The organism is Kitasatospora sp. NPDC058444, from assembly GCF_042721415.1.
Taxonomy (GTDB): domain Bacteria; phylum Actinomycetota; class Actinomycetes; order Streptomycetales; family Streptomycetaceae; genus Kitasatospora.
Genome location: NZ_JBHXLL010000001.1, coordinates 351,737 through 393,465, shown reverse-complemented (window position 1 = coordinate 393,465; position 41,729 = coordinate 351,737). Strand labels below are relative to the sequence as shown.

Genomic DNA, 41,729 nt, shown 5'->3' with positions numbered 1-41,729 from the left:
CAACACTATCCGTGCGGGGGCCTGCTTCTTTTTTTTATACCCCCCCGGCCCGGGCCCGCACCCCCCGCGGGGGGGGCCAGTCCACCCCCCCCCCGCCCCGGCTTCGGACGTTTCGTGTGCCTCGGCTCCGTACGCTCGGCTCCGCAGGTATCGGCTCCGGCAGGTGTCGGCTTCGGTGGGTTCCGGCTCCGTACGTGTCGGGCCGTGGACCTCGGCCGAGCGGCTCAGAAGCCGCCGGTCTGCTCGTCCCGGCGGCGCTGCCAGCGCTGCTCGACGCGGTCCATCATCCCGGCCTTGCGGCGCGGGGCGGCGGCCGGGCGGGCCCCGGCGCCCTGGCCCGCGGGCCCGCGGCGCCAGCCCGTCACGGCGAACACCGCACACCCGAGCATCACCAGGAAGCCCACGACGCTGACCCAGATCTGGTCCGGCACGACCATGCCGCCCATCAGCAGGCCGATGCCCACCACGAAGCCGGCGACGGCCAGGTAGACCCGCCGACGGGTGTAGGTGCGCAGACCGGTTCCCTCAAGCGCAGACGCGAATTTGGGATCTTCGGCATACAGCGCTCGCTCCATCTGGTCGAGCAGTCGCTGCTCGTGCTCCGAGAGCGGCACGGAGTCCTCCTACTCGTCGGTCGCGGGTGCGACCGGTCCGCCCACCCCGGTCGGGGAGGCAAGTCCAATCAGCCTTGGGGCACACGGTCGGACGCCCGTGCGGGGGACCCGGCCCGTGTCGTCCATATGCCCCACGCGTCCGGCTGTCATGCTTTCCGGCTTTACCCAGATCATACGGTCCGTGGCCCCGTTACGGAGTGGTCTGCGCCGCGTGGGACGGGCCACTTCGAGCGGGGACGGCCGCATCCGTGTCAACGCGCCACACCCCGGACAAGTGCCCGATCGGATGGAATCGTCCCGGACCTGGGCAGGTTTGCCGCCGGGCGGCGCGGAGCGGCCCCGGACCGGCCGGTTCACGCAGGGGCCACGGGCGGGGAACCGGGGGGCCTCCGGGGCGCGAACCACCGCCGTACGGCGTGCGAAGAAACCGTGCGGCGGTGGCGGGGTTCGTGAAGGGGCGCGGGCGCCGGGAGGGGCGCGCGCGCCGTACGGGGCGGCGCGCGCCGGACGGGGTGCCTCAGACCAGGGTGGCCAGCAGGTGCAGCTGGGTCGCCACGGCGTGGAAGGCGGGCTGCTCGGCGGCGGCCTCCTCCAGCTTCAGCAGCGCCTCCACGGCGCCCGGCTCGGCGTCCACCAGCACGCCGGGGACGAGGTCGGCGAAGACCCGGACGCCGTGCACCGACTCCACCCGCAGGCCCGCGGCCTCGGCCAGCCGGCCCAGTTCCTCGCCGGTGAAGCGGCGGGGCATCGGGTCCTGCGTGCCCCAGCGGCCGTCGGTGGCGGAGAGCGCGGTGCGGGCCTCGTTGAAGTGGCCGGCCAGCGCGCGGGCCAGAACGGCGCCGTTGCGGTTGGCCGCCAGCAGGCTGACCAGGCCGCCCTTGCGCAGGGTGCCGGCCAGGCTGCCGAGCGCCTCGGCCGGGTCGTCCACGACCTCCAGCACGCCGTGGCAGAGCACCGCGTCCACGCTGCCGGGGGCGACCACCTCGGGCAGGGTCTGGGTGTCGCCCTGGACGGCCCGCACCAGGTCCGTCACACCGGCCTCGGCGGCCCGGCGCTCCAGCGCGAACAGGGCGTCCGGGCTCGGGTCGACCACGGTGACGCGGTGGCCGAGCTTGGCGACCGGCACGGCGAAGTTCCCGGTGCCGCCGCCGGTGTCGACCACGTCGAGCACCGGCTGGTCCAGCTCGGCCGCCCGCTTCTCCAGGGCTGCCTGGACCACCTCCCACACCACGGCGGTACGCAGGGCACTGCGGGGACGCGTCGGGTACAAGGTGGGACTCCTTGGCACGTGCAGTTCGATCAGGATGCCTCCACCTTAGAGCCTGTCCCCCGGACACCCGGCACGCCCGGCGGCTCGTCGTCGTCCAGCGGCAGCCGGGGCGGGGGCGGTGCGGCGTGCAGGCCGAGCAGCCGCTCGACCAGGCGCAGGAAGAGGGCGGAGTTGCGGATCAGGTCGTCGGCGTCGCGCGCCGAGGCGGCGCCCCTGATCCCGGCCTCGGCAGCGGCCCGGCGGCGGGCGCCGGCTCCGTAGTAGCCGGCCCATTCGGCGAGCTCCGGGGCCACCTCGGGCAGCACCTCCCAGGCGCTGCGGATGGCCTTGCGGCGGCGCGGGCTCTTCTCCGGGCGGCCGCGCACCGCCAGGAGGGCCGCCACCGTGCGCAGCGCGGCCAGGTGGGCGGTGGCGTAGCGCTCCAGCGGGTCCTCCAGGGCGCGGGCCCGGACGAGGGTGCGGTGGGCGTCGGCGAGCAGGTCGAGGGCGGCCGGCGGCGCGGCGCTCCGGCGCGGCACGGGGTGGACGTCGGCTCCGGCGGGGCGTCCGGCGGACGGACCCGGGAGGTGCGGCAGGGCGGCGGAGTGGAGGCGGGCGGTGACGGGCTCAGGACGACTGATGGTCATGGTCTCCCCCGTTCCGAGGCAGCGCGCGGACCGGCTGGTCCGTGCCCTTCCATCGTGAACGGCGCCACTGACAATCCGGCCCGGTCGGCCGCCCCCGCGGCCGGAAAGGGGCCCGGAAATGGCGTAGCGGCGGCGGGCGCGGTCCTCCCCCGGTTCCGCGCCGCCGCCGTGCCGTCGCCGCGCCGGTCCACCCCTTGGCCGGCGGCCGCGAACTCCTCGTGGCCGGTCTCCCCCCGGCCCGCTCCGCCGCCCCGTGTCGGCGGTGCGGGGACCACGACCAGCCCCGTGGCGGTCCGTCCGCCGCCTCCCCCGGCCTCCGCGGCCGGGAGACGGACGGATCCGCCGCCCGGGCGGGCCGGGCGCCCGACGCGCCGCCCTCCCGGGTGCCACCACTCTTCCGTCCGCGCAGGTCGTGGGCCATCCGCTGAGGTACTCAACCGCGGATCTGAGTATCCGTACTCAGTCCGTCCCGGCCGCCGCCCGCCGGAACCGGGAGCCGTGTCCACGGCGTCCCGGCTGCCGGGTTGCCGGTACGGTACGGCGGGCCGGGCGGAACCGGCCCGCCGGAGGAGGAGAGGGCCCGATGACGAGGAGGGGGACGCGATGACGGTCCTGCCGCTGATCTTCACCAGCGGGCTGGCCAGCGGCATCAACGCCTACGCGGTGGTGCTGCTGCTCGGGCTGCTGGGCAGGTTCGCCGGCGCGGACTCGGTGCCGCAGGCGCTGGAGCGCACGGACGTGCTGGTCGTGGCCGGCGTGCTGTTCGCGCTGGAGGCGGTGGCCGACAAGATCCCGTACGTGGACAGCGTCTGGGACGCGGTGCACACGGTGATCCGGCCGATCGCCGGCGCCACCGTCGGCGTGCTGATCGCGAGCAACGACCCCGGCTCGCTCGGCGAGGTGGCGGCCGGCGCGATGGGCGGCACCTCGGCGCTGGTCAGCCATCTGGTGAAGTCCTCGCTGCGGATGGCCGTCAACACCTCCCCCGAGCCCTTCAGCAACCTCGTGGTCAGCATGGCCGAGGACCTCTCGGTGGCCGGCCTGGTCACGCTGGCGATCTTCCACCCCTGGCTGGCCGCCTCGGTCGCCGCCGCGGTCCTGCTCGCCGGCCTGCTGCTGGTCCGGCTGGTGATCAACAAGATCCGCGCCTTCCGGGCCCGGCGCCGCGACCGCAGGGCCGCCCGGGCGGCGGCCGGGAGCGCGTGAGCCTGGTCTTAGGATCGGGGCCATGGCAAAGATCGTCGTCATCGGCGCAGGAATGAGCGGGCTCGCGGCGGCCTCCCGGCTGGCGACCCTCGGCCACCGGGTGACGGTCTGCGAGGCGAGCGGCACGTACGGGGGCATGGTCGGGCGGTACGAGCGCGACGGCTTCGCCTTCGACACCGGGCCCGGTCTGCTCTCCCTCCCGGCCGTCTACCGCGACCTCGCGCTGAAGACCGGCAAGGAGCCGCTGGAGCAGCTGGTCGAGCTGGCCCCGGTCGACCCGGAGAGCCGGCACCTGTTCCCCGACGGCACCGCCGTCACCCTGCCCAACGCCTCCCGCGGCGGCGTCAGCCAGGCCCTGGACGCCGCCTTCGGCGCCGGCTCCGGCGCCCGCTGGAGCGAGGTGATGAACCACGGCCGGACGGTCTGGGAGGCCACCCGCCGCCCGCTGCTGGAGGAGCCGCTGCCGGCCGAGCCGGAGTTCCTCGGCACCGACCCGTACCCCGTTCCGCCGCGCACCGGCCTGGCCCGGCTGGGCCGCCCGCGCCCGTGGACCCTCGACATGGTGGCGCGGCGGCAGCTCGGCGGCCACCCGGGCCTGACCGCGCTGCTGGGCGAGCCCGCGCTGCGGTACGGCCTCCTGCCCGGGCAGGCCCCGGCCGGGGCCGCCGTGCTGCCGTACATGGAGCAGTCCTTCGGCGTCTGGTACGTCCGGGGCGGCCTGCGCGCGCTCGCGGACGCCGTGTACCGGCGCTGCGAGCTGCGCAAGGTCGAGTTCCGGTTCGACACCCCGGTCACCCGGGTGGTCGTGGAGAACGGCCGGGCGGCCGGGGTCGAGACGGCGGACGGCCGGATCGACGCGGACCTGGTGATCTCCGCGATGGACACCCGCGCGCTGTTCCACCACGGCATCGCCGAGTGGCCGGGGGTGCCGGCCGAGGACTGGGAGCCGTACGAGGTGCCCGGCCGGTTCAGCGTGCTGCTCGCCCTGCGCGGGCCGCGGCCCGAGGGCACCGTGCACCGGACGGTGGTCCACGCGGCCGACCCGGCCGCTGAGGAGAACGCCCTCACCCTCTCCGAACCGCCCTGCGAGCGCCCCACCGTGCAGGTGCACCGCCCGGACGACCCGGCGCTGCGGCCCGACGACGCCCACGAGAGCGTGGTGCTGACCGCGACCGTCCCGGCCCAGGAGGAGGACGTCGACTGGACCGCCCCCGGGTTCGCCGACCGCTACGCCGACCGGCTGCTCGCCCACGTCGACGCGGCCGGCCTGGGCCTGCGCGAGCGGGTGCTGTGGCGGGTCGTGCGCACCCCGGAGGACACCCGCAGGGAGACCGGCGCGCTGTTCGGCTCGGTCGCCCGCCCGGTGCTCGCCGGTTCGTACCCGGGACTGAACGCCGCCAACGAGTCGCCCGTCCCCGGCCTCTACCTGATCGGCGGCAACGCCCACCCCGGCGGCGGCCTCGCCCGCGTCGGCATGTCGGCCTGCGTCACCGCCGGGCTGATCGGCCCGGCGTAGCCGTCGGTCCCGGCCGGGTCAGCCCTGGTGCCAGGTGTTCTGCTGCTGGTAGCCGTACTGGTCGTACACCGGCTGCTGGGGGATGCCCTGGACCTGCTGGTCGGGCTGGGGCTGCCACTCCTGCTGGGGCTGGGCGTGCTGCTCCCAGGCCTGCTGGTGCTGCGGCTGTTCGTGCTGCGGCTGCTGGTAGCCCGCGTACGGGTCGTGCTGCTGGCCCTGCTGCTGGTAGGCGCCGTACGGGTCCTGCTGCTGGGGGTAGCCGCCGTAGGACTGCTGGTCGTAGGCGAAGGCGGGCTGCTGCTGGGTCTGCCACTGCTGCTGGTCGTAGCCAGCCTGGTAGGCGGCCGCGTACGGGTCCTGGGGCTGCTGCTGGACCTGCGGCTGCTGCTGCTCGTAGTACCCGGGGGCGTAGACGCCGTCCTGGGCGAGCTCCTGCATCTCGAAGGCGGCGGTCTGCTCGACCTCCGGCACCTCGTCGGGCAGCGGCGAGGTGGGCAGCGGCGGGACGGCCGGGGCGGGGGCCGGGGCCTCCTCGACGGCGCTGACCTCACCGACCCGCTTCCTGGCGGCGACGGCCGCCACCGCGGCGGCGCCGCCGGTCAGGGCGCCCAGCAGCGGCACCTTGGCGAGCGGGCCGGGCAGGCTGCCGTCGGCCTTCCGCAGGGACCAGCCGGCCTGGTAGCCGCGCTTGACCGACAGGGTGACGAAGGTCTGGCCGACCGCGAACAGCGCGGCGCCGGCCCCGATCACCACGACCGAGCCGAGGCTCATCCCGGCGGCCACGCCCAGGAAGCCGGCCAGGGCCAGGACCCGCCAGTGCAGTGGTGCCCGGTTCTGCAGCAGCACCTCGGCGACCAGCCAGAGCGCCACCACCGCCAACGCGGCGTACAGCAGCAGGTATCCGATGCCCATCCGCCCGCTACCTCCAGTCGCGTGCCCGCGCGGGTGCGCCGCGCGTGTGCGGCGACTGTACCGGTTCAACGGCCGGGGTACCGCATCGCGTTCCCGCCGCCCGGCACAGCGAGCCGCACACGACCGAGCCCGCCACCGTCGTGCGGTGACGGGCTCGTGAACACCCGGCGTCGGAGCTGCGCGGGCGCGGGCCCGGCGGGCCCGTCAGCGCCGGTGCAGTCCCAGGTTCTGGTAGATCTCCAGCGTCGCCGTCGAGTGGTTCAGCGTGATGAAGTGCAGACCGGGCGCGCCCTCGGCGAGGAGGCGCTCGGCCATCGCGGTGGCGTGCTCCATGCCGACGGCCCGCAGCGCCGCCGGGTCGTCGATGGCCGCGCGCAGGCGGGCCTCCAGCTCGGCGGGGAAGGCCGAGCCGCTGAGCTGGGGGAAGCGCTCCAGCTGCTTGGCGTTGGTGACCGGCATGATCTCCGGGATGATCGGCGTCTCGCAGCCGGCGGCCGTCACCCGGTCGCGCAGCCGCAGGTAGTCGTCCACCTCGAAGAACATCTGGGTGATCGCGTAGTCGGCCCCGGAGCGGATCTTCGCCACGAAGTGCCGGATGTCCTCGTCCCAGTCGGTCGAGCGCGGGTGCATGTTCGGCGAGGCCGCGACGCCGACGCAGAAGTCGCCGATGCCCTTGATCAGCTCCACCAGCTCGTACGCGTAGGTGACGCCCTCGGGGTGCTTGACCCACTCACCCATCGGGTCGCCGGGCGGGTCCCCCCGGACGGCGAGGACGTTGCGCACGCCCTGGTCGGCGTACTGGCCGATGATGTTGCGCAGTTCCGCGATCGAGTGGTCCACCGCGGTGAGGTGGGCGACCGGGGTCAGGGTGGTCTCGGTGGCGATCCGGCCGACCATGTTGACGGTCCGCTCGCGCGAGGAGCCGCCGGCGCCGTACGTCATGCAGACGAAGTTGGGGTCCAGCGGTTCGAGCCGGCGGATGGCGTCCCAGAGCCTCTGCTCGCCGACCTCGGTGCGCGGGGGCATGAATTCGAAGGAGAAGGAGCGCTTGCCGGCCGCCAGGAGTTCGCGCACCGTCAGTGCGCGATCCGTTCTCGTGGAAGCGATTCCGAGTGCCATGATGGAAGGCTATCGGGCGTTCGAAGGGGCCGGACAACCGGATTCCATCTATTGAGACAAGAGATGGAAGACGTTCCGCTTCACCCCGGGACCGGCTCCGCGGCGGCTCCACCGCAGCTCCGCGGCCGTTCCCCCGGGCCTCCCCGCAGGGTCGCTCGCACACCCGTTCCCGGCCGCACCGCTACGCTTGCTGCACCCCAGAGAACCAGCGGAGCCCCATCGTGACCTCGTCCAGCACCCGGCCGGCCAACCCCAGTGCGGCCAACCCCATTGACGTGGAGGACGTCCGCACCCGCGTCAACGCGGCGCTCGCCGCGTTCATGGACGGCCAGTCCGTGCTGCTCGACAAGATCTCGCCCCGGCTGGCCCCCGCCGCCGACGCGCTGCGCGACTTCCTGCTGGACGGCGGCAAGCGGCTGCGCCCGGCCTTCTGCTACTGGGGCTGGCGCGGCGCCGGCGGCCCGGCCGGGGGCGCCGGCGGCGACGCGATCGCCAACGCGGCCGCCGCCCTGGAGCTGCTCCAGGCGAGCGCCCTGGTGCACGACGACCTGATGGACCGCAGCGACACCCGCCGCGGCCTGCCCTCGATCCACCGCCGCTTCGAGGCGCTGCACCGGGACAGCGGCTGGCGCGGCGACCGCGAGCAGTACGGCGCCTCGGCCGCGGTGCTGCTCGGCGACCTGCTGCTGATCTGGTGCGACGAGCTCTTCCTGCGCTCCGGCCTGGAGCCGGCCGCCGTCCTGGCCGCCAAGCCGGTGTTCGACCTGATGCGCACCGAGGTCATGCTCGGCCAGTACCTGGACGTGCTGGAGCCGGTGGCCGGCGACTCGACGGACGAGGGCGCGCTGGACCGCGCGCAGACCGTGCTGCACTACAAGTCCGCGAAGTACACCATCGAGCGGCCGCTCCAGGTCGGTGCGCTGCTGGCCGGCGCCGGGCCGGAGCTGGTCGAGGCATACGGGGCGTTCGGACTGCCGCTGGGCGAGGCCTTCCAGCTGCGCGACGACCTGCTCGGCGTCTTCGGGGACCCGGCCGTCACCGGCAAGCCGGCCGGGGACGACCTGCGCGAGGGCAAGCGCACCCTGCTGGTCGCGCACGCGATGCGGGGCCTGCCGGCCGCCGACGCCCGGCACCTGGACGAGCGGCTCGGCGCGCCGGACCTGGCGGCCCCGGAGGTCGCCGAGCTGCGCGCGCTGGTCGCCCGCAGCGGCGCGCCCGAGCTGGTGGAGCGCCGGATCGAGGAGCTGATGCGGCAGTCGCTGGCCGCGCTGGAGGCGGCGCCGCTCGCCGACGAGCGGGCCCGCACGGTGCTGCTGGCCCTGGCCGAGGCCGCCACCGTCCGCAAGTACTGACGGACGGCGACGGCCTCGCGGGTCCCGCGGTCCCGGGTCCCGCGGTCCCGGATCCCGCTGGCGGGGGCCGGTCAGAGCGCGGCGCGCACCCGGCGGGACAGCTCGGCGGCGGCCGCCCGCGGATCCGCCGCGGCGGTGACGGCCCGCACCACGACGATCCGCCGGGCACCGGCGGCCAGCACCTCGTCCAGGTTGCCGAGGTCGATCCCGCCGATCGCGAACCACGGCCGGTCGGTGTCCTGCTTCGCCGCGTACGAGACCAGGCCGAGGCCCGGCGCCGGGCGGCCCGGCTTGGTCGGGGTCGGCCAGACCGGTCCGGTGCAGAAGTAGTCCACACCGGGCTCGGCGATCGCCGCGTCCACCTCGGACTCGGCGTGGCAGGACCGGCCGATCAGCACGGACTCGCCGAGGATCGCCCGGGCGGCCGGCACCGGCAGGTCGTCCTGGCCGAGGTGCAGCACGTCCGGCCGGGCCGCGTGGGCGACGTCGGCGCGGTCGTTGACGGCCAGCAGCTTGCCGTGCCGGCGGCAGGCGTCGGCGAAGACCTCCAGGGCCTCCAGCTCCTGCCTGGCCTCCAGGCCCTTGTCCCGCAGCTGGACGACGTCCACCCCGCCCGCCAGCGCCTCGTCCAGGAACTCGGCGAGGTCGCCCTGCTCCCGGCGGGCGTCGGTGCACAGGTAGAGGCGCGCGTCCGCCAGACGGGCGCGCAGCGTGTCCGCCGCCATCAGATCAGCATCGCCTGGGCACGGCGCTTGACCTCGGTGCCGCGGTTCTCCCGCAATGCCTGGATCGGGCTGCCGGGCAGCGACGGGTCCTCGGTGAAGAGCCACTCCAGGATCTCCACGTCGTTGTACCCGCAGTCGCGCAGCACGGTCAGGGTGCCGGACAGGTGCTTGACCAGCCCGGGTCCGTCGATGAACGCCGCAGGGACCTGCAGCGACTTGTTCGGGCCGCGGCGGACGGCGATCAGGCCGCCGTTCTTGACCAGGTCACGTACCTCGGTGACCCGGACCCCCCACTGCTCCGAGATGTCGGGGAGGTACATCCAGTCGGTGACCAGGGCTTCAATCTTGCTTTCGATCTCGCTCACGCCACCAGACTGCCACCTCCGCGGCCCGTCGCGCACCAGCCGCTACCTCGCGACCGCCGACTTCAGCGGCACCGCCGGGTCCGCGGCGAGGACCGGATCCAGCGCCGTACCGCGCTCGATCAGCTTCCGCCCCTGGGTGAGGTCGCGCGGCCGGTCCACGGCCAGCAGCGCGCTCGGCACGCCGTCGCGCAGCCAGAGCACCGACCAGTCGGCGTCCCCGGGGGCGCCGCGCCACAGCACCTCGTCGCCCTCGGCGTGCCGGCCGGCGTACTGGACCATCCGGCCGAACTGCTCGGACCAGAAGTACGGCACCGGGTCGTAGTCCGGCGCGTCCGCGCCCAGGACGGCGGCGGCCACCGCCGCGCCGGACTGCAGGGCGTGGTCCCAGTGCTGGACGGCCAGCCGGGCACCGGCCCGGGCCGAGGGGTAGCTGACGCAGTCGCCGGCCGCGAACACGCCGGGCACCGAGGTGCGCAGCCGCCCGTCCACCACGACGGCACCGGCCGCGTCCAGCTCGACCCCGGAGCCGGCCAGCCAGCCGGTCGCGGGGCGGGCCCCGATGCCGACCACCACCTCGTCGGCGGGCAGGTGCGAGCCGTCCGCCAGCAGCACCGCGCCCGGCTCGACGGCGGCCACCCCGACCCCGCAGCGCAGGTCGACCCCGGCCTCGGCGTACCAGGCGGCCATCGCCGAACCGATCTCCGTCGGCAGCGCGCCGGGCAGCGGCGCCGGGCCGGCCTCCACCACGGTCACCTCGCAGCCCGCCGCCCGGGCCGCGGTGGACACCTCGGCGCCGATCCAGCCGGCGCCGACCAGCACCAGCCGCAGCCCGGGGCGCAGCAGCGCGCGCAGGGCCAGGGCGTCGTCCAGGGTGTGCAGCAGGTGCGCGCGCTCGGCGCCGGGCAGGGCCCGCGGGACGGCGCCGGTGGCGATCACCAGCGAGCCGTACGGGAGGTCACCGCCGTCGGTGCGCAGCACGCCGGGGGTGAGGCCGGTGGCGCGGCGGCCGGTGAGCAGTTCGATGCCGAGCCGGTCGTAGTCGATGTCCAGGGCGGTGGAGTCGGCCTTGCCGAGCAGCACGTCCTTGGAGAGCGGTGGCCGGTCGTACGGTGCGTGCGGCTCCTCGCCGACCAGCACGATCCGCCCCTGCCGGCCGCCCTCCCGCAGCTTGAGGGCGCACTGCGCCCCGGCCAGCCCGGCTCCGACGACGACCACCTGATCCGTTCCGCTCAGCTCTGCCACGCCCGTCACTGTACCCAGGGCCCGGCCGGCGGCCGTGGGCTCTCCCCCGGCTTCCGCCGCCCCGCCGTCCGCCCGCCGTCCGCCGTCCGCCCCGCTCTCCGCCCTGCGTACGGGCCTTCGGCCGGGCCGACCCCCGGCGTTATGGTGGTGGCACCACACGGGAGCCCGGCGTACCGGGCTGAGAGGCGGGCTGGCACGGCCCGCGACCGTCCGAACCTGATCCGGGTCATACCGGCGAAGGGAGCAGAGCAGCCTTGTCACGCTTGCCATCAGACGGCCGCGCCGACGTGCTGGTGATCGGCGGGGGCATCGTCGGCCTCGCCGTCGCCTGGCAGGCCGCGCGGCGCGGCCTGCGGAACGTGGTCGTGGTCGACCCCACCCCCGGCGGCGGCGCGGGCCGGGTCGCGGCCGGCATGCTCGCCCCGGTCACCGAGCTGCAGTACGGCGAGGAGCCGCTGCTGCGCCTCGGGATGGCCTCGAACGAGCGGTACGCGGCCTTCGCCGCCGAACTCACCGAGGCCAGCGGCGGCCTGGACACCGGCTACCGCCGCTGCGGCACGCTCGCCGTGGCGCTGGACTCCGACGACCGCGAGGAACTGCGCGAACTGCACGCCTTCCACCAGCGGCTCGGCCTGGACTCGGCCTGGCTGACCGGTCGGGAGGCCCGCAAGCTGGAGCCGATGCTCGCCCCCGGGGTGCGCGGCGGCCTGCACGTGGCCGAGGACCACCAGGTGGACGGCCGCCGGCTGCTGGATGCCCTGCTCGCCGCCTGCGAGCGCGCCGGGGTCGCGATCCGTCCGGCCGAGGCCGTCGAGCTGCTGGTCGAGGGCGGCCGCGCGACCGGCGCCCGGCTCTCCACCGGAGGCCGGGTGAGCGCCGGGCAGGTCGTCCTCGCCGCCGGCCCGCACAGCCACCGGCTGCCCGGCCTGCCCGACGGGGTGCTGCCCGCGATCCGCCCGGTGAAGGGCCAGGTGCTGCGGCTGCGCGTCCCGGACGCCTACCGCCCGTTCCTCTCCCGCAACGTCCGCGCCGTCGTCCGAGGGCAGCACCTGTACCTGGTGCCGCGCGAGAACGGCGAGCTGGTCGTCGGCGCGACCACCGAGGAGCAGGGCTACGACACCACCGTCACCGCCGGCGGGGTGTACGAACTGCTGCGCGACGCCCACGAGTTGGTCCCAGGGATCACCGAACTCCCGCTGCTGGAGACCTCCGCCGGGCTGCGCCCCGGATCGCCCGACAACGCCCCGCTGCTGGGCCCGACCTCGCTGCCCGGGCTGGTCGCCGCCACCGGCCACTACCGCAACGGCGTCCTGCTCACCCCGGTGACCGCCGACCTGGTCTCCGAGTACCTGGCCACCGGCGAAGTCCCGGACCTCGCACGGCCGTTCGCGCCCACCCGGTTCTCCCCCGACCACTCCACCACGAAGGCCTGCGCATGACCGAGATCACCCCCGACGAGATCTCCCCGGACGAGATCGCCCTGGACGAGATCGCCCTGACCGTCAACGGCGAGTCCCGCCGGGTGTCCGCCACGACCACCCTCGCCGAGGTGGTGGCCTCGATCAGCAAGGCCAACACCGGTGTCGCCGCCGCGCTCAACGAGGCCGTGGTGCCGCGCAGTTCGTGGTCCGGGACGGCGCTGAGCAGCGGCGACCGGATCGAGATCCTCACCGCCGTCCAGGGAGGCTGAACCATGGCCGACGACCTGCTGACCATCGCCGGGACGACCTTCTCCTCCCGGCTGATCATGGGCACCGGAGGCGCGCCCAGCCTGGAGGTCCTGGAGCGCGCGCTGCTCGCCTCCGGCACCGAGCTGACCACCGTCGCGATGCGCCGGGTCGACGCCACCACCCAGGGCTCCGTGCTCGACGTGCTGACCCGCAACGGCATCCGGGTGCTGCCCAACACGGCCGGCTGCTTCACCGCCGGCGAGGCCGTGCTGACCGCCCGGCTGGCCCGCGAGGCGCTCGGCACCGACTGGGTCAAGCTGGAGGTGATCGCCGACGAGCGCACCCTGCTGCCCGACCCGATCGAGCTGCTGGACGCCGCCGAGACGCTGGTCGACGACGGCTTCACCGTCCTGCCGTACACCAACGACGACCCGGTGCTGGCCCGCAAGCTGGAGGACGTCGGCTGCGCGGCCATCATGCCGCTGGGCTCGCCGATCGGTTCGGGCCTGGGCATCCGCAACCCGCACAACTTCCAGCTGATCGCGGAGAGCGCGGGTGTCCCGGTGATCCTGGACGCGGGCGCCGGCACCGCCTCCGACGTGGCGCTGGCGATGGAGCTGGGCTGCGCCGCGGTGATGCTCGCCTCCGCGGTGACCAGGGCTCAGGACCCGGTGCTGATGGCCGAGGCGATGCGGCACGCCGCCGAGGCGGGCCGGCTCGCCCACCGGGCCGGCCGGATCCCGCGCCGCTTCCACGCCGAGGCCTCCTCCGCGATGGCGGGCCGGGCCGACCTGGACACCCGCGAGCGCCCCGCGTTCTGAACCCGCGCCGGGCCCCGTCCTCCGGGGCCCGCGCTCCGGGCCCCGGCGTGTCACAAGCCGGGCACAGCCGGGCCCGGAGGCGGTGTCCTCCGGACCCGGCCGCCGGTTCCCCCGACTAGACTCGCCGGGTGGACATGGCACTGCACGACCCCCTGATCGGCAGCCTGCTCGACAACCGGTACCGGGTCGAGCAGCGCATCGCGACCGGCGGGATGTCCACCGTCTACCAGGGCACCGACACCCGCCTGGACCGCGTGGTCGCGCTCAAGGTGATGCACCCTTCGCTGGCCGGCGACGAGGGCTTCACCGCCCGCTTCATCCGCGAGGCCAAGGCCGTCGCCAGGCTCACCCACCCCAACGTGGTCAACGTCTTCGACCAGGGCGCGGACGGCGGTCACGTCTTCCTCGCCATGGAGTACGTGCCCGGCCGCACCCTGCGCGACCTGCTGCGCGACCGCGGCGCGCTGTCCGTCCGGGCCGCGCTGGACGTGCTGGAGCCGGTGCTGGCCGCGCTCGGCGCCGCCCACCGGGCCGGGCTGGTCCACCGCGACGTCAAGCCCGAGAACGTGCTGATCACCGAGGGCGGCCTGGTCAAGGTCGCCGACTTCGGGCTGGTCCGGGTGCTCGGCACCGCCGACGGCGCGCCCACCTCGACCACCACCGCCACCGGCGGCACGGTGATGGGCACCGTCTCCTACCTGGCCCCCGAGCAGATCCTCCCGGACGCCCCCACCGACCAGCGGGTGGACGTCTACGCCGCCGGCATCCTGCTGTACGAGATGCTCACCGGCCGCCGCCCGCACACCGGCGACAATCCCGTCCAGGTCATGTACAAGCACCTGCACGAGGACGTCCCGGCCCCCTCGCTGGTCGCCCCCGCCGTCGGCCCCGAACTGGACGCGATAGTGGCCGGCGCCTGCGCCCGGTCCGCCGACGCCCGCCCGTACGACGCGGTCGAGCTGCTCGCGGCCCTCCAGCGGGTCCGCCGCACCCTCGCCCCGGCCGAACTGGACGCCGAGCCGCCGGCCTCCACCCGGCCCAGCCCGCGCTACCCCACCAGCGAGCCGACCTCGGTGATCCAGCCGCTGCCGCGGCCCGCCGACGCCCCGCCGACCGAACGCACCAGCGTGCTGGACATGCCGCCGGAGCTGATGGACGAGCTGCTCGCCGAGCCCCGCCCGTACGACGAACCGACCCCGGTGCACCGGCGCCGCCCCACCCCGCCGCGCCGCCGCCTGCCCCGCAAGCCGCTGATCTGGACGGCCGCGGTGGCCGCCCTGGTGCTGGCGATCGGCGGCGCCACCTACGGGATCTCCGAGGGGCTGTACGGCTCGGTGCCGGGCGTGCTCGGCAAGGACCGGGCCGAGGCGCAGCGGGTCCTGGACAAGCAGGGCCTGCACGGGCGGTTCGTCGAGGTGTTCAGCGAGTCCGTGCCGTCCGGGCAGGTGATCTCCATCGATCCCGGGGTGGGCGCGCGCACCCGCAAGAGCGACAGCGTCACCGTCACGGTGTCCAAGGGCCCCAAGCGGATCGCGGTGCCGGACCTCACCGGGAAGAGCGCCGCCGACGCCGCCACGGCCCTGACCGGCGCCCAGCTGACCAGGGGCAACGTGACCGAGACCTACGACGACGCGGTGCCCGAGGGCTCGGTGATCAGCAGCTCGCCGGCGGCCGGGCAGCTGCTGCAGGAGGACTCCGCCGTCTCGCTGGTGGTCAGCAAGGGCATGGTGCCGGTCCCGAACGTCACCGGGATGAGCAAGGACGAGGCGCAGAAGGCGCTCCAGGCGGCGGGCTTCACCATGCAGACCAGCGGCTGGGACGTCTTCGGCGCGGTCACCTCCTCCGGCCAGAGCCCGGCGGCGGGCGAGCGGCGCCCGCAGCGCAGCGTGGTGACGGTGAAGTTCTCGCTGTTCTAGCCCGACCCGTCCGGCCTCCGCGGCGGGGTCAGCGCAGCGGCCCGTCGCCGGGCTCCTCCTGGTAGGAGTAGCGCTGCTCGCGCCAGGGGTCGGCGAGGTTGTGGTAGCCGCGCTCCTCCCAGAAGCCGCGCCGGTCGGCCCGCATGTACTCCACCGCGCGCACCCACTTGGGGCCCTTCCAGGCGTACAGCCGCGGCACCACCAGCCGGACCGGGAAACCGTGCTCGGCGGTGAGCGCCTCGCCGTTGCGGTGGGTGGCGAGCAGGGTGCGGGGGTCGGCGAAGTCGGCCAGCCGCAGGTTGGCGCTGTAGCCGTACTCGGCCCAGACCATGACGTGGGTGACGCCCGGCGCCGGGGGCACCAGGTCGAGCACGGCGGCGGCCGACACGCCCGTCCACTCGTTGCCGAGCATCGAGAACTTGGTCACGCAGTGCATGTCCCCGACGACGGTGGTGCGCGGCAGGGCGCTGAAGGCCTCGAAGTCCCAGCTGTGCTTCTCCGCCGAGGCGGTGGCGCCGAACACCTGGAGGTCCCAGGTCAGCGGCTTGAAGCGGGGTACCGGCCCGTAGTGCAGGGCGGGCCAGCCGCGTTGCGCGCGCTGGCCCGGGGGGAGCCTCGGGTCAGACGGCGGAGACGGTTCGTGTTTCGACTGACCCATGGATCCATGGTGACAGACGGCGGACGACCATCGACGCGCGCCCCTTTGCGCGGATTCGCGCCCCGGCGCGTACGGACCAGCGGTCGAGCGCCCACCAGCGGGTTTCACCATGAACCGGATATTCCGCCACATGTCCTAGTGAGTGTGAACTTACTGGAATTTCCTCCCAAAGCGGTGCCAGGATGCGCAGCGCAGGACCCACGCACGACTCAGCGCAGGACTCAGCGCGGGACTCAGAGCAGGACCCGCGCAGGACTCAGCACCAGGACACACGGCAGCACGAGTGCAGGAGGCGTCACCATGCAGGGCGATCCCGAGGTCATCGATTTCCTCAACGAGCAGCTCACCGCCGAGCTGACCGCGATCAACCAGTACTTCCTGCACGCCAAGATGCAGGAGAACTTCGGCTGGACGAAGCTCGCCAAGTACACCCGGCACGAGTCCTTCGACGAGATGAAGCACGCCGAGACGCTCACCGACCGGATCCTGTTCCTGGACGGGCTGCCCAACTACCAGCGGCTGTTCCACGTCCGGATCGGCCAGACGGTCAAGGAGATGTTCGAGGCGGACCGCCAGATCGAGGTCGAGGCGATCGACCGGCTCAAGCGCGGGATCGTGGTGATGCGGGCCAAGAACGACGTCACCTCGGCGAACATCTTCGAGGACATCCTGGCCGACGAGGAGCACCACATCGACTACCTCGACACCCAGCTGGAGCTGCTGGAGAAACTCGGCGAGGCGCTCTACATCGCCCAGGTCATCGAGCAGCCCGAGTCCTGAGGCCGACCACCCGGACGCGCCGGGCCGATCGGTTCACCCGGACGGCTCAGGCCACCCGCAGCGGCACCACCGGGGCGGCCTTCGGAACCCGGACCGGGGCCGCCGGGGCCGCCGCGCCCGCCGGGGCCACCGGGCTCTCGGAAGCCCCCGGGTCCGCGAGGCCGAGCTTCGCGGCCAGCCGGGCGGTCGGGCAGGGGCGGGCGCCGTGCTCGCCGAGCAGCGCCTGGATCCGGCGCACGCAGGACCCGCAGTCGGTGCCGGCCCGGCAGCCCTTCGCTATCTGGCGCGGGGTGCTGGCGCCGCCGTCGATCGCCTTCTTCACCTGGTCCTCGGTGACCGCATGGCACATGCACACGTACATCGCGGTCTCTCCCGGGGGTGGAGCGGAGTGGATCTTGACTAAGGTCAGCCTTAGTTCACTGAGGCTTACCTTACCCGGCGAAACCGGTACGAAAAAGCCCCTCCGGGCTCGGGAACACCGAATCCGGAGGGGCCTTCGTCACATCCGACGGGCACCGGGCCTACTGGCCGCGGTACATCTCCGCCACCAGGAACGCCAGGTCCAGCGACTGGCTGCGGTTGAGGCGCGGGTCGCAGGCCGTCTCGTAGCGCTGGTGCAGGTCGTCCACCATGACCTCGTCGCCGCCGCCGACGCACTCGGTGACGTCGTCGCCGGTCAGCTCCACGTGGATGCCGCCCGGGTGGGTGCCGAGCGCGCGGTGCACCTCGAAGAAGCCCTTGACCTCGTCCAGGACGTCGTCGAAGCGGCGGGTCTTGTGCCCGCTGGAGGCCTCGAAGGTGTTGCCGTGCATCGGGTCGCAGATCCACACCGGCTTGGCGCCGGAGGCGGTGACCTTCTCCACCAGGGTGGGCAGGTGGTCGCGGATCTTGCCCGCGCCCATCCGGGTGATGAAGGTCAGGCGGCCGGGCTCGCGCTCCGGGTCCAGCTTCTCGATCAGGGCGAGCGCGTCGTCCACCGAGGTGGTCGGGCCGAGCTTGACGCCGATCGGGTTGCGGATCTTGGAGGCGAACTCGATGTGCGCGTGGTCCAGCTGCCGGGTGCGCTCGCCGATCCACACCATGTGGCCGGAGACGTCGTACAGCTCGCCGGTGCGCGAGTCCACGCGGGTCAGCGCGGTCTCGTAGTCGAGGACCAGCGCCTCGTGCGAGGAGAAGAACTCGACCGCCTTGAACTCCTCCGGCACCACGCCGCAGGCGCTCATGAACGCCAGGGCGTTGTCGATCTCCCGGGCGAGCTGCTCGTAGCGCTGGCCGGCCGGCGAGTTGCGGACGAAGTCCTGGTTCCAGGCGTGCACCTGGCGCAGGTCCGCGTAACCACCGGTGGTGAACGCGCGCACCAGGTTGAGCGTCGCGGCGGACGCGTTGTACATCCGCTTCAGGCGCTCCGGGTCCGGGATGCGGGACTCGGGGGTGAACTCGAAGCCGTTCACCGAGTCGCCGCGGTAGACCGGCAGGGTCACGCCGTCGCGGGTCTCGGTCGACTTGGAGCGCGGCTTGGAGTACTGACCGGCGATGCGGCCGACCTTCACCACCGGCACCGAGGCCGCGTAGGTCAGCACGGCGGCCATCTGGAGCAGCGTCTTCAGCTTGTTGCGGATGTGCTCCGCCGAGACGCCGTCGAAGGCCTCGGCGCAGTCACCCCCCTGAAGGAGGAAGGCCTCGCCGCGCGCCACGGCACCGAGCCGGGCGCGCAGCTGGTCACACTCGCCGGCGAAGACGAGCGGCGGATAGGAGGCGAGCTCGGCAAGGGTCTTGCGCAGAGCCTCTTGGTCCGGCCATTCAGGCTGCTGCGCCGCGGGCAGGGACTCCCAGGAGTGGGTAGCCCTCGATGTCTCAGTCGTAGCGGTCACATCGCCAAGGCTACGGGGTGACAGGAGTGACTTGTGACTATTGCCCGAAGGATGAGACACATCTCGGACAAAGACGTGATGCCCCTCACTCGCCCCGGCGCATCCGCTAGGGTCGAACCATGCACGCGCCCCACACCCACTCCTGGTGGTGGGCCTCCCCCAAGGGTGGCCCACCGACGACGCGTTCCTAGACGAACACGACGGCCGCCCCTCGGGGCGGCCGTCGACGTCTGAGCAGACGGCCCTCCGGGAGCGGACCTTGCACCGCCTCTCACCAAGACCACCCGGAAGGACGCCGTTTCCGTGACCACCGCCGTCGACCTGCTCACCCGTCTCACCGGCCCGGACGCCCCCGCGTTCGCCCTGCTGCACCGCCGCACGCCCCGGCTCAGCCCGGACACCGTCGAGGTGCTGCTGGGCACCGTCGACAGCTACGAACACCTCGCCGACCTGCCCGTGCGCAGCGGCGCGCCGGCCGGCGGCGGCCCGGTGCACGACCTGCTCGCGCTCGTCCCGTACCGCCAGATCCGCGAGCGCGGCTTCGAGGCGCACGACGACGACACCCCCCTGCAAGCCCTCTCGGTGACCGAGCAGCACACCCTGCCGTTGGCCGAATTCACCTACGCCCTACCGAAGTTGCCGGTCGCACTTGCCGGTGGCGGGTTCGACGTGGACGACGACGCGTACGCGTCGATCGTCCGCCGGGTGATCCGGGACGAGATCGGCAACGGCGAGGGCGCCAACTTCGTGATCCGGCGCGACTTCCACGCGACGCTGGAGGACTTCGGGCCGGAGCTCGCGCTGACCCTCTTCCGCCGGCTGCTGGAGCAGGAGCGCGGCGCGTACTGGACCTTCCTGGTGCACACCGGTGACAGGGTCCTGGTCGGCGCCTCCCCCGAGGTGCACGTCCGGCAGAGCGGCGGCACCGTCGTGATGAACCCGATCTCCGGCACCTACCGCTACCCGGCCGGCGGCTCCGACCTCGACTCGCTGCTCCAGTTCCTGCACGACCCCAAGGAGCTGGAGGAGCTCACCATGGTCGTGGACGAGGAGCTCAAGATGATGTGCACCGTCGGCGACCTCGGCGGCCAGGTGCTCGGGCCCCGGCTCAAGGAGATGGCCCACCTCGCCCACACCGAGTACGAGCTGCGCGGGCGCACCTCCCTGGACGTCCGCGACGTGCTCCGCGAGACGATGTTCGCCGCGACCGTCACGGGCAGCCCGGTCGAGAACGCCACCCGCGTGATCAAGCGCTACGAGCCCACCGGGCGCGGCTACTACTCCGGCGCGCTCGCCCTGATCGGCCGTTCCGCCAGCGGCGGGCAGCTGCTGGACTCGCCGATCTGCATCCGCACCGCCGACATCGACCCGGCCACCGGACGGCTGGTCGTCCGGGTCGGCGCCACCCTGGTGCGCCACTCCGTCCCGGAGTCCGAGGTCGCCGAGACCCACGCCAAGGCCGCCGGGGTGCTCACCGCGATCGGCGCCCTGCCCGCGCCCGACCGGCTGCTCCACCCGGTCGGGCGCCGGCTCGCCGACGACCACCGGGTACAGGCCGCCCTGGACTCCCGCCGGGCCGACCTCGCGCCCTTCTGGCTGCGGATGCAGCAGCCGGCCGAGATCACCGAGGCCGAGCCGACCCTGGTCGTGGACGGCGAGGACACCTTCACCTCGATGCTCTCCCACCTGCTCGGCTCGCTCGGCCACCGGGTGGCGGTGGCCCGGTACGACGAGCCGGGGCTGCGCGAGCGGGTCGCGGCGCACCGGGGCGCGCTGGTGCTCGGCCCCGGCCCGGGCGACCCGGCGCTCGCGGACGACCCCAAGATGCTGCTGCTGCGGCCGATCGTCGCGGACGCGCTGGCCGCCGTCCGCTCCGGCGCCCGCACCTCGCCGCTGCTCGCGGTCTGCCTGAGCCACCAGCTGCTGGCCGCCGAGCTCGGGCTCGCCCTGGGCCGCAAGACCGTCCCGTACCAGGGGGCGCAGGAGCGCATCGACCTGTTCGGCGAGAAGCGGACGGTCGGCTTCTACAACACCTTCACCGCGCGCTGCTCGGACGCCGACGAGTCGCGGCTCGCCGCCGAGGGCGTCGAGGTCGCCCGGGACGCCGTCACCGGCGACGTGCACGCGCTGCGCGGGCACGGCTTCGCGGGGCTCCAGTTCCACCCGGAGTCGGTGCTCACCCGCGACGGGGTCGGCATCGTGGCGGGCCTGCTGCGCGAGGCGACGGCCGCGCTGCGCTGAGCCGGCGGCGCGGCCCCGGGCGGACCTTCCCGCCCGGGGCCGCGGCGCGGCCGGGCCCTGATCCTCAGATCTCGTCGTCCAGGCCCGGGCCCGTCAGATCTCGTCGTCCAGGCCCTGCTCGATGGCGTACCGGACCAGCTCCACCCGGTTGTGCAGCTGGAGCTTCCCGAGCGTGTTCTGCACGTGGTTCTGCACCGTCCGGTGCGACAGCACCAGCCGGTCGGCGATCTGCCGGTAGGACAGCCCCTTGGCCACCAGCCGCAGCACCTCGGTCTCCCGGGCGGTCAGCCGCGGGGCGGCGGGCGCGGAGGCCGGGGCCGGTTCGGCGGCCAGCCGGCGGAACTCGCCGAGCACCAGGCCGGCCAGGCCCGGGGTGAACACCGCGTCGCCGACGGCCGTGCGGCGCACCGCGTCCAGCAGTTCCTCGCGCCCGGCCGACTTCACCAGGTAGCCGGTCGCGCCGGACTTCACCGCCTCCAGCACGTCCTGGTGCTCCCCGCTGGCCGACAGCACCAGCACCCGGACCGCCGGGTCGTGCGCGACCACCCGACGGCACACCTCGGCGCCGGGCAGGCCGGGCAGATTGAGGTCCAGCACGACCACCTGGGGGGTGCAGGCGCGGGCCCGGCGCACGGCCTCCTCGCCGTCGCCCGCGGTGGCCACCACGTCCAGTCCGGCCTCGGCGAGGTCGCGCGAGACGGCGTCCCGCCACATCGGGTGGTCGTCCACCACCATCACCCGCACCGGCCGGTCGGCGGTCGGCTGATCGGTCATCAGCTGGTCGGTCATGGAGTGGCCTTCCTCGGGACGCGCAGTTCGACCTCGACGCCCTCCCCGGGCGCCGAGTACAGCTCGGCCGTGCCGCCGAGGTCCAGCAGCCGGCCGCGGATCGACTGGGAGACCCCGAGCCGGCCCGCCCGTTCCGCCTCGCCCAGCCGGCCCGGGGCGAAGCCGGGGCCGTCGTCGCGGATGCCGACCGTGACGGCCTCCGGCTCGTCCTCGACCAGGATCCAGGCCCGGGCCCGCTCCCCCGCGTGCCGGCGCACGTTGTCGACGGCCGCGCCGACGGCCGCCGCGAGCTCGCCCGCCGCCTGGCCGGGCAGCAGCACCGGGGTGCCGGGGGCGGAGAGCGTGATCCGCTCGTCCGCGTACGGGCGCAGCAGCGCGGTGAGGTCGCGCGGCGCCTCCGGGTCCGGCGGCTCGGCGGCCTCGGCGCCCGGCACGTGCCGGTCCGGCAGCGGACCGCCCGTCATCAGCGCCCGCAGCGCGCGCTCCTGTTCACCGGCCAGCCGGCCGAGCTCGGCGAGGTCCGCGCCGGAGCCCGGCCGCTCGCACGGCTCCGCGCCGCGCCGCTGGACCAGGGCGAGCACCTGGAGCACGCCGTCGTGGATGTCCCGGGAGAGCCGCTCGCGCTCCCGGGTGGCCGCCTCGACCTGGAGCGCCCGGGTGAGGGTGGCCTCGCTGGCCCGGGCCAGCTCGATCACGTAGCCGACCGCGCAGCCGGCCACCAGCAGCAGCACGATGTTGTGGATGTTGTCGCCGGTCGGCCCGCCGTGACCGAGGATGTTGGCGACCCCGATCACCGAGCCCGAGGCCGCCGCCGGGCGCCAGCCGCCCTTCGCGGCGAAGCCCAGCACCGTGCCGGCCGCCCAGATGGTCGGCAGGGTGGGCGCGCCGTGGCTGATCCGGGCCGGGGAGTCGGTGACGCCGCTCATCACGATGCCGGTGACGGCGAGGGTGAGGTCGGCGCCCAGGACGTACCAGGTGCAGCGCTGCGGGTTGGCGAAGGCCCTGGTGCTGGCCAGGGTCCACAGGGTCAGCGCGCCGAGGAAGATCCAGCCCGCCACCGGGTGCAGGAAGTGCAGGTACGAGTTGACGTACCGCAGCAGGGCGTAGCACAGGGCCATCACCCGGAAGTAGGAGATCGCCTTCCACATCGGGAGTTCGACGGACATGCCGCCGGCCGCCACCGTGCCGCCGACCGCGCCGGCTCTGCCCCCGTCGTCCGTCATCCGCCCCGCCCCTCCCCTGGGCCCGTCCGGGCCGGCCCGGCGGCCGCCCGGACGCCTACTCCGGCTTCTCCTGCTTCTCCGAGGTGTCAGCCTCGGCGGCCTTCTCGGCCTTCTCCGCCTTCTCGGCCTCGGCCGCCTCCGCCTTCTCCGCCTTGGCGGCGGCCCGGCGCTCGGCGTCGGCCTTCTTCTTGTCCTCGGCGATCTGCCGCTTGGCGGCGGTCGCGTAGATGTCCACGTACTCCTGGCCGGAGAGCCGCATGATCTCGTACATCACCTCGTCCGTCACCGAACGGAGGATGAAGCGGTCGTTCTCCATGCCGTGGTAGCGGGAGAAGTCCAGCGGGCGGCCGATCCGGATGCCGGGGCGGATGCCGAAGTTGGGGATCACCTGGCCGGGCGGCTGCACCTTCTCGGTGTCGATCATGGCGACCGGGATCACCGGGGCGCCGGTGGCCAGCGCGACGCGGGCCAGGCCGCCGACCTTGCCGCGGTACAGCTTGCCGTCGGGCGAACGGGTGCCCTCCGGGTAGACGCCGAACAGCTCGCCGCCCTCCAGCACCGCGACGGCGCTGCGGATCGCGGCCTCACCGGCCCCGCGCACGCCCGAGCGGTCCACCGGCAGCTGGCCGACGCCCTTGAAGAACGCGGCGGTCAGCCGGCCCTTGAGGCCCGGGGTGTTGAAGTACTCGGCCTTCGCGATGAAGGTGACCCGGCGCTTGATCAGCGCGGGGAAGAAGAACGAGTCCGAGAAGGACAGGTGGTTGCTCGCGATGATCGCCGCACCCTCGGCGGGGATGTTCTCCTCGCCCTCGATCCAGGGCCGGAAGAAGATCCGAAGCAGTGGCGCGACGATCATCTTCATCAGTCGGTAGAACAACCCGGGCCTCCTGTTATGCGGACCGGTCGATCCTAATGCCCCGCGGCCGTCCGCTGTGCCCGCCCCCGCCGTAACGGCCCCGCCCGGCCCGTTCCGCAGGGGGTGTACGACCCGGCGCGGAGCGTGGGACGATGCGATTTCGCAGCACCACCCCCTCCAGCGTCCCCTCCCCCAGCGCCATCCGCCCGCGAAGGAGTCCGCCATGCCGTTGCTGCCCGGTGCCGAGCCGTACCGCCACCACGGCGGACGGGTGGGGGTGCTGCTCTGCCACGGCTTCACCGGGTCGCCGCAGTCGCTGCGGCCGTGGGCCGAGGAGCTGGCGACGGCCGGCTTCACCGTCTCGCTGCCGCTGCTGCCCGGGCACGGCACGCGCTGGCAGGACATGCAGCTCACCCGCTGGGAGGACTGGTACGCGGAGGTCGAGCGCGAGCTGCTGGCGCTCGCCGAGGAGTGCGAGCAGGTCTTCGTCTGCGCGCTGTCGATGGGCGGCGCGCTGGCGCTGCGGCTCGCCGCGCTGCACGGGCCGACGGTCTCCGGCCTGGTACTGGTCAACCCGTCGGTGCGCTCGGACACCCCCGCGAGTGTGCTGCTGCCGGTGCTGCGCCACCTGCTGCCCAGCCTGCCTGGGGTCGCCAACGACATCGCCCGGCCCGGTTCGGTCGAGGTCGGCTACGACCGCACCCCGCTGCACGCCGCCTGGTCGCTGAGCCGGCTGTGGCAGGAGGTCCAGCGGCTGCTGCCGGAGGTCACCCAGCCGGTGCTGCTCTTCCACAGCCCGCAGGACCACGTCGTCTCGCCGGCCAACTCGGAACTGGTACTGGCCCGGATATCCTCGACGGACGTGACGGAGCGGCTGTGCCAGCGCAGTTTCCACGTCGCGACGCTGGACCACGACGCGGCGGAAATATTCGCGGCGAGCCAGGACTTCATCCAACGGCTGGCCCCCGCGCACGCGGCGGGCGTCACCCGGGTCGAATCGGACGATCACCATGGCTGAAGGGCCGGAAGTGCACGAGAGCAGCACGGCGGGCGGCGGGGACGAGACTCCCCGCGAGGACGGCGCGACCAAGGACGGCGGGACGAACGCCGCCCCGGGCGGTGCGCCGGCGGACCGTACCGGCCAGGAGGGCGCCGCGACGCCCCCGCCCGTCAAGGACGCCGCCTCGGGCTCCGCGGGGGAGGCCGCGGCGGACGCCGCCGAGCGCCGTGCGCGCCGCGCGCCCGAGCGCAGCCAGGCCGAGCAGGACGCGATCTTCGCCGCCCTGGTGGCACAGTTCGACGACCCGGTCGACCTCAACAACCCGAACTGGCCGGAGGTCGAGAACCTCCGGGCGCAGAACGAGCTCAAGGGCGGCTACAAGGACGGCGGCGCCGACGGCCGCGGCGACCAGGACGACCTCTCCGACCTCGCCCCGCAGCCCCGCCCCCGCTCCGGCCGACCGGTGATGCCGGCGGGCGGCGCGGGCCCGCGCGACTTCGAGCTGGCCGAGGAGACCGACGAGGGGCACTTCGTCCCGCCGGAGCCCCCGCCGCTGCCGGCCGCCGACGTGACCGCCAAGTTCGCCTGGCTGGCGGTGCTCGGCGGCCCGGCGCTGCTGCTGGTCGACGCGGTGGTCTGGCGGGAGATCTCCGGCTGGCCCGCCTGGGTCGGGATCACCGCCTTCCTCGGCGGCTTCGTCACCCTGGTCGCGCGGATGAAGGACCGCGACGAGGACGAGCCGGAGGACCCGGACCACGGCGCGGTCGTGTAGCTCCGGCCGACCGCCCGGCTAGCCGACCGGCCGGCTCGTCGGCAGTTCGAGGACGGCGAGCACGGGCAGGTGGTCGGTCGCGGCCCGCAGGTCGGCCTCGGTGACGCCGGGCAGCCCGTGCGGCACCCCGCAGCCGAGGACGGTGATCCCGGGCGTGGCGAAGACCCCGTCGATCCGCTGGTAGGGGCGCTCCGGTACGGAGGTGAACTCGCCTCCCCAGGGCGCGGTCGGGTACCCGTCCTGGAGCCGGGACGCCAGCAGCCGCCAGCCCGGACCGTCCGGGTGCTCGTTGAAGTCCCCTGCCACGACGCCCAGTTCGGCGATCCCGAGCTGGTCGAGCAGCAGCTCGAACTGCCCGTACCGCTCCTCCTGGTCCAGGCTGAGGTGGCAGCTGGTGACGCTGAACGGCGCCGTGCCGGGCAGCTGCAGCAGCGCGCCGGCGAAGCCCCGGGCGTGCAGGCCGCGGGTCTTGGGCAGCAGCCGGTCGTGCACCTCCAGCAGCTCCACCGCGCCGGGCCGGCCGAGCAGCAGCGGACCGGCGGCGGTGCGGCCGCCGCCGGCCAGCACGGCCGTGCCGGTGCTCCGGGCCAGCCAGGCGGCCTGGCCCTCCGGCCGCCAGTAGCGCGGGGACTCCTGGACGCAGACCACGTCCGGCTCGCAGGCCCGGATCACCCGGGCCAGTGCGCGCCGGTCGTCGCGCAGCGAGCGGATGTTGTAGCTGAGCAGGCGCAGCCGGCCCGGGCCGGGCGGCGGCAGCGGCTCGGCCCGCACGGCGGTCGCGGGCGCGGCGGCGGGCGCGGCTGCGGCTGCGTTCCCGGTCGCGGTGGTCGCGGTGGTCGTGCTCGCGGCGCTCATGGTCCTCCCTGGACGGTCACCGGATCGATCCGACCGTACGCGGCCGGGCCGGGACGTGCGACGGCGGCGGTGCGTCCGGGATCGGTCGGGGCCCGGTCGCACCGCCGCCGGCGGGCTGGGAGCCGTTCAGTCGGTGCGGGCGAGGTCCGCCGCGCCGACGATGCCGGCGGCGGAGCCCATCGAGGCCAGCACGACCTCGGCACGCGGGCGGTGCACCCCGCCGGTCAGGTAGTGCTCGAAGGCCTTGGCGACCGGGTCGAGCAGCAGCCGGCCGGAGTCGGAGACGCCGCCGCCGAGCACGAAGACGCCCGGGTCGAACAGCGCGGCGAGGTCGGCCATGCCGCGGCCCAGCCAGTCGGCCAGCTCGGCGTAGCACTCCAGGGCGAGCGGGTCGCCCTCCTCCGCGGCCTGGGTGATGTGGATGCCGCGGATGGTCTCGGCCACGCCGTCGTTGAGTTCCAGCATCCGGTGGCCGCGCTGGGGGTCGGCGGCCGCCTTCTCCCGGCCGTAGCGGCGCAGCGCGCGCCCGGAGCCGTACTGCTCCCAGCAGCCCTTGCCGCCGCAGCCGCAGAGCAGGCCGTCGGGGACCATGTTGAGGTGGCCGATCTCGCCGGCCACGCCGAAGCGGCCGCGGTGGAGCCGGCTGTCCAGGACGATGCCGCCGCCGATGCCGGTGCCGACGGTGATCAGCACCATGTCGCGGTGGTCGGCGGCCGCGCCGAAGCGGAACTCGGCCCAGGCCGCGCAGTTGGCGTCGTTCTCGACGACGGTGGACAGGCCGGTGAGCTCCTCGATCCGGCCGCGCAGCGGCTCGTTCTCCCAGTCGATGTTGGGAGCGAAGATCACGGTCGAGCGGTTGCTGTCGACGAAGCCGGGGGCGCCGACGCCCACCGCCGTGACACCGGGGTGCTCGTCCTTCAGCTCGCGCACGGCCTGCGCGATGGCGTCGACCGCCCACTGCGGGTCGGCCGGGGTGGGCACCCTGGTCCGGGCCAGGATCGCGCCCGCCTCGTCGACCACGCCTGCCGCGATCTTGGTCCCGCCGACATCGACGCCGATGGTCAGAGCCATGTGTCCCTCAGCTATTCACTCGTTCCGCTGGACGGAACGCTACCGCCCAACCCGGCCCCCGTACACAGCCTCGCATACATTATCCGAAGACAATCCTGGGACAACCGGGCCGCGATGCTTCAAAAGTCGTATCTAATCTCCTTCTTCGTGACGTACGAGAGCAGGACGATCACCCTCCGAAAGTCACGGTTTCACTGCTTGGCGGACGGCCCGTCAGCCTCGTCAAAGCCGCCGTCAAGGTGGCCGTCGAGATCGCCGTCGAGATCACCGTCGAGGTCGATCCGCTCGGTCGGCGCGCCCGGCCCGGCGGTCCAGCGGCTCTCGTGCCCGGCCACGGCGGCGCGGTAGGCGGCCAGCAGCTCGGCGCCCGCGGCGGCGAGCCCGGTGCCGGCGGCGGCGAGGTGGGAGTAGACCTCCGGCTGCTGGGTGCGCAGCCGGTCGGCCAGCCCGGAGAGGGTGATCAGGGTGGTGGCGCTCGCCTCCTGGGCCTTCTCGCCGAGCGCGCCGGCGAACCGGCGCACCTCGTCCACCAGCGGGCCCAGCTCCGGCCCGAACGGGTGCCCCTGGCCGTCCTGCCCACCGTCCTGCCCACCGCCGGGCTCGGAACGGTCGCCGGACTCGGTACGGTCGCCGGGCTCGGTGCGGTCGTCAGTGCTGGTCATCGCGGGCGCCTCCTCAGCCGTGGCCGCACCCCGCGGCCCTTCGGCCCGACGCTACCCGACCGGCCGGGCACCCCGAAAAGCCGCCGGCCCCCTGCCGAACGCCCGCCGAACGCCCGTCAGCCCCGGGGCCAGAGCGCCGGGTCGGGTGCGAACCGCACCGAGAGCACCCCGTCGTGCAGCCCCGCCCCGGCCACCGTGCAGCGCCGCAGCGCGGACGGCAGGGTTAGCACCCGGCGGTGGGTGCCGAGTCCGACCACCAGTTCGTCGCCCCGGCGGACCAGGTCCAGCTCGGAGCGGTCGGCGCCGGGCAGGTCGAGGTGCCAGACCAGCAGGCCCTCCTCGGCGAGCCGGTCCTCGACCGGCCAGGGCTCGGGGGCGAGCCGCTCGGGACCGTCCCCGTCCCCGTAGAGCCGGTCGGCGACGGCCTCCAGGGTGGCCTCGGCCAGGCCGGTGACCAGCACGGGGGCGTCGGTCTCGGCAGCGAGCCCGGTCAGCTCCTCCTGCCGGCGCCGGGCCAGGGCGGCCAGCCAGGGGTCGGGCGAGGAGGCGGCGGCCCCGGGCAGCGCGCCGTGCACCACCACGGCGTCCGGCCGGTGCCCGTGCAGCGCGAGTCCGGCCCGGATCCGGCGCAGCTCGCCGTACGGGTGGCCGTCGGCCGGGACGACCAGCCGGACGCTGGTGCCGGGGCCGGTGATCGCGGCACGGGACTCGGCGAGCGCCGCGGCGGCCTTGGTGCGCCCCTCGTACAGCCAGTCGGCGGGCATCGGGACGCCGGCCAGCCCGGCCAGCAGCGGGCGCAGCGCCCGGGCGGCCTGCCGCTGTTCGGGGACGAGCCGGTCCAGGTAGCGGGCGAGCTGCTCGGGCAGGGCGAGGGTGGCGATCAGCTCGGCGGGCGGTGGGGCGAGCACGACCAGGACGTCGTGGTCGGCGGCGGGCAGGGCGCGCAGCAGGGCGAGCCGGGCGATGCCGGGGAGGGCGGTGAGCTCCTCGGGGTCGAGCTGTTCGGCGCCGAGCAGGTCGAGGGCGGGCTTGAGCCGGCCGGTGAGCTCGCCGACGGCGTAGCGGAAGGCGGCCTGCTCGTCGATCCGGGAGACGGTCAGGCCCGGTGCGTGGAGGACCGGTTCGGGTTCGAGCCGGGTGCCGAGGGCCGAGTCCAGGGCGCGGTGCGGGTCGTCGGCGGCCAGCAGCCAGGTGCGGTGGCCGCGCCGGGCGGCGTGCAGGGCGGTGGCGGCGGCGACCGTGGGCGCCCCCGCGTCGCCGCTGACCAGGATGGTGCGTGTCGCCGTCATTCCGTCCGTCCCCCGTTCGGCCGCGTCAGCCTTCGACGCGCTTCTTCAGTCCGGCCAGGGCGCGGTCGATGATGACCTTCTCGGCCTTGCGCTTGATCATGCCGAGCATCGGGATCTTGACGTCCACGGCGAGCTGGTAGGTCACCTCGGTGCGGCCGCCGGCCAGCGGGGCGAGGGTGTAGGAGCCGTCCAGCGAGCGGAGCATCTGGCTGCGGACGAGGGTCCAGGAGACCTCGCGGTCGCCGTCCCAGGTGTAGGCGAGGACGTGCTCGTCGCGGATGGCGCCGGCGTCGAGCAGCAGCCGGACCTCGGCGGCGCGGCCGTCCTCGCCGGCCTTCAGGACCTCGATCTCCTTGACCTCCCCGGTCCAGGCCGGGTAGGCGGCGAAGTCGGCGATCACGGCCATGACCGTGGCCGGGGTCGCGTCGATGGTGATGCTCGACCTGGTGTGCTCCGCCATGGAAATGGCCCTCCGCCTCGTCCCTCTGCCTGCCGGTCCGGCCGGGGCGCGCTCGGCCCGGGTCCGCCCGGAGCAGGCTATCGCGCCCGGCGTGCGGTGCGGCGGCGCGGGCCGTGCCCGGCGGGTGCGGCCGTGGTGCGGGTGGGCGGCCGTGGTGCGGGCGGACGCCGGGCGACCAGGCACGTTACCGGCCGGTCGCCGTGCGCTGTCGTAGGGTGCCATTCGAACGACCCGGTCACGGCCTGGTCGGACCCGGCCGGGTGTGACACTTCGAACACCGGAGCCGACCCCTCTGGTCGAAGCTGCCTACCGGGCAGTAACGTCCTGCCGTCCCGCAGCGTCGCGAACGAGGAGCAGTCTTGCTCGACTTCAGCCTTCCGGCCCTCTACCAGGTACCGAGCAACGGCAACCTCGCCGACCCGGTCCACCGGAACGCCGAGGAGCATCCGGACGTCGCCGTGCTCAGCCGCAAGGTGGACGGCCGGTGGCAGGACCTGACGTCGGTCCAGTTCCTGGCCGAGGTGCACGCGACCGCCAAGGGCCTGATCGCCTCCGGCGTCGAGCCGGGCGACCGGGTGGCCGTCATGTCCCGCACCCGGTACGAGTGGACGCTGCTGGACTTCGCGATCTGGACGGCCGGCGCGATCACCGTGCCGGTGTACGAGACCTCCTCGGCCGAGCAGGTCGAGTGGATCCTCGGCAACTCCGGCGCGGTCGCCGTGGTCACCGAGACCGAGCAGCACGTCCGGGTGGTCGACGAGGTCCGCGAGCGGCTGCCGGAGCTGAAGCTCAGCTGGCAGATCGAGGGCGGGGCGATCGCCGCGCTGGCCACGGCCGGGCAGGACGTCCCGGACGCGACGATCCACGAGCGCCGCCGGATCGCCGGCCCCGACGACGTCGCCACCATCGTCTACACCTCGGGCACCACCGGCCGCCCGAAGGGCTGCCAGCTGACGCACGGCAACTTCCTGGCCGAGTGCGGCAACGTCATCGAGCGCCTGGCCCCGCTGTTCCGCACCGGCGAGAGCTCCGTCCTGCTCTTCCTGCCGCTGGCCCACGTGTTCGCCCGGATCGTCGAGATCTGCCCGGCGATGGCCCCGATCAAGCTCGGCCACGTCTCCGACGTCCGGAACGTCACGGCCGAGCTGGCCTCCTTCAAGCCGACCCTGGTCCTGGGCGTGCCCAGGGTGTTCGAGAAGGTCTACAACACCGCCCGCGCCAAGGCCCAGGCCGACGGCAAGGGCAAGATCTTCGACAAGGCCGCCGAGACCGCGATCGCCTACAGCCGGGCGATGGACACCGGCGGCGCCGGGCTGGTGCTGCGGCTCAAGCACGCGGTCTTCGACAAGCTGGTCTACAGCAAGCTGCGCGCCGCCCTCGGCGGCCGGGCCACCCACGCCATCTCCGGCGGCGCCCCGCTCGGCGAGCGCCTGGGCCACTTCTACCGGGGCATCGGCTTCACCGTCCTGGAGGGCTACGGCCTGACGGAGACCTGCGCGGCCACCACCTTCAACCCGTGGGACAAGCAGAAGATCGGTACGGTCGGCCAGCCGGTGCCCGGCTCCTCCGTGCGGGTCGCCGAGGACGGCGAGGTCTTCTTCAAGGGCCCGCACGTCTTCACCGGCTACTGGAACAACCCCCAGGCCACCGCCGACACCCTCAAGGACGGCTGGATCGCCACCGGCGACATCGGCTCGCTGGACTCCGAGGGCTACCTGACCATCACCGGCCGCAAGAAGGAGATCATCGTCACGGCCGGCGGCAAGAACGTCGCCCCCGCCGTGATCGAGGACCGGATCCGGGCCCACGCCCTGGTCGGCGAGGTCATGGTGGTCGGCGACCGCAAGCCCTTCATCGCCTGCCTGATCACCGTCGACCCGGAGTTCTTCCCCAAGTGGAAGGAGCTCAACGGCAAGCCCGCCGGCGCCACCGTCGCCGACCTCGCCGAGGACCCGGACCTGCTGGCCGCCCTCCAGAAGGCGGTGGACGACGGCAACGCCGCCGTCTCGCACGCCGAGGCGGTCAAGAAGTTCCGTCTGCTGGACACCGAGTTCTCCGAGGAGAGCGGCCACCTGACGCCCTCGCTCAAGCTCAAGCGCAACGTCGTGCTCAAGGACTACGCCGCCGACATCGAGGCGATCTACAAGAAGTAGCCGCGGGTACGGCGAAGGGCCCCGGGGCGTCCCCGGGGCCCTTCGCCGTACCGGCTACGCCGCCAGCAGCGAGGTCAGCCGCCCGGCCAGCAGGTCCCAGCGCCAGGAGCGCTCCACCCAGCGCCGCCCGGCCTCGCCCATCCGCCGCCGCAGCTCCTCGTCGCGCAGCAGCCGCACGATCCGCTCGGCCGCCGCCGAGGCCGAGCCGCCGGGCACCACGTACCCGGTCTCGCCCTCCAGCACCGCGTCCGGCGCCCCGCCGGAGTCCCCCGCGACCACCGGCAGGCCGGTCGCCGAGGCCTCCAGGTAGACGATGCCCAGGCCCTCGACGTCCAGCCCCCCGCGCCGGGTGCGGCACGGCATCGCGAAGACGTCCCCGGCCCCGTAGTGGGCGGGCAGTTCCTCCCACGGCACCGAGCCGGTGAACCGCACCGAGGCCCGCACGCCGGTGGCGTCGGCGAGCTTCTCCAGGTCCGCCCGGTACGGGCCGCCGCCGACGATCAGCAGCACCGCGTCCGGCACGTCGGCGAGGATCTGCGGCATCGCCTCGATCAGGGTGTCCTGGCCCTTGCGCGGCACCAGCCGGGAGACGCAGACCACCACCGGCCGGTCCGCCAGCCCGAGCCGGCGGCGCACCTCGGCGCCCCCGGAGCCGGGGTGGAAGGTCGTCTCGTCCACGCCCGGCGGCAGCTGGACCATCCGGGCCGCGGCCTGCGGTCCGACCGCGGCGGCGATCCGGGAGCGGGTGTACTCGCCCAGGTAGGTCAGCACGTCGGTGCCCGCGCCGATCCGGCGCAGCAGCTGCCGGGAGACCGGCAGCTGGGCCCAGGCGGCCTCGTGCCCGTGGGTCATGCCGAGCAGCCGCCCGGCCCCGGCCCCGCGCAGCGTGGGCGCCATCAGCCCGAGCGGCGCGGCGGCGCCGAACCAGACCGAGTCGCACTTCTCCGCGCGCAGGATCTCGGCGGCCCGCCGGGTGACCCGCGGTGTGGGAACCATCACCTTCGTCCGGTCCCGGATCACCGGGAACGGCTGTTCGGCGTCGAAGCGGGCCACCTCGCTGCCGTCCCGCCAGGTCGAGGCGTACACCACGACGCTGCCTGCGGGCTGACGGACGGCCATGTTGTGCACGAAGGCCTGGATGCCACCGGGGCGGGGCGGGAAGTCATTGGTGACGATCAAGGTTCTGTGCATCAGGCCACGGCTCGCTCGGTCGGGGGGTGCGCGGTGTACCGCTGGGTGATCCGTACGATAGGTCAACACCATGACCCGCCGGGAACGGAACCGCGTACGGCAACCGTTTGACCCCCGGGTCAGTCCTAGTACCTAGGCCGTCGGTGGAACCGCGGCCCGGGCGTCCGTCTCTACGACGCCTCCGGTGGGGACGTCCGAGACGAACGAGGGAGCGCAGTGGAATTGGCCCCGGCCACCGAGCCCGGTTCTTCGCGCGGCCGCCTCGGCCGCCCGCTCGGGGCGCTCGCCGCGCTCGGCGCCACCTGGGTCGCCACCCGCGCGCTGCTGGTGCTGCTGGCGACGGGCGTGCTGAAGGCGCCCGGCGGCGACGTCACCGCGGACGTCTGGATGATCTACCACGCCTGGTACGGCGTGCTCCAGACCGGCACCTTCCCGTTCGACGACGTCACCTGGCAGTACCCGCCGGGTGCCGCCCTGGTGATCCTGCTGCCGGGCCTGCTGCCCTGGTCGTACCTGGTCTCGTTCTGGGTGATCTGCGGGATCGCCGACGCCGCCGCGGCCGCGCTGCTGGTGCGCACCGGCCTGCGCCGGGGCCGGGCGCTGACCGGCGCCTGGATGTGGGTGGTGGGCGTCCCGCTGCTCGGCCCGATGATCTACAACCGCTTCGACGTCATCGTGACCGCGATCGCCCTGGCCGGTCTGCTGGCGCTGATCCGCCGCCCGGCGGTCGGCGGGCTGCTGCTGGGCCTCGGCGGCATCGTCAAGATCTGGCCGCTGCTCGGGCTGATCGGCACCCCCTCCGGCCGCCGCACCCGCCGTTCCTGGACGCTGGCCGGGGCCACCGCGGTCTCGATCGGCTTCCTGCTGACGGCCGGGATGAACGGCGCCTTCGAGTTCCTGGCCTTCCAGAAGGACCGCGGCATCGAGGTCGAGTCGCTCGGCGCGCTGCCGCTGCACTTCGCCCGGATCGCCGGCGGCTGGGACGGCAAGGTCACGATGAACTACGGCTCCCCGGAGATGCTCGGGCCGTGGGTCAGCGTGATCAGCAAGGTGATGATGGCCGGCACGGTGCTGGGCTTCGCCTGGCTGCTGCTGTGGCGCTACACCTCCAAGCGCCGCAACGCGGCCACCATGTACGACGCGGCGCTGTGCGCGCTGCTGATCTTCGTGGTGACCAGCCGGGTGATCAGCCCGCAGTACCTGGTCTGGCTGATCGGCGTCGCGGCGGTCTGCCTGACCGTGCGCAACAGCAGCCAGCGGCCGGTGGCGGTGCTGATCCTGCTGGCCTGCCCGCTGACCCTGGTCGAGTTCCCGACCATGTTCACCCAGATCCTGGCCAGCGACCCGGTGGCGGTCACCGTGCTGGCCGCGCGCAACCTGCTGCTGCTGGCCGCGACCCTGCTCTCCTGCGTCCGGCTCTGGCGCTCCACCCGCGGCGAGGCGCCGCTGCCGCCGACCGTGGTGCTGGACCGCGAGCCCGCCGCCCTGCCGTCCGCCGGCTACCCGGTGCGCCCGGGCATCGCCTACGAGCAGGACCTGCTGGACGGCATCGACCACCCGGGCGCCCCGGCCCGGACGCGCCGCTGATCAGCCCTTCAGCCCCGCCACCCGCTCCCGCCAGAGCCGGGTGAACTCCTCCAGCCCGACGCCCAGCTCACGGCGCATCAGCCGGTCGGTGCGGCGCTCCCGGTCCTCGCCCTGCCCGTCGGCCGCGCCGATCGCGCGGTAGAGGGCGACCAGCCGCTGCGGCCCGTGGGTGCGGGCGATCAGCTCGCAGGCCAGCCAGGACTGCTCGTAGGCCTGGGCGATGCCGGCGGCCCCGGCGGCGAAGTCCCGGTCGGCGGGCAGCGCGGCGGGCGTCCTCCCGGCGGCGACGTCCCGGGCCAGCTCGGGGGCGATCTGCTGCGGGGTGCGGCCCGAGTCGCGGTACGCGGTCCAGTCGGCCACGCCCTCGGAGAGCCAGAGCGGGGTCCAGGCCCGGGTGTCGGCCCTGGTCGCGACGTGGGTGGCCTCGTGGGTGATCACCACCTGGCGGCCGAACCCGCTGAGCCGCCCGTACGCCTCCGGGTTGACCAGCACCCGGTCGGCCGGGGTGTGCCACGGCGCGCCGGGGGCGGCCACGGTGACCGCCGCCATGCCCGTCCAGCCGTCCGGGTCGCCCTCCAGCAGCCGGGCGAACGCCTCCTCGGTGGCGGGCCGCTCCAGCAGCAGCCGCTGCGTCCAGGCACCGCCCCAGACCTCGGTGACGGCGGGCACCGCGCGGTCCCCCACCGCGACCAGCTCGGCCGGGTCGGGGCCGGCGGCCGGCCCGACCACCAGGCAGTGCGCGCCCGGAGCCGACCGCAGCGGCCCGAAGTCCCACGGCGCGGGCGGCCCGCCCGCGCTCTCCTCGCGCTCGACCCGCCAGCCGTCACCGGCCCGGACCAGCTCGATCCGGCGCGGATACACCACCGGGTACTCGTCGTACCCGGCGATCCGCACCGCCAGCTCGGCGGCGGCCGTCTGCCGCTGCGGCCCGCCGGAGGCGGCGAGCACCAGGTTGCGGTACCCGGCCTCGGCCACCGGCAGCCCGGCCCAGGGCGGCGCCGCGCGCGCCCGCTGCGCCAGTGCGGCGGCCACCTCGGCCTGCCGGTCCACCGAGCGGGCCGCGGGCGCCGCCGGGGCGGCCGAGGGCAGCGACAGCTGGGTCAGCCCGCCGGCCGCGAGCAGCAGCGCGCCCCGCCGGGACAGCGTCCGGCGGGGGCGGGGTATCTCCTCGGGGCCGGCGGGGCCGGACGGCGGGGCGTTCAGAGCCGGACCACCCCGGTGACCGGCATGGCGGTGACGCTCTCGTAGCGGACCTTGGCGCCCGGGCGGGGAGCGTGCACGATCACGCCGCCGCCGGCGTACATGCCGACGTGGTGCATGTCCCGGTAGAAGATCACCAGGTCTCCCGGTCGCGCTTCGGACAGGCTGATCCGCTGCCCGGCGTGCGCCTGGGCCTGCGAGGTGCGCGGCAGGGTCACTCCGGCCTGCCGCCAGCTGTAGTACATCAGACCGGAGCAGTCGAACGCGTGCGGGCCGGTGGCCCCGTAGACGTACGGGGAGCCGATCATCCGCACCGCGGCGGCCAGCGCGGCGGCCCCGCGCTCGGAGGCGGGCGGGGCGGTGCCGAGGTCCAGCCGGTCGGTGCCCCGGGTGGCGCGCCGCTCGGCGTCCCGGGCGTCCTGCACCGTCAGCCGGGTCCGCTCGGCGGCGCCCAGACCGTTCAGCAGCTTCTGCGCCTTGGCCAGCCGCTGCTGGACCTGCTGCTTGCTGTCGGCGAGCGAGCGGCGGGTCTCGTCCAGCTCGGCGAGCTTGCCGGCCGCCTCGGTGCGGCGCTGGTCGAGCCGGCGCTGCCGGGTGACCAGCTCGTGCAGGGTCTCCTGCTGACGCGTGGCGGCCTGGTCCAGGGTGCGGGCGCGGGCCAGGTAGCCCTCCGGGTCGGAGGAGAGGATCAGCTGGGCCGTCTGGGTCATCCCGCCGCCGCGGTACTCGGCCCCGGCCACCGTCGCCAGGTCGCCGCGCAGCTCGTTGAGCTGGTCCTGGGCCAGCGCGATCTCGCCCTGGAGGATCGTGGTCTCGCCCTGGAGCCGCCGCTGGGCCTCCTGCGCCGCGTTGAACCTCTCGGACGCCTGCTCGGCCTCGTCGTACAGCTGCTCCACCTGCGTCTTGACGTCCTGGCGGTCGCCCGGGTCCGGGCTGCCGGGGGCGGCCTGGGCACTGCCTCCGGCGGCCACGCCCAGGGCGGTGGCGGCGGCCGCGGTCAGCACCAGCGCCCGGGTGAGCAGTTGGGAACGGCGGTGCACGGGCATGGCGGCAGCGGCTCCAATCCTGCGGTGGGCCCCCGCCGCCGCACCGGGAGGGGCGGCCGTCGAGCGGGAGTCCGGTGGCAGACGTTAGCGAGTCCGGGCAGGCGAGTCCAAACCCTCACCAACCCGAATATTCGACCCCTTATCGGACATCAGATCGACTCGCGGGGAAAGCCCCGGGAGGAAGCCCCGGGAAGAAGCCGCGGGAAAGCCCCGGAAATGCCGCAGGCCCGGCCTCCCCTGGGGGAGACCGGGCCTGGAAGCGTCCGAGCGGGGATCAGACCCGCACGACGGAGGTCAGCGGCATGTTGGTGACCGCCTCGTAGCGCACCGACGCACCCGGCTTGGGAGCGTGCAGCACCTGGCCGTTGCCGGCGTAGATGCCGACGTGGTGGGCGTCGCTGTAGAAGATCAGCAGGTCGCCGGGCTGGGCCTGGGAGATGTCCGAGCCGATCCGGGTGCCGGCCGAGGCCTGCGCCTGCGAGGTGCGCGGCAGCGACACGCCGGCCTGGTTGTACGCCCAGACCATCAGGCCGGAGCAGTCGAAGGAGCCCGGGCCGGTGGCGCCCCACACGTACGGGCTGCCGACCTTGGACGCGGCGGCCGCGAGAGCGGCGGAACCACGCGAGCTGCCGGGGGCCACCTTCACCGGAGCGGTGGTCGTCGGAGCGGTGGTCGACGGGGCGGAGAGGTCGCCGCGGCTGTTGTCGCGCGAGGCGCGGTCGGCCTGCTGCTGGGCCTGGGCGGCGGCGTCGGCCTTGGCCTTGGCGTCCGCCGCGGCCTTCTCCTCGGCCTGGCGCAGCGCCTGGCGCTCCTGCTCGGTCAGCGTGTTGAGCAGGTCCTGGGCCGCCTTCAGCTTGCCCTGGACCTCGTCCTTGGAGGCCTTCAGCTGCTGGGTGGTCGACTCCAGCTCGGCGAGCTTGCCCTGGGCCTCGTTGCGGTCCTGGTCGAGCTTGCGCTGCTGCTCCTGGAGCTCCTTCAGCTGACCCTTCTGGGTGCTGCCGGCCTGGTTCAGCGCGCCGGCCTGGCTGAGGAAGGTGTCCGGGCTGGAGGAGAACATCAGCTGGACGGTCGGGGAGATGCCCCCGTTGCGGTACTGCTCGCCGGCGATCTCGGCCAGGCCGCCCTGGAGCTCGGTGACCTGGGCCTGCTGACGGGCCACCTGGTCCTGGAGGCCGGAGACCTGCTTCTCCAGCTCCTGCTGCTTGGCCTGGGCGGCGTTGTAGTTCTCGGTCGCGACCTCGGCCTGCTCGTTGAGCTGGTCGACCTGCCCCTTGACCTGTTCCTTGGTCGGCTGCGGGTCGGCGTGGGCGCCTTGCGCGGACAGGACGACGGCGGCTGCGGCGACACCGGTCAGGATCGAGACCCGGGCGCGGCCTGCGGGCTTGGGACGACGATGGGACGCCACGAAGGCGGACTCCTTCTTCCTACGTCCGCCTACCGGGTGAGCTGACGGGTTCGGGCCGGAAGCATGCCCTACGGCGCCTCACGGCCGTTCCAACGGCCGACCTGGCGCCGATTCACCCCGGAGGAACGTGGTTCCCCGGCTCCGCTCCGCAGCGCCCCCGACCACTGGGCTCCCCTGTCGGGCAGTCGCTTCGACCTGCCCCGCTGCCTCGCGAACTCGGCGGTAACCACCGCCGCCACCCTGGCTGGGCGATCGACAGTGCGGTGGTTCAGAGCACGACCCTAGTAACTGAACCGTGATCCGTTCAAATCCTTGTCAGAAAAAAGACCGAAGATTTCCCAAGTTCTTTTGTGAATATGACCGATGGTGACCACTGGCGCACGCAAGGCTGATCGATTCTCAGCATGTGGTCGCGAAAGGGCACGCGAAGCCGAACGCCACCCCGTCGGAGGGGTGGCGCTTTTCACAGGCCCCGGAGGAGCCCCGCGGGCGTGTCGGACCGTCAGACCCGGCGGATGGTGTTGATCGACATCGCGTCGGCCTTCATCACCTTCACCACGTCACCGGTGTGCGGCGCGTGGACCACCATGCCGTTGCCGATGTACATCCCGACGTGGTGCATGTCGGAGCCGTAGATCACCAGGTCGCCCGGCTGGGCCTGGTCCAGCGACGGCACCCGGGTGCCGTAGTGGCCCTGCTCCTGCGAGGTGCGCGGCAGCGAGACGCCGGCCTGCCCGTACGCCCAGACCATCAGGCCCGAGCAGTCGAAGGTGGTCGAGCCGGTGGCGCCCCACACGTACGGCGAGCCCTGCTTGCCCATCGCCTTGGACACCGCCACGCCCGCGTAGCCACTGGCCGGCGGCAGGCTGCCGAGGTCGACCCGATCGCTGCCCCGCGAGGCGCGGTCGTCCTGCGCCTGCTGGGCCTTCAGCGCGGCGCGGTCGGCGGCGCTCAGCGAGTTCAGCAGGTCCTGGGCGGTCTTCAGCTTGGTGTTGACGTCCGCCTTGGCCTGGTTCAGGTCCTTGGTGGTGGTGTCCAGCGAGGCGAGCACGGCGGCCGCCTCGGCCTTCTCCTGGTCCAGCCGGCGCTGCTGGTCCAGCAGCCCCTTGAGCGCCTCGGCCTGGCTGGTGCTGGCCTGCTGGACGGTGGAGGCCTTCTCCAGGTAGCCGGACGGGTCGGAGGAGAGCATCAGCTGGACGGACGGGTCGATGCCGCCGGAGCGGTACTGCTCGCCCGCCACCTCGGCGAGGCCGCCCTGGAGCTGGGTCATCTGCTCCTGGCTGCGGGCCACCTGGTCCTGCAGCTGGTCGGCCTGCTTGCGCAGCTGGTCGGCCCGCTCCTTGGCGCCGTTGTACTTCTCCGCCGCCTGCTCCTGCTCCTCCTGGAGCTGGTCGATCTGCGCCTTGACGTCCGACTTGTTCGGCTGCGGCGCGGCGTGCGCGGCCACCTGGGCGGAGAGGGCGACCGCGGTCGCAGCGGCAGCGGTGAGCACGGAGATCCGCGCGCGGCTCGGCTGCTTGGGACGGCGGTGGGAGGCCAAGGGACCGGCTCCTTCTTCATCGGACTCACCTGATGGGATGAGATTCCGGAAAATAGGTTTGACGCCAGACCCTAGTGAAGATCTATCCGTTTTGCCACTCCCCCGAAGGCGTGAACTCCGGTCCGCACACCGAATTCACGGGACCGGCACACCGCCCCGGACACGCTCCTGAGCAGGCGTCGCACGGCCGGCCGGGGTCAGGGGCGCGCCAGCCGGTTCAGCAGCAGCACCGATGCCACGGGGCGCGCGCCCGCCTTCCGCACGCCCTCCGCGACCTCCCGGTCGGTGGACACCACCACCACCGGACGGCCCTGCGGCTCGGCCCGCACCAGACGGCGGATCAGCTCGTCGGCCGTCTCCCCGGTCCGGCTGAACCGCACCCGGACCCCGCGCGGCGGCGCCATGATCACCGGGACGTCCAGGTCCTGCCCGTCGAACACGCAGGTGACCTCCGCCTGGGTGCGCTGCGCCAGCATCGCCAGCCCGCCCAGCAGCCGGATCCGCTGCTGCTCCAGCGGCAGCGTCGGATAGCCGGTCTTGGTCACGTTGTAGCCGTCCACCACCAGGTGCACCTGGGGGATCGCCAGCAGCTGGTCCAGCAGCGCCGGATCGTCCTCGGCCAGCCCCCGCCGGGCCACGTCGTGCGGCGAGGCCGCCCCCGGCACCACCGCCTCCACCAGGTCCGCCGGGCGGATCTGGGAGACCGGCAGCGCCAGCTCCCGCTGGAGCCCCTGGGCCGACTGCAGCACGGTGTCCAGCAGCAGCCGCAGCCGCATGTCCTCGACGCTGCGCCCCTCGCGGGCCGACCGGCGGCCCTGCTCGGCCGCGGTCTCCAGCTCCGAGACCCGGTGCCTGAGTCTGCGCGCCTCGGTCTCGGCCGCACCGCGCTCGGCCGCCGCCTGCGCCTTCAGGGCCTCCAGCTCGCCGGCCACCCGGCGCGTCTCGGCCTGCGCCCGGCGGGTGTCGCTCTCCAGCGACCGCACCTTCTTGCGCAGCGACTCCGCCTCCTTGCGGACCCCGTCGGACTCGGCCCGCTGCCGGTCCAGGTCCACCCGCGCGGAGGCCCGCACCTCGGCCAGCTCGGCCTGCAGCTTCTCCACCAGCCGGGCCGCCTCCGCGGCCGCGTCCTCGGCACCGGCCCGCTCGGCCTCCTCGCCGGCCTCGGCCACCAGCCGGCTCCAGCCCGCCGAACGCACCAGGTAGGCGGCGGCCGCGACGTCCATCGGATCGGCGGCGCTCGGAACGGTGCCCGACTCCAGCGCCTTCACCAGGTCCGGCTGCCCGAGGCGCAGCCGCTCCGCTATCCGCACCCGGAAGGCCGGCTCCGCCTCCAGGGCCGCCGCCAGCGCGGTGGCCGCGTACTTGGCCCGCCGCGCCGGGGTGAACTTGACGTACTGACGCAGGCTCTGCGGAAGCTCGCCCGACGGCAGCCCGCTGAGCGCGTCCGAGGCCAGCCCGACCACACGCCGGCGCACGCCCTCCGGCAGCGGCCGGTCGAGCTTCTCGACGGCGCGCTCCGCCGCGGGCTCGGAGGAGTCGTCCGGCGCTCCGGCCGCCTCGGCCCGGGCCTCGGCCGCAGCGGGCTGAAGCCCCTGGGCTTCGCCGGGCTCCTTCGCTGCGTCCACCACGTCCTCGGCTCCGATCCTGGTCCAGCGGGGCACGGCCGCGACCGCCCCCCGTCGTCACGCTCCGTGCGTCTTGTTGTTCTGCATTGTCCCTCGCGGCG

At 74.1% G+C, this 41,729-nt stretch carries 38 protein-coding genes and 2 riboswitches; of the genes, 13 read left to right on the top strand and 25 right to left on the bottom strand.

Translation table 11 applies throughout. The features are described 5' to 3' along the window. Positions 1-224: 224 nt before the first annotated feature. From ACFWP2_RS01815 to ACFWP2_RS01805, 3 genes are all read right to left on the bottom strand, one after another. Entirely contained in the window at positions 225-614 is a 390-nt protein-coding gene (locus ACFWP2_RS01815; protein ID WP_074000911.1) for a DUF3040 domain-containing protein, read from the bottom strand. Positions 615-1,131: 517 nt separating this feature from the next. Then, entirely contained in the window at positions 1,132-1,884 is a 753-nt protein-coding gene (locus tag ACFWP2_RS01810) for a methyltransferase domain-containing protein (protein WP_380447208.1), read from the bottom strand. 29 nt (positions 1,885-1,913) lie between these two features. Next, positions 1,914-2,510 carry an SAV_6107 family HEPN domain-containing protein gene (locus ACFWP2_RS01805; RefSeq protein WP_380447206.1) on the bottom strand — a complete coding sequence of 199 codons (597 nt, stop codon included), beginning with the start codon at positions 2,508-2,510 and terminating at the stop codon, positions 1,914-1,916. A 603-nt stretch (positions 2,511-3,113) separates the two neighbouring features. Between ACFWP2_RS01805 and ACFWP2_RS01800 the strand changes: the two genes are divergently transcribed. Beyond that, positions 3,114-3,716: a DUF4126 domain-containing protein gene (locus ACFWP2_RS01800; RefSeq protein ID WP_380447204.1), complete on the top strand. Its 603-nt coding sequence runs from the start codon at positions 3,114-3,116 to the stop codon at positions 3,714-3,716. Between the two features lie 22 nt (positions 3,717-3,738). Next, positions 3,739-5,232: a phytoene desaturase family protein gene (locus ACFWP2_RS01795; RefSeq protein WP_380447202.1), complete on the top strand. Its 1,494-nt coding sequence runs from the start codon at positions 3,739-3,741 to the stop codon at positions 5,230-5,232. Positions 5,233-5,250: 18 nt separating this feature from the next. Here the strand turns inward: ACFWP2_RS01795 and ACFWP2_RS01790 are convergent, their stop codons facing one another. Together ACFWP2_RS01790 and metF are read right to left on the bottom strand one after the other, a co-directional pair. Next, a complete protein-coding gene (locus tag ACFWP2_RS01790; RefSeq protein ID WP_380447200.1) occupies positions 5,251-6,144 on the bottom strand; it encodes a hypothetical protein in 894 nt (297 codons plus the stop codon). 204 nt (positions 6,145-6,348) lie between these two features. Next, positions 6,349-7,263: a methylenetetrahydrofolate reductase [NAD(P)H] gene (gene metF / locus ACFWP2_RS01785; protein WP_380447198.1), complete on the bottom strand. Its 915-nt coding sequence runs from the start codon at positions 7,261-7,263 to the stop codon at positions 6,349-6,351. A 221-nt stretch (positions 7,264-7,484) separates the two neighbouring features. On the opposite strand from metF, the gene ACFWP2_RS01780 reads away from it, so the two are divergent. After that, on the top strand, positions 7,485-8,615 hold the full coding sequence (locus ACFWP2_RS01780) for a polyprenyl synthetase family protein (RefSeq protein ID WP_380447196.1): 1,131 nt from the start codon (positions 7,485-7,487) through the stop codon (positions 8,613-8,615). Positions 8,616-8,686: 71 nt separating this feature from the next. On the opposite strand, the gene thiE is transcribed toward ACFWP2_RS01780, so the two are convergent. Genes thiE through ACFWP2_RS01765 form a run of 3 tightly spaced genes read right to left on the bottom strand, consistent with a single transcriptional unit; the run spans position 8,687 to position 10,956 of the window. After that, complete coding sequence (thiE, locus tag ACFWP2_RS01775; RefSeq protein ID WP_380447194.1) at positions 8,687-9,340, bottom strand: thiamine phosphate synthase; 654 nt, start codon at positions 9,338-9,340, stop codon at positions 8,687-8,689. Further along, entirely contained in the window at positions 9,340-9,705 is a 366-nt protein-coding gene (locus ACFWP2_RS01770) for an Rv2175c family DNA-binding protein (RefSeq protein ID WP_189915099.1), read from the bottom strand. Before ACFWP2_RS01770 ends, thiE begins: the two co-directional genes overlap by 1 nt. 42 nt (positions 9,706-9,747) lie before the next feature. After that, the gene (locus ACFWP2_RS01765) at positions 9,748-10,956 is read right to left on the bottom strand and encodes an NAD(P)/FAD-dependent oxidoreductase (protein WP_380447191.1); all 1,209 of its coding nucleotides are present in this window, start codon (positions 10,954-10,956) and stop codon (positions 9,748-9,750) included. A 138-nt stretch (positions 10,957-11,094) separates the two neighbouring features. Further along, positions 11,095-11,207, top strand: a riboswitch (TPP riboswitch). Between the two features lie 3 nt (positions 11,208-11,210). Between ACFWP2_RS01765 and thiO the strand changes: the two genes are divergently transcribed. The 4 genes from thiO to pknB all read left to right on the top strand — a co-directional run bounded on the left by thiO (position 11,211) and on the right by pknB (position 15,354). Next, positions 11,211-12,386, top strand: coding sequence for a glycine oxidase ThiO (thiO, locus tag ACFWP2_RS01760; protein ID WP_380447189.1), 1,176 nt, complete (start codon positions 11,211-11,213; stop codon positions 12,384-12,386). Continuing rightward, positions 12,383-12,637 carry a sulfur carrier protein ThiS gene (gene thiS / locus ACFWP2_RS01755; RefSeq protein ID WP_380447187.1) on the top strand — a complete coding sequence of 85 codons (255 nt, stop codon included), beginning with the start codon at positions 12,383-12,385 and terminating at the stop codon, positions 12,635-12,637. The genes thiO and thiS overlap by 4 nt, the downstream gene beginning before the upstream one ends. 3 nt (positions 12,638-12,640) lie before the next feature. Continuing rightward, the gene (locus tag ACFWP2_RS01750; RefSeq protein WP_380447185.1) at positions 12,641-13,438 is read left to right on the top strand and encodes a thiazole synthase; all 798 of its coding nucleotides are present in this window, start codon (positions 12,641-12,643) and stop codon (positions 13,436-13,438) included. 134 nt (positions 13,439-13,572) lie between these two features. Further along, positions 13,573-15,354, top strand: a complete 1,782-nt coding sequence (gene pknB / locus ACFWP2_RS01745; protein WP_380447494.1) for a Stk1 family PASTA domain-containing Ser/Thr kinase — start codon at positions 13,573-13,575, stop codon at positions 15,352-15,354. 28 nt (positions 15,355-15,382) lie between these two features. Here the strand turns inward: pknB and ACFWP2_RS01740 are convergent, their stop codons facing one another. Beyond that, a complete protein-coding gene (locus ACFWP2_RS01740) occupies positions 15,383-16,012 on the bottom strand; it encodes a sulfite oxidase-like oxidoreductase (RefSeq protein ID WP_380447183.1) in 630 nt (209 codons plus the stop codon). A 300-nt stretch (positions 16,013-16,312) separates the two neighbouring features. Between ACFWP2_RS01740 and bfr the strand changes: the two genes are divergently transcribed. Then, positions 16,313-16,792, top strand: a complete 480-nt coding sequence (gene bfr / locus ACFWP2_RS01735; protein ID WP_380447181.1) for a bacterioferritin — start codon at positions 16,313-16,315, stop codon at positions 16,790-16,792. A gap of 46 nt (positions 16,793-16,838) precedes the next feature. On the opposite strand, the gene ACFWP2_RS01730 is transcribed toward bfr, so the two are convergent. Together ACFWP2_RS01730 and ACFWP2_RS01725 are read right to left on the bottom strand one after the other, a co-directional pair. Continuing rightward, complete coding sequence (locus ACFWP2_RS01730; RefSeq protein ID WP_380447179.1) at positions 16,839-17,153, bottom strand: bacterioferritin-associated ferredoxin; 315 nt, start codon at positions 17,151-17,153, stop codon at positions 16,839-16,841. Positions 17,154-17,313: 160 nt separating this feature from the next. Then, positions 17,314-18,663, bottom strand: a complete 1,350-nt coding sequence (locus tag ACFWP2_RS01725) for a class II 3-deoxy-7-phosphoheptulonate synthase (protein ID WP_360354580.1) — start codon at positions 18,661-18,663, stop codon at positions 17,314-17,316. Between the two features lie 303 nt (positions 18,664-18,966). Here ACFWP2_RS01725 and ACFWP2_RS01720 point away from each other — a divergent pair, with 303 nt between their 5' ends. Further along, positions 18,967-20,904 (top strand): anthranilate synthase family protein, encoded by a 1,938-nt coding sequence (locus ACFWP2_RS01720; protein WP_380447177.1) that lies wholly within the window; start codon positions 18,967-18,969, stop codon positions 20,902-20,904. A gap of 93 nt (positions 20,905-20,997) precedes the next feature. Here the strand turns inward: ACFWP2_RS01720 and ACFWP2_RS01715 are convergent, their stop codons facing one another. From ACFWP2_RS01715 to ACFWP2_RS01705, 3 genes are read right to left on the bottom strand one after another with little or no spacing between them, the layout of a single operon-like run. Then, a complete protein-coding gene (locus ACFWP2_RS01715) occupies positions 20,998-21,693 on the bottom strand; it encodes a response regulator (protein ID WP_380447175.1) in 696 nt (231 codons plus the stop codon). Further along, on the bottom strand, positions 21,690-22,916 hold the full coding sequence (gene macS / locus ACFWP2_RS01710) for a MacS family sensor histidine kinase (protein ID WP_380447173.1): 1,227 nt from the start codon (positions 22,914-22,916) through the stop codon (positions 21,690-21,692). Before macS ends, ACFWP2_RS01715 begins: the two co-directional genes overlap by 4 nt. 55 nt (positions 22,917-22,971) lie before the next feature. Continuing rightward, positions 22,972-23,778: a lysophospholipid acyltransferase family protein gene (locus ACFWP2_RS01705; protein ID WP_380447492.1), complete on the bottom strand. Its 807-nt coding sequence runs from the start codon at positions 23,776-23,778 to the stop codon at positions 22,972-22,974. A 217-nt stretch (positions 23,779-23,995) separates the two neighbouring features. On the opposite strand from ACFWP2_RS01705, the gene ACFWP2_RS01700 reads away from it, so the two are divergent. Continuing rightward, positions 23,996-24,790 (top strand): alpha/beta hydrolase, encoded by a 795-nt coding sequence (locus tag ACFWP2_RS01700; protein ID WP_380447171.1) that lies wholly within the window; start codon positions 23,996-23,998, stop codon positions 24,788-24,790. A gap of 10 nt (positions 24,791-24,800) precedes the next feature. Further along, a complete protein-coding gene (locus tag ACFWP2_RS01695; protein ID WP_380447169.1) occupies positions 24,801-25,544 on the top strand; it encodes a hypothetical protein in 744 nt (247 codons plus the stop codon). Positions 25,545-25,562: 18 nt separating this feature from the next. On the opposite strand, the gene ACFWP2_RS01690 is transcribed toward ACFWP2_RS01695, so the two are convergent. From ACFWP2_RS01690 to ACFWP2_RS01670, 5 genes are all read right to left on the bottom strand, one after another. Then, a complete protein-coding gene (locus ACFWP2_RS01690) occupies positions 25,563-26,399 on the bottom strand; it encodes an endonuclease/exonuclease/phosphatase family protein (protein WP_380447167.1) in 837 nt (278 codons plus the stop codon). 126 nt (positions 26,400-26,525) lie between these two features. After that, a complete protein-coding gene (locus ACFWP2_RS01685) occupies positions 26,526-27,470 on the bottom strand; it encodes an ROK family glucokinase (protein ID WP_380447165.1) in 945 nt (314 codons plus the stop codon). 191 nt (positions 27,471-27,661) lie between these two features. Further along, entirely contained in the window at positions 27,662-28,132 is a 471-nt protein-coding gene (locus ACFWP2_RS01680; RefSeq protein ID WP_380447163.1) for a DUF5304 family protein, read from the bottom strand. Positions 28,133-28,248: 116 nt separating this feature from the next. After that, positions 28,249-29,421 (bottom strand): ArsA family ATPase, encoded by a 1,173-nt coding sequence (locus ACFWP2_RS01675; protein WP_380447161.1) that lies wholly within the window; start codon positions 29,419-29,421, stop codon positions 28,249-28,251. A 25-nt stretch (positions 29,422-29,446) separates the two neighbouring features. Then, positions 29,447-29,881, bottom strand: a complete 435-nt coding sequence (locus ACFWP2_RS01670) for an SRPBCC family protein (RefSeq protein WP_359897082.1) — start codon at positions 29,879-29,881, stop codon at positions 29,447-29,449. 359 nt (positions 29,882-30,240) lie between these two features. Here ACFWP2_RS01670 and ACFWP2_RS01665 point away from each other — a divergent pair, with 359 nt between their 5' ends. Continuing rightward, positions 30,241-32,034, top strand: a complete 1,794-nt coding sequence (locus tag ACFWP2_RS01665; RefSeq protein ID WP_380447159.1) for an AMP-dependent synthetase/ligase — start codon at positions 30,241-30,243, stop codon at positions 32,032-32,034. Between the two features lie 54 nt (positions 32,035-32,088). Here ACFWP2_RS01665 and ACFWP2_RS01660 read toward each other — a convergent pair whose 3' ends face one another. Then, a complete protein-coding gene (locus tag ACFWP2_RS01660) occupies positions 32,089-33,225 on the bottom strand; it encodes a glycosyltransferase family 4 protein (protein ID WP_380447157.1) in 1,137 nt (378 codons plus the stop codon). A 216-nt stretch (positions 33,226-33,441) separates the two neighbouring features. On the opposite strand from ACFWP2_RS01660, the gene ACFWP2_RS01655 reads away from it, so the two are divergent. Further along, positions 33,442-34,812: a glycosyltransferase 87 family protein gene (locus ACFWP2_RS01655; RefSeq protein WP_380447155.1), complete on the top strand. Its 1,371-nt coding sequence runs from the start codon at positions 33,442-33,444 to the stop codon at positions 34,810-34,812. Here ACFWP2_RS01655 and ACFWP2_RS01650 read toward each other — a convergent pair whose 3' ends face one another. The 5 genes from ACFWP2_RS01650 to ACFWP2_RS01630 form a co-directional block, all read right to left on the bottom strand. Beyond that, entirely contained in the window at positions 34,813-35,862 is a 1,050-nt protein-coding gene (locus tag ACFWP2_RS01650) for a hypothetical protein (RefSeq protein ID WP_380447153.1), read from the bottom strand. A 149-nt stretch (positions 35,863-36,011) separates the two neighbouring features. Continuing rightward, positions 36,012-37,058, bottom strand: a complete 1,047-nt coding sequence (locus ACFWP2_RS01645; RefSeq protein ID WP_380447151.1) for an NlpC/P60 family protein — start codon at positions 37,056-37,058, stop codon at positions 36,012-36,014. Positions 37,059-37,332: 274 nt separating this feature from the next. Beyond that, positions 37,333-38,463, bottom strand: a complete 1,131-nt coding sequence (locus tag ACFWP2_RS01640; RefSeq protein ID WP_380447149.1) for an NlpC/P60 family protein — start codon at positions 38,461-38,463, stop codon at positions 37,333-37,335. A 10-nt stretch (positions 38,464-38,473) separates the two neighbouring features. Further along, a riboswitch (cyclic di-AMP (ydaO/yuaA leader) is annotated at positions 38,474-38,627 on the bottom strand. A 338-nt stretch (positions 38,628-38,965) separates the two neighbouring features. Beyond that, positions 38,966-40,003, bottom strand: a complete 1,038-nt coding sequence (locus tag ACFWP2_RS01635; RefSeq protein WP_380447147.1) for an NlpC/P60 family protein — start codon at positions 40,001-40,003, stop codon at positions 38,966-38,968. A gap of 197 nt (positions 40,004-40,200) precedes the next feature. Then, positions 40,201-41,628, bottom strand: a complete 1,428-nt coding sequence (locus ACFWP2_RS01630; RefSeq protein ID WP_380447490.1) for an NYN domain-containing protein — start codon at positions 41,626-41,628, stop codon at positions 40,201-40,203. Positions 41,629-41,729 lie beyond the last annotated feature (101 nt).

Bases quoted from the DNA above. Each gene is read 5' to 3' on its own strand.
- ACFWP2_RS01805 (WP_380447206.1), bottom strand. From the start codon at position 2,510: ATGACCATCAGTCGTCCTGAGCCCGTCACCGCCCGCCTCCACTCCGCC.
- ACFWP2_RS01800 (WP_380447204.1), top strand. From the start codon at position 3,114: ATGACGGTCCTGCCGCTGATCTTCACCAGCGGGCTGGCCAGCGGCATC.
- ACFWP2_RS01795 (WP_380447202.1), top strand. From the start codon at position 3,739: ATGGCAAAGATCGTCGTCATCGGCGCAGGAATGAGCGGGCTCGCGGCG.
- ACFWP2_RS01790 (WP_380447200.1), bottom strand. From the start codon at position 6,144: ATGGGCATCGGATACCTGCTGCTGTACGCCGCGTTGGCGGTGGTGGCG.
- metF (WP_380447198.1), bottom strand. From the start codon at position 7,263: ATGGCACTCGGAATCGCTTCCACGAGAACGGATCGCGCACTGACGGTG.
- thiE (WP_380447194.1), bottom strand. From the start codon at position 9,340: ATGGCGGCGGACACGCTGCGCGCCCGTCTGGCGGACGCGCGCCTCTAC.
- thiS (WP_380447187.1), top strand. From the start codon at position 12,383: ATGACCGAGATCACCCCCGACGAGATCTCCCCGGACGAGATCGCCCTG.
- ACFWP2_RS01750 (WP_380447185.1), top strand. From the start codon at position 12,641: ATGGCCGACGACCTGCTGACCATCGCCGGGACGACCTTCTCCTCCCGG.
- pknB (WP_380447494.1), top strand. From the start codon at position 13,573: ATGGCACTGCACGACCCCCTGATCGGCAGCCTGCTCGACAACCGGTAC.
- ACFWP2_RS01740 (WP_380447183.1), bottom strand. From the start codon at position 16,012: ATGGGTCAGTCGAAACACGAACCGTCTCCGCCGTCTGACCCGAGGCTC.
- bfr (WP_380447181.1), top strand. From the start codon at position 16,313: ATGCAGGGCGATCCCGAGGTCATCGATTTCCTCAACGAGCAGCTCACC.
- ACFWP2_RS01730 (WP_380447179.1), bottom strand. From the start codon at position 17,153: ATGTACGTGTGCATGTGCCATGCGGTCACCGAGGACCAGGTGAAGAAG.
- ACFWP2_RS01715 (WP_380447175.1), bottom strand. From the start codon at position 21,693: ATGACCGACCAGCTGATGACCGATCAGCCGACCGCCGACCGGCCGGTG.
- macS (WP_380447173.1), bottom strand. From the start codon at position 22,916: ATGACGGACGACGGGGGCAGAGCCGGCGCGGTCGGCGGCACGGTGGCG.
- ACFWP2_RS01705 (WP_380447492.1), bottom strand. From the start codon at position 23,778: ATGAAGATGATCGTCGCGCCACTGCTTCGGATCTTCTTCCGGCCCTGG.
- ACFWP2_RS01700 (WP_380447171.1), top strand. From the start codon at position 23,996: ATGCCGTTGCTGCCCGGTGCCGAGCCGTACCGCCACCACGGCGGACGG.
- ACFWP2_RS01690 (WP_380447167.1), bottom strand. From the start codon at position 26,399: ATGAGCGCCGCGAGCACGACCACCGCGACCACCGCGACCGGGAACGCA.
- ACFWP2_RS01685 (WP_380447165.1), bottom strand. From the start codon at position 27,470: ATGGCTCTGACCATCGGCGTCGATGTCGGCGGGACCAAGATCGCGGCA.
- ACFWP2_RS01680 (WP_380447163.1), bottom strand. From the start codon at position 28,132: ATGACCAGCACTGACGACCGCACCGAGCCCGGCGACCGTACCGAGTCC.
- ACFWP2_RS01675 (WP_380447161.1), bottom strand. From the start codon at position 29,421: ATGACGGCGACACGCACCATCCTGGTCAGCGGCGACGCGGGGGCGCCC.
- ACFWP2_RS01670 (WP_359897082.1), bottom strand. From the start codon at position 29,881: ATGGCGGAGCACACCAGGTCGAGCATCACCATCGACGCGACCCCGGCC.
- ACFWP2_RS01660 (WP_380447157.1), bottom strand. From the start codon at position 33,225: ATGCACAGAACCTTGATCGTCACCAATGACTTCCCGCCCCGCCCCGGT.
- ACFWP2_RS01645 (WP_380447151.1), bottom strand. From the start codon at position 37,058: ATGCCCGTGCACCGCCGTTCCCAACTGCTCACCCGGGCGCTGGTGCTG.